General features: G+C 42.6%; 63 protein-coding genes (1 of these 63 running past the window's edge). 30 read left to right on the top strand and 33 right to left on the bottom strand.

Annotated elements, in window-relative coordinates:
- The first annotated feature begins 295 nt into the window (after positions 1–295).
- Positions 296–871 (top strand): PEP-CTERM sorting domain-containing protein, encoded by a 576-nt coding sequence (locus HEQ19_08215; GenBank protein ID WYL99515.1) that lies wholly within the window; start codon positions 296–298, stop codon positions 869–871.
- Positions 872–1166: 295 nt separating this feature from the next.
- On the opposite strand, the gene HEQ19_08210 is transcribed toward HEQ19_08215, so the two are convergent.
- Together HEQ19_08210 and gap are read right to left on the bottom strand one after the other, a co-directional pair.
- A complete protein-coding gene (locus HEQ19_08210) occupies positions 1167–2177 on the bottom strand; it encodes a transaldolase (protein ID WYL99514.1) in 1011 nt (336 codons plus the stop codon).
- A gap of 486 nt (positions 2178–2663) precedes the next feature.
- A complete protein-coding gene (gene gap, locus HEQ19_08205; GenBank protein WYL99513.1) occupies positions 2664–3686 on the bottom strand; it encodes a type I glyceraldehyde-3-phosphate dehydrogenase in 1023 nt (340 codons plus the stop codon).
- A gap of 613 nt (positions 3687–4299) precedes the next feature.
- Between gap and tnpA (HEQ19_08200) the strand changes: the two genes are divergently transcribed.
- The gene (gene tnpA / locus HEQ19_08200; protein WYL99512.1) at positions 4300–4740 is read left to right on the top strand and encodes an IS200/IS605 family transposase; all 441 of its coding nucleotides are present in this window, start codon (positions 4300–4302) and stop codon (positions 4738–4740) included.
- Between the two features lie 145 nt (positions 4741–4885).
- Here tnpA (HEQ19_08200) and HEQ19_08195 read toward each other — a convergent pair whose 3' ends face one another.
- The 4 genes from HEQ19_08195 to HEQ19_30740 all read right to left on the bottom strand — a co-directional run bounded on the left by HEQ19_08195 (position 4886) and on the right by HEQ19_30740 (position 7479).
- Positions 4886–6190, bottom strand: coding sequence for an ADP-ribosylglycohydrolase family protein (locus tag HEQ19_08195; protein WYM03306.1), 1305 nt, complete (start codon positions 6188–6190; stop codon positions 4886–4888).
- 84 nt (positions 6191–6274) lie between these two features.
- A complete protein-coding gene (locus tag HEQ19_08190) occupies positions 6275–7099 on the bottom strand; it encodes an ISL3 family transposase (GenBank protein WZI67141.1) in 825 nt (274 codons plus the stop codon).
- A 9-nt stretch (positions 7100–7108) separates the two neighbouring features.
- The gene (locus HEQ19_30745; GenBank protein ID WZI67140.1) at positions 7109–7324 is read right to left on the bottom strand and encodes a helix-turn-helix domain-containing protein; all 216 of its coding nucleotides are present in this window, start codon (positions 7322–7324) and stop codon (positions 7109–7111) included.
- Entirely contained in the window at positions 7324–7479 is a 156-nt protein-coding gene (locus HEQ19_30740; protein ID WZI67139.1) for a hypothetical protein, read from the bottom strand. Before HEQ19_30740 ends, HEQ19_30745 begins: the two co-directional genes overlap by 1 nt.
- A 292-nt stretch (positions 7480–7771) precedes the next feature.
- On the opposite strand from HEQ19_30740, the gene HEQ19_08185 reads away from it, so the two are divergent.
- Positions 7772–9019, top strand: a complete 1248-nt coding sequence (locus tag HEQ19_08185; protein WYL99511.1) for a transposase — start codon at positions 7772–7774, stop codon at positions 9017–9019.
- A 27-nt stretch (positions 9020–9046) separates the two neighbouring features.
- Here the strand turns inward: HEQ19_08185 and HEQ19_08180 are convergent, their stop codons facing one another.
- The 3 genes from HEQ19_08180 to HEQ19_08170 form a co-directional block, all read right to left on the bottom strand.
- Entirely contained in the window at positions 9047–10318 is a 1272-nt protein-coding gene (locus HEQ19_08180; GenBank protein WYL99510.1) for a competence/damage-inducible protein A, read from the bottom strand.
- 91 nt (positions 10319–10409) lie between these two features.
- Positions 10410–11510, bottom strand: a complete 1101-nt coding sequence (locus tag HEQ19_08175) for a metallophosphoesterase (GenBank protein ID WYL99509.1) — start codon at positions 11508–11510, stop codon at positions 10410–10412.
- Positions 11511–11729: 219 nt separating this feature from the next.
- The gene (locus tag HEQ19_08170; GenBank protein WYL99508.1) at positions 11730–11930 is read right to left on the bottom strand and encodes a hypothetical protein; all 201 of its coding nucleotides are present in this window, start codon (positions 11928–11930) and stop codon (positions 11730–11732) included.
- Here HEQ19_08170 and trmB point away from each other — a divergent pair.
- From trmB to HEQ19_08125, 9 genes are all read left to right on the top strand, one after another.
- The gene (gene trmB / locus HEQ19_08165) at positions 11921–12586 is read left to right on the top strand and encodes a tRNA (guanosine(46)-N7)-methyltransferase TrmB (protein WYM03305.2); all 666 of its coding nucleotides are present in this window, start codon (positions 11921–11923) and stop codon (positions 12584–12586) included. The genes HEQ19_08170 and trmB overlap by 10 nt on opposite strands.
- A gap of 437 nt (positions 12587–13023) precedes the next feature.
- A complete protein-coding gene (locus HEQ19_08160; protein WYL99507.1) occupies positions 13024–13236 on the top strand; it encodes a hypothetical protein in 213 nt (70 codons plus the stop codon).
- Between the two features lie 226 nt (positions 13237–13462).
- Positions 13463–13723 carry a hypothetical protein gene (locus HEQ19_08155; GenBank protein WYL98100.1) on the top strand — a complete coding sequence of 87 codons (261 nt, stop codon included), beginning with the start codon at positions 13463–13465 and terminating at the stop codon, positions 13721–13723.
- Between the two features lie 167 nt (positions 13724–13890).
- On the top strand, positions 13891–14328 hold the full coding sequence (locus HEQ19_08150) for a nitrogen fixation protein (protein WYL99506.1): 438 nt from the start codon (positions 13891–13893) through the stop codon (positions 14326–14328).
- 77 nt (positions 14329–14405) lie between these two features.
- Positions 14406–14648 (top strand): hypothetical protein, encoded by a 243-nt coding sequence (locus HEQ19_08145; GenBank protein ID WYM03304.2) that lies wholly within the window; start codon positions 14406–14408, stop codon positions 14646–14648.
- Positions 14649–14750: 102 nt separating this feature from the next.
- Complete coding sequence (locus HEQ19_08140) at positions 14751–15092, top strand: Nif11-like leader peptide family natural product precursor (GenBank protein WYL99505.1); 342 nt, start codon at positions 14751–14753, stop codon at positions 15090–15092.
- Between the two features lie 134 nt (positions 15093–15226).
- Entirely contained in the window at positions 15227–15520 is a 294-nt protein-coding gene (locus tag HEQ19_08135) for a Nif11-like leader peptide family natural product precursor (GenBank protein ID WYL99504.1), read from the top strand.
- 83 nt (positions 15521–15603) lie between these two features.
- Positions 15604–16866 carry a nif11-class peptide radical SAM maturase 3 gene (locus HEQ19_08130; protein ID WYL99503.1) on the top strand — a complete coding sequence of 421 codons (1263 nt, stop codon included), beginning with the start codon at positions 15604–15606 and terminating at the stop codon, positions 16864–16866.
- Positions 16867–16874: 8 nt separating this feature from the next.
- Positions 16875–17057 (top strand): hypothetical protein, encoded by a 183-nt coding sequence (locus tag HEQ19_08125; protein ID WYL99502.1) that lies wholly within the window; start codon positions 16875–16877, stop codon positions 17055–17057.
- Between the two features lie 206 nt (positions 17058–17263).
- On the opposite strand, the gene HEQ19_08120 is transcribed toward HEQ19_08125, so the two are convergent.
- The 4 genes from HEQ19_08120 to HEQ19_08105 all read right to left on the bottom strand — a co-directional run bounded on the left by HEQ19_08120 (position 17264) and on the right by HEQ19_08105 (position 20164).
- Positions 17264–17500, bottom strand: coding sequence for a hypothetical protein (locus HEQ19_08120; protein WYL99501.1), 237 nt, complete (start codon positions 17498–17500; stop codon positions 17264–17266).
- 235 nt (positions 17501–17735) lie between these two features.
- On the bottom strand, positions 17736–18365 hold the full coding sequence (locus HEQ19_08115; protein WYL99500.1) for a Uma2 family endonuclease: 630 nt from the start codon (positions 18363–18365) through the stop codon (positions 17736–17738).
- 96 nt (positions 18366–18461) lie between these two features.
- Positions 18462–18797: a hypothetical protein gene (locus HEQ19_08110; GenBank protein WYL99499.1), complete on the bottom strand. Its 336-nt coding sequence runs from the start codon at positions 18795–18797 to the stop codon at positions 18462–18464.
- An 83-nt stretch (positions 18798–18880) separates the two neighbouring features.
- Positions 18881–20164 carry a transposase gene (locus tag HEQ19_08105; GenBank protein WYL99498.1) on the bottom strand — a complete coding sequence of 428 codons (1284 nt, stop codon included), beginning with the start codon at positions 20162–20164 and terminating at the stop codon, positions 18881–18883.
- 745 nt (positions 20165–20909) lie between these two features.
- Between HEQ19_08105 and HEQ19_08100 the strand changes: the two genes are divergently transcribed.
- Entirely contained in the window at positions 20910–21878 is a 969-nt protein-coding gene (locus HEQ19_08100; protein WYL99497.1) for a glycosyltransferase family 2 protein, read from the top strand.
- Here HEQ19_08100 and HEQ19_08095 read toward each other — a convergent pair.
- Positions 21863–22150, bottom strand: coding sequence for a hypothetical protein (locus HEQ19_08095; protein ID WYL98099.1), 288 nt, complete (start codon positions 22148–22150; stop codon positions 21863–21865). The two genes, HEQ19_08100 and HEQ19_08095, sit on opposite strands and share 16 nt — an antisense overlap.
- A gap of 43 nt (positions 22151–22193) precedes the next feature.
- Between HEQ19_08095 and HEQ19_08090 the strand changes: the two genes are divergently transcribed.
- The 11 genes from HEQ19_08090 to HEQ19_08040 all read left to right on the top strand — a co-directional run bounded on the left by HEQ19_08090 (position 22194) and on the right by HEQ19_08040 (position 32771).
- Entirely contained in the window at positions 22194–23792 is a 1599-nt protein-coding gene (locus HEQ19_08090; GenBank protein WYL99496.1) for an Hsp70 family protein, read from the top strand.
- 322 nt (positions 23793–24114) lie between these two features.
- A complete protein-coding gene (locus HEQ19_08085) occupies positions 24115–24390 on the top strand; it encodes a TIGR02450 family Trp-rich protein (protein WYL99495.1) in 276 nt (91 codons plus the stop codon).
- 150 nt (positions 24391–24540) lie between these two features.
- The gene (locus HEQ19_08080) at positions 24541–25977 is read left to right on the top strand and encodes a cytochrome ubiquinol oxidase subunit I (GenBank protein ID WYL99494.1); all 1437 of its coding nucleotides are present in this window, start codon (positions 24541–24543) and stop codon (positions 25975–25977) included.
- Positions 25978–25981: 4 nt separating this feature from the next.
- The gene (cydB, locus tag HEQ19_08075; protein ID WYL99493.1) at positions 25982–26995 is read left to right on the top strand and encodes a cytochrome d ubiquinol oxidase subunit II; all 1014 of its coding nucleotides are present in this window, start codon (positions 25982–25984) and stop codon (positions 26993–26995) included.
- A gap of 644 nt (positions 26996–27639) precedes the next feature.
- Positions 27640–28506, top strand: coding sequence for a ferredoxin:protochlorophyllide reductase (ATP-dependent) iron-sulfur ATP-binding protein (bchL, locus tag HEQ19_08070; GenBank protein WYL99492.2), 867 nt, complete (start codon positions 27640–27642; stop codon positions 28504–28506).
- Positions 28507–28537: 31 nt separating this feature from the next.
- Positions 28538–29293 carry a DUF5331 domain-containing protein gene (locus HEQ19_08065; protein WYL99491.1) on the top strand — a complete coding sequence of 252 codons (756 nt, stop codon included), beginning with the start codon at positions 28538–28540 and terminating at the stop codon, positions 29291–29293.
- Positions 29294–29392: 99 nt separating this feature from the next.
- Positions 29393–30796: a ferredoxin:protochlorophyllide reductase (ATP-dependent) subunit N gene (locus HEQ19_08060; GenBank protein WYL99490.1), complete on the top strand. Its 1404-nt coding sequence runs from the start codon at positions 29393–29395 to the stop codon at positions 30794–30796.
- Between the two features lie 120 nt (positions 30797–30916).
- Positions 30917–31222 carry a DUF4160 domain-containing protein gene (locus HEQ19_08055; protein WYM03303.2) on the top strand — a complete coding sequence of 102 codons (306 nt, stop codon included), beginning with the start codon at positions 30917–30919 and terminating at the stop codon, positions 31220–31222.
- Positions 31223–31225: 3 nt separating this feature from the next.
- A complete protein-coding gene (locus HEQ19_08050; GenBank protein WYL99489.1) occupies positions 31226–31519 on the top strand; it encodes a DUF2442 domain-containing protein in 294 nt (97 codons plus the stop codon).
- A gap of 562 nt (positions 31520–32081) precedes the next feature.
- Positions 32082–32228 (top strand): hypothetical protein, encoded by a 147-nt coding sequence (locus HEQ19_08045; protein WYL99488.1) that lies wholly within the window; start codon positions 32082–32084, stop codon positions 32226–32228.
- A gap of 222 nt (positions 32229–32450) precedes the next feature.
- Positions 32451–32771 carry a hypothetical protein gene (locus HEQ19_08040; protein ID WZI67138.1) on the top strand — a complete coding sequence of 107 codons (321 nt, stop codon included), beginning with the start codon at positions 32451–32453 and terminating at the stop codon, positions 32769–32771.
- A 21-nt stretch (positions 32772–32792) separates the two neighbouring features.
- Here HEQ19_08040 and HEQ19_30735 read toward each other — a convergent pair whose 3' ends face one another.
- The 6 genes from HEQ19_30735 to psbB form a co-directional block, all read right to left on the bottom strand.
- A complete protein-coding gene (locus HEQ19_30735) occupies positions 32793–32885 on the bottom strand; it encodes a toxin-antitoxin system HicB family antitoxin (GenBank protein WZI67231.1) in 93 nt (30 codons plus the stop codon).
- 6 nt (positions 32886–32891) lie between these two features.
- Positions 32892–33119 carry a hypothetical protein gene (locus HEQ19_08030; protein ID WZI67137.1) on the bottom strand — a complete coding sequence of 76 codons (228 nt, stop codon included), beginning with the start codon at positions 33117–33119 and terminating at the stop codon, positions 32892–32894.
- Between the two features lie 77 nt (positions 33120–33196).
- Positions 33197–33931 (bottom strand): HAD family hydrolase, encoded by a 735-nt coding sequence (locus HEQ19_08025; GenBank protein WYL99487.1) that lies wholly within the window; start codon positions 33929–33931, stop codon positions 33197–33199.
- A 588-nt stretch (positions 33932–34519) separates the two neighbouring features.
- The gene (locus HEQ19_08020; GenBank protein ID WYL99486.1) at positions 34520–35560 is read right to left on the bottom strand and encodes a 30S ribosomal protein S1; all 1041 of its coding nucleotides are present in this window, start codon (positions 35558–35560) and stop codon (positions 34520–34522) included.
- A gap of 584 nt (positions 35561–36144) precedes the next feature.
- Complete coding sequence (locus tag HEQ19_08015) at positions 36145–36252, bottom strand: photosystem II reaction center protein T (GenBank protein WYL99485.1); 108 nt, start codon at positions 36250–36252, stop codon at positions 36145–36147.
- An 87-nt stretch (positions 36253–36339) separates the two neighbouring features.
- Positions 36340–37866 (bottom strand): photosystem II chlorophyll-binding protein CP47, encoded by a 1527-nt coding sequence (gene psbB, locus HEQ19_08010; GenBank protein ID WYL99484.1) that lies wholly within the window; start codon positions 37864–37866, stop codon positions 36340–36342.
- Between the two features lie 508 nt (positions 37867–38374).
- Here psbB and HEQ19_08005 point away from each other — a divergent pair.
- Positions 38375–38527 carry a hypothetical protein gene (locus HEQ19_08005; GenBank protein WYL99483.1) on the top strand — a complete coding sequence of 51 codons (153 nt, stop codon included), beginning with the start codon at positions 38375–38377 and terminating at the stop codon, positions 38525–38527.
- Here the strand turns inward: HEQ19_08005 and HEQ19_08000 are convergent.
- A complete protein-coding gene (locus HEQ19_08000) occupies positions 38515–38661 on the bottom strand; it encodes a hypothetical protein (GenBank protein ID WYL99482.1) in 147 nt (48 codons plus the stop codon). The genes HEQ19_08005 and HEQ19_08000 overlap by 13 nt on opposite strands.
- Positions 38628–38951 (bottom strand): hypothetical protein, encoded by a 324-nt coding sequence (locus HEQ19_07995; protein WYL99481.1) that lies wholly within the window; start codon positions 38949–38951, stop codon positions 38628–38630. The genes HEQ19_08000 and HEQ19_07995 overlap by 34 nt, the downstream gene beginning before the upstream one ends.
- A gap of 255 nt (positions 38952–39206) precedes the next feature.
- On the opposite strand from HEQ19_07995, the gene HEQ19_07990 reads away from it, so the two are divergent.
- The 3 genes from HEQ19_07990 to HEQ19_07980 all read left to right on the top strand — a co-directional run bounded on the left by HEQ19_07990 (position 39207) and on the right by HEQ19_07980 (position 43610).
- Complete coding sequence (locus HEQ19_07990) at positions 39207–40856, top strand: ABC transporter substrate-binding protein (GenBank protein WYL99480.1); 1650 nt, start codon at positions 39207–39209, stop codon at positions 40854–40856.
- Between the two features lie 530 nt (positions 40857–41386).
- Positions 41387–42412 carry an ABC transporter permease gene (locus tag HEQ19_07985; GenBank protein WYL99479.1) on the top strand — a complete coding sequence of 342 codons (1026 nt, stop codon included), beginning with the start codon at positions 41387–41389 and terminating at the stop codon, positions 42410–42412.
- Between the two features lie 1000 nt (positions 42413–43412).
- Positions 43413–43610 (top strand): DUF2811 domain-containing protein, encoded by a 198-nt coding sequence (locus HEQ19_07980; GenBank protein ID WYL99478.1) that lies wholly within the window; start codon positions 43413–43415, stop codon positions 43608–43610.
- A gap of 15 nt (positions 43611–43625) precedes the next feature.
- Here HEQ19_07980 and HEQ19_07975 read toward each other — a convergent pair whose 3' ends face one another.
- Positions 43626–44933: a transposase gene (locus tag HEQ19_07975; GenBank protein ID WYM03302.1), complete on the bottom strand. Its 1308-nt coding sequence runs from the start codon at positions 44931–44933 to the stop codon at positions 43626–43628.
- Positions 44934–45041: 108 nt separating this feature from the next.
- Here HEQ19_07975 and tnpA (HEQ19_07970) point away from each other — a divergent pair, with 108 nt between their 5' ends.
- Positions 45042–45443 carry an IS200/IS605 family transposase gene (gene tnpA / locus HEQ19_07970; protein WYL99477.1) on the top strand — a complete coding sequence of 134 codons (402 nt, stop codon included), beginning with the start codon at positions 45042–45044 and terminating at the stop codon, positions 45441–45443.
- A gap of 863 nt (positions 45444–46306) precedes the next feature.
- Here the strand turns inward: tnpA (HEQ19_07970) and HEQ19_07965 are convergent.
- Positions 46307–47026 carry a response regulator transcription factor gene (locus HEQ19_07965; protein WYL99476.1) on the bottom strand — a complete coding sequence of 240 codons (720 nt, stop codon included), beginning with the start codon at positions 47024–47026 and terminating at the stop codon, positions 46307–46309.
- Between the two features lie 686 nt (positions 47027–47712).
- Here HEQ19_07965 and HEQ19_07960 point away from each other — a divergent pair.
- The gene (locus HEQ19_07960; protein WYL99475.1) at positions 47713–48336 is read left to right on the top strand and encodes a CPP1-like family protein; all 624 of its coding nucleotides are present in this window, start codon (positions 47713–47715) and stop codon (positions 48334–48336) included.
- A 95-nt stretch (positions 48337–48431) separates the two neighbouring features.
- Here the strand turns inward: HEQ19_07960 and HEQ19_07955 are convergent, their stop codons facing one another.
- The 9 genes from HEQ19_07955 to pstC form a co-directional block, all read right to left on the bottom strand.
- The gene (locus HEQ19_07955; protein ID WYL99474.1) at positions 48432–49133 is read right to left on the bottom strand and encodes an HAD family hydrolase; all 702 of its coding nucleotides are present in this window, start codon (positions 49131–49133) and stop codon (positions 48432–48434) included.
- Positions 49134–49395: 262 nt separating this feature from the next.
- On the bottom strand, positions 49396–50481 hold the full coding sequence (locus HEQ19_07950) for an RNA-guided endonuclease TnpB family protein (protein ID WYL99473.1): 1086 nt from the start codon (positions 50479–50481) through the stop codon (positions 49396–49398).
- Between the two features lie 127 nt (positions 50482–50608).
- Complete coding sequence (locus tag HEQ19_07945) at positions 50609–50830, bottom strand: hypothetical protein (GenBank protein WYL99472.1); 222 nt, start codon at positions 50828–50830, stop codon at positions 50609–50611.
- 34 nt (positions 50831–50864) lie between these two features.
- A complete protein-coding gene (locus HEQ19_07940) occupies positions 50865–51569 on the bottom strand; it encodes an SDR family oxidoreductase (protein WYL99471.1) in 705 nt (234 codons plus the stop codon).
- Positions 51570–51698: 129 nt separating this feature from the next.
- Positions 51699–52904, bottom strand: coding sequence for an NYN domain-containing protein (locus HEQ19_07935; GenBank protein ID WYL99470.2), 1206 nt, complete (start codon positions 52902–52904; stop codon positions 51699–51701).
- A 348-nt stretch (positions 52905–53252) separates the two neighbouring features.
- Entirely contained in the window at positions 53253–54032 is a 780-nt protein-coding gene (locus HEQ19_07930) for a phosphate ABC transporter ATP-binding protein (protein WYL99469.1), read from the bottom strand.
- Positions 54033–54917: 885 nt separating this feature from the next.
- Entirely contained in the window at positions 54918–55712 is a 795-nt protein-coding gene (gene pstB / locus HEQ19_07925) for a phosphate ABC transporter ATP-binding protein PstB (protein ID WYL99468.1), read from the bottom strand.
- A gap of 44 nt (positions 55713–55756) precedes the next feature.
- Positions 55757–56635 (bottom strand): phosphate ABC transporter permease PstA, encoded by an 879-nt coding sequence (gene pstA, locus HEQ19_07920; protein ID WYL99467.1) that lies wholly within the window; start codon positions 56633–56635, stop codon positions 55757–55759.
- Positions 56636–56697: 62 nt separating this feature from the next.
- Positions 56698–57671 carry the 3' portion of a phosphate ABC transporter permease subunit PstC gene (pstC, locus tag HEQ19_07915; GenBank protein ID WYL99466.1) on the bottom strand. Its footprint extends 28 nt past the window's final position, so only the last 974 of its 1002 coding nucleotides appear in the window; the start codon falls outside the window, past its right edge; its stop codon occupies positions 56698–56700.

The raw sequence follows: 57671 nt of genomic DNA, 5'->3' as shown, positions 1-57671 counted from the left end.
TGAATTTGACTTGAATCCTGATTTTATGAGCCGTGATACTTAAGTTATTAAACTCCGTATTAACATGTGGCAAGAATGTATTTTTGAGTCAATCAACGTCTTTATCAAAACTTTACAATTAGAGAATTATTATAAAGAATATGTAAATTAATCAGCGTAAATACTTAATTTCTCTCAACACATGATAATTTATTTTTGAGAGCAAGGCATCACCCCTTTTGTGAAAGTAGAGTAATGCGCTCATCGTTTTAGACATTGATTACTCACAAACTAAGAAAAAGAAGGAAAAGACTTTATGAAACTGCAACAATTAGCTTGCGTAGCTGGAACAGCCCTAGCAATACTGGTATCTGTCGGTGACAAGAGTCACGCTGCGACAATACTTTTGCAAAACGCTGCACTTGCAACTCCTCCTGCAGGAGCTTCCCTATTTCGCGAAAGCGCTGATGGTGGACTGACTAAACCTGGTGATGTAACGACCTTTAACTATAAATCAGGTATTAGCAACCCACGTTTCGCTATTAACGATAGTGCTTACAATTTCACTAAATTCGTTTACACCATTCTCCCTGGACAGGATGCTACCTGGGACCCTGCTTCTGAATTTAAGTCCTTCAGCAATAGTGCAGTTTCTGCTGATGGCAAAACCCTAACATTCAGTAATGGAGTCTTTGCATCAGGAGCAACAGCTGTTTTCCAATCAGCGTATACCAGCACCCTTCCTACGGACCAGAGAAATCCAGTAGCAGTTAGTCTAACTTTTGACGGTACGTCTGTTCCTGAACCCGCAACTATTATGGGTTCTTTAGCTGCAGCCGGTTTTGGAATGATGCTGAAGAAGAAAAAACTAGCTGCTGCCAGCAAAGCTTAAGTTGGTGGCACAGCCAGTCAGATTAGCTTATAATTCCAATTCTAAACCGCAACTGGTAGCAATATGATGTTTTTTTCGTGTTGCTTTCAAGGTAAATAACCAGTACTCTGGCAAGTCAACCCCTAGTCCCGCGATTTCAAAGTCTTAGATCCCCCCAACCCCCCTTAAATAAGGGGGGTAAAAAGCCTTCAAAGTCCCCCTTTTTCAGGGGGATTTAGGGGGAGCAAAAAATTTAGACGCAGCAGTAGGAATAACGCAAAATTTAATTGCTCTAGTACTGGTACAACACGGCATTTTATGCTAAGGGACTAACAGGAGTTTTGCTTTCTAAGGTAGCTAGTCGTTCAGCCAATAATTGTTCTAGAGTAACTAGCGCCTTGGTGAAGCCGTCGATCCCTTCGGATAGTTTATCAGTTGCCATGCGGTCAGCAGCGTGCAACTTGTCATAAGCAGCCTTATCTACAGTTATCTTTTCAATTTCCAACCCTGCAGCCTTTGCGGGGTCAAGTTTGCGTGGTAGTTCCGCTACAGTGGACTGTAATTGAGCCAAAAGTGCTGGGGAAATTGTCAGCAAATCGCTACCTGCTAGTTCAGTAATTTCCCCAATGTTACGGAAGCTAGCGCCCATAACTTCGGTTTTATAGCCGAATTTTTTGTAGTAGTTGTAAATTGTGGTGACAGACAACACACCGGGGTCTTCTGCAGCCGGATAGCTATCCCGTCCGGTGTCTTTCTTGTACCAGTCAAGAATCCGCCCAACGAAAGGAGAAATCAGGGTAACACCAGCTTCTGCACAGGCGATCGCTTGATGGATGCCAAACAACAGGGTAAGGTTACAATGAATACCTTCTTTTTCCAAAATTTCAGCGGCGCGAATGCCTTCCCAAGTAGCGGCGATTTTAATCAGTACCCGTTCTGGTCCAATTCCAGCGGCTTTGTACTGAGCAATCAATTCTCTCGCCTTGGTAACGGTAGCTGCGGTATCGTAAGATAGACGTGCATCAACTTCCGTAGACACCCGACCAGGGATAATTTGCAAAATCTTCAATCCAAAGGAAACAGCCAGACGGTCAAAGGCTAGGGAAACCACCTCTGCTTGGGTTGCACCTGTTCCAGCATCTTTTTGCGCCTGGAGTAAAGTTTGATCGACAATTTCCTGATATTCTGGCATCTGCGCTGCAGCAGTAATCAGTGAGGGGTTGGTTGTCGCGTCTTGGGGTTTGAACTGTTCAATCGCTTGGATATCTCCCGTATCAGCGACCACAACTGTAATTTCTCGCAACTGTTCTAGTAAATTCTTCGACATAACATACCTCTTGAATTGTGTTTGCTCAGGACCTACACCATTTGGTTTTAAAGCATTTCATGCTGGAATTAGTCGTAATGACTAGTTGGTAATTGGTAACTCACCCATTTTTGTTCTTAATTACTTATTACCAACTACACCTGAAGAATTTCGCAAACAGTCCTGGTTTTAGCCTCCAGCCCTATTTTAGGCATGTCAGTCTGAGATTAGTTGTGTGATTTCATTCAGTTTTGTTAAATCATTTTGCTATTTTGGCGCCCAGACGATATTTTCTGTACCTTGGGGTTAGATACCGTGTGGTGGGCAATGCCCACCCAATACTGCGTAGGTTTTGGAATTTCTTGGTTGAGGCAAGCTCTTGGAGCAGGGGGAGAAATGGAGGCTGGCGTTGAGTTTTGCCTCCCCTGCTTCCCCTGCCTCCCCTGCCTCCCCTGCAAATCCTACGCAGTATTGAATGCCCACCCTACAGATACTACAGATACAGTGTCAAAGCTTTTCTTTCTGTGCCATTGACAAAATTAGGTCAACCACACGATTGGAGTAACCCCACTCATTGTCATACCAAGCAACCACCTTAAAGAAGTTGGCGTTCAGTTCAATACCAGCACCCGCGTCAAAAATACTGGAATGGGTATCACCCTGAAAATCTGTGGAAACTACTTCTTGGTCGGTGTAACCCAAAATACCTTTTAGTTCACCTTCAGCAGCAGCCTTCATCGCCGCGCAGATTTCTTTGTAACTCGTAGCTTTAGCTGTCTTAAAGGTTAAATCCACCACGGAGACATCGGGAGTGGGAACCCGGAAAGCCATACCAGTTAATTTACCCTTCAACTCTGGTAAAACCAGCGCCACAGCTTTAGCCGCGCCCGTAGAAGAGGGAATGATATTTTGGGCTGCACCCCGACCACCGCGCCAGTCCTTCTTGGAAGGTCCGTCTACCGTTGGTTGGGTAGCAGTCATGGCGTGAACTGTGGTCATCAACCCTTCGGTCAACCCAAAGTTGTCATTGATGACTTTGGCGATGGGCGCCAAACAGTTTGTGGTACAGCTAGCATTCGAGACGATCGCATCTTTGCTGGGGTCAAACAAGTGATGATTTACACCCATCAGCAAAGTAGGAATCTTCTCTGGCTCTTTAGTAGGAGCAGAAATCACAACCCGCTTTGCACCTGCAGTCAGGTGATTTGCAGCGCCTTCATAACCTGTGAACAGTCCCGTAGATTCCACAACATAATCTACACCCAATTTACCCCAAGGTAACTCCGCCGGATTGCGAATCGACACGCAAGGGATAAAATGTCCATCAATGACAATCCCATCCTCCTTAGCTTCCACCTTACCCGGAAACTTCCCGTGGGTTGAGTCGTATTTGAACAGATAGGCGAGGTTATCTGGTGGTACTAAATCATTAATCCCCACAAACTCAACATCGGGGTTATTAATCCCAGCGCGGAGTACCAGCCTTCCAATCCGACCAAATCCATTAATCCCAACTTTTAACTTTGTCAAAATTAAACCTCCTGTTTTCCTCATCTCTGCCAAACGCTATTGTTCTTCAACGCTGCATACAGGTGAACTACCTACACCGATTTGGAGTACCAAATACGGTTGCAGCAACTGGTACATTTCGCTTTTTATTGTGCGATAACGCGCAGCATTTTTAATACGAGGTTTACCGCTACGATTTCCTTTGTAATCACCTTCAACAAAGCGAGAGAAAGCTAAGTCTACACGCTTTGATACATCCTGTAATGTCTGAGATGGAACACTTGTAAAGTCTAGTAGTTACCAGAATGACTTACCTTTATCAAATCGGACTTAATAACAGGAAGTTGTTTTTTTTGTGAGTAATAGTCGGGGTTGTCTCGTAATTTTGGTATTGAACAAATTAACGGACAAAAATTAATTGCAGTCCGATTATGCTGATACCAGTCGAACCTGTCTCCTAACTGCCTGTTGTACCAGTATCGACAAATTCTTAACCAATTGTTTAGTTAGATTTTTTGCTTGGTGTCTGGATAAGCACGGTACTGATAGTTGAGCAGTATAAGGAAATCACCTACTTAATTGCATTTAGTGTTGTCATCTATTACTATAAAGTATTGAGAAGGAAAAGTCAACTATGAACAGTGATAGCGGAGCGTTAGCGAGTACTCGAGCGTCTTATATTTCCCGCGCCAGGGGAGTTTCAGACCTCAAAGCGCATTTGGTGTTAACAACAAAATACCGTCAGCGGGTATTGACAGGTGAGATGATTGATAGGTTAGGCGAAATTCTGAAAGACTTACTTTTAAAGTGGGACAGTAGGGTAGTAGATTTTAACGGAGAATCTGACCATGTGCATCTATTATTTCAATACACACCTCAAACTGAATTGCCAAAATTTATTAACAACATAAAAACAGTAACAAGTCGTTATTTACGGAAAGAATTTCCGGACAGAGTTAATCAATTTTATTATAAAGATGTCCTGTGGAATGGTTCTTACTTCATAGCGTCTTGTGGAGGTGTTACAGTTGAAACTCTCAAAGAATATGTTGAATCCCAAGACAAGCCAAAATAAAATAAAAGATTATTAATTACTCAACTACCCTAATTCCCGAATCAGCCTATGGCTAATATTGGTAATTGGGGCGTTTCGTAATTAATCGCCTTATATCCCGACACCAAACTGAGTACAGTTATGGTGCCAGGCTAAGGCGTGAAAGCTAAATAACAAATAATGTTTCACTAGGAGTATTAGCACGAAAAGCCAACTTACAGCTTTGGCCGACATCAAAATTGATACGTACAATTGTTACTGTTCGCCCTTGAGTTAACAGAGATTGTTCATCTACTTCTGTGATCGTGCCTGTGCCTAAACGGGAGTGTACAACTCGCATATCACTATGTACTGCTTGCCGAGACAAGGCTTTGCCCAGTTTCACACCGCTATAGCCTGGACGAATTTTCATATTGTCATGTTCACCAGCAGAAATTTTAGCTAGATCCTCACCTATGCGGATCAAAAATGGTGCATCTTGAATCTGCGATCGCCAGCTTTCAGGAATAGCTTCCAAACCAAAAGCAGCACCGCCTAAGCCACCTACAAAAGCAGCAATTGAATCAGTATCGCTGCCTATCATATTAGCTGCGATAATAATATTCTGTTGGGTTTGTTCTGGCTGACGGGCAAACAAGTAGATACCAGCGATCGCAGTCGCTAATCCAGAGCCTTTAGTAGTTTGATCAAAACAGCCTAGTTGCTCAAGTATACCTTGTGGGGATTTATATTTACGTAATCCCACCCAGACAAGCCGCAACTGTTCCACAGCTTCTTGTTTAGTTGTATCAAAGACTACCTCGAAAGATTCTAGCCTTCCTTGATTCCATTCAGTTAGCCATGTTTTCAACGCGGGTATTTTCGGGATTTCCAACTGTTTTACCCAGTTGCCGAGTATTTCAATCAACTGTTGACCTACACTTGGTTCCGGCAATTGCAATACAGTATGTAGTGCATATCCATATAAGAGCGCCCCAATAATAGCTCTTGGATGACCGTGGCTAATTATTGAATTACGCCAAATATCTGTTTCAGCTTGTTGCCAACGGGCGACATTAGCTAATACATGAGGTGATATTCGCATGGCTGCACCATTGGCACCACCATCACGGTAGTCTATGCTGCCTTCTTTCGTCTTACGGCTGAAGAAATTGCTATTCCAAGCAGCCGACTTGCGCTGTATTTTCTCGGCTGCTTCCTTGACGGTGGCACCTGCTCCACGGGCATATTCCAGCCACGTTGGATACTCAAACTTACAAAAGGAATGATAGTCAAAGCATCCATTTAAGGATATACAGGCAGCAGTACAGATAGTTAATTGTGTATCGTCAGAATATTCCCCAGCAGCAATATAATCTTCATAACCTTGGAAGCGTCCACCAACACGCTTACTCCACGACCTATAGTCGGTAACTTCCTCTAAACCCATTTTACGTTTGAGGTCGTTATGCGAACGGATAAATTCCGTCATCCAACCTAGTGCATCGCCAGCCGCAGCCGCAATTATCGAACCAGCACAGCGATCCTGGAGTGAGTCAATCAGGCTCTTGCGTACTTAGTGTGCTAAATTGATAGGATAATGCCAAGAAAGTAAAGCTCTAATCTCAAAATTACGAAAGTTTCTAAATCCAAATCCACTTCGCTTTATTAACTTCAGTTTATTATTTATTCCTTCTACTACTCCACTGGTAGTCCTTCGTTCAAAATATCCGACTATTTCTCCAAACCACCGTTTAATTGTCTGCACACTTCTTTGATAATATGGTTCAGCTTTTTTTAACCAATTGATTAATTCTAGCGTTCCCGTTACCACATTTTTATTGTCTTCAAATAAATTGTGAAAATCTTCTTTTAATGAATGCATTCTAGCTATTAAAGGAGAAGCTTGTTTAATTCTATTTAATTTATCTTTTTGCTTTTCGGTGAGCTTATTCTCGGCTTTTAGAATTGTAAATTTATTTCCTTTTAAACTTTCAAATACTTTTTTTCTTTCCGGGGCATTTAACTCAGATGCTATTTTATTTTCTGCTATCCTAGCTCGATTTAATTCTTCATGTACTAATTTAGTAACATGGAACCTATCTACCGTTACAAGGGCGTTTGGACAAATCTTCTCAATTAAAGATTTATAATTGCCTGTCATATCAATACTTACTTCTTCTATTTGTGACAAAACTTTTTCTCCCCACATTCTCATGGTTTTTTTGATTTCAATTTGTTTTCTTTCTTTTACTAAACCTATCAATTTACCTGAATCTATATCTACTAGCACGACAATAAATTTTCCTTGTCCTTTGACCAAACTAATTTCATCTATTCCTAATCTTCTTAAATCTTTGACATCTATTGGCATCACATTTTTAGCTACATCTTCAAGCATTGATATGACTTATTCATTAGTTAGTCCATTATTTCTTGCCACATTACTTACATTACTATTAATCACTTGTTTGATAATATATTCCGCATATCGGTATGTATACCTCTTTCTTGCTCCTAGAAAATCTAGCTTTTCATTAAATGTTTTTCGGCATTTTTTACACTTGAATCTTCGTCTATTGACATTCAGTATTACTTCAAAATCCCCCATCGGTAAATCTTTCACTAAACATTTTTGATTTTGATGTAAATGTCTTGAGTTTTGACCACAGTGTGGGCACGATGCACTTTTCGCTTTTTACCTACTGATAGAATTAGGACTTGACCCTCTTGTAGGCTTGATTCTACTAATACTTCAGGCAAATTTAGGAGTTGAGTCATTATTCGTTTCATAATTTATTTTATTAAACATTATTAAAAAATATCTTAACATTTTAGCACGCTAAGTACCCAAGAACCGATGATCGTGACAGTTGCTAGTGAGCGAAAGTCCATTTACCTAAATCGGAGAGAAGGCTCCCGCCATAATCTTTGATTTGGCGGCGAGATGAATCGAGGGCAAAAAACGAAACGTTCCCCGACCACAACTGGCTGCAAGCCAGTAAGGGAAAGGGAACAGTTGAGTTTTTTGCCAATCCATGTTATGGTTTACATTAATGTACATGACGTAAATATGCTGGTATTTGAGGCCAAACTTGAGGGAGAAGACGGACAGTATCAAGCGCTTGATGAAGCGATTAGAACTGCCCGTTTTGTTCGCAATGCCAGCCTTAGATACTGGATGGATAACAAGGGTATTGGGCGATACGACCTCAGTAAGTTCTGCGCTGTACTTGCGGCTAATATTGAGTTTCCTTGGGTCGCCAAGCTGAACTCGATGGCTCGTCAAGCTAGTGCTGAAAGAGCGTGGTCTGCAATTGCTCGGTTCCTTGATAACTGCAAGAAAAATAAGCCAGGAAAAAAGGGATTTCCAAAGTTTAAGAAAGAACAAACACATGGTTCTGTTGAATACAAAACCTGTGGATGGAAGCTTTCTGAAGACCGCAGGTATATCACTTTCTCCGATGGTTTTCAAGCAGGAACCTTTAAACTCTGGGGAACTCGTGACCTGCATTTCTACCACAAGAAACAGTTTAAAAGGGTGCGGGTTGTGCGTCGTGCAGATGGCTATTATTGCCAGTTTTGCATCGACCATGAACGAGTTGAAAGACGAGAACCAACGGGTAAAACTATTGGTATTGATGTTGGACTGAACCACTTCTACACCGATAGTAACGGGGAAACAGTCGCTAATCCTAGACCGATTCGCAAGAGCGAGAAGTCTTTGAGACGACTGCAACGCCGGATGTCTAAGACTAAAAAAGGTTCTCAAAATAGAATTAAGTTGAGAAATAAACTTGCTCGTAAACACCTCAAAGTAAGTCGCCAGCGTAAAGACTTTGCTGTTAAAACAGCAAGGTGCGTGGTGAGGTCTAACGACCTCGTGGCGTATGAGGATTTGATGGTGCGAAATATGGTGAAAAATCACCGATTGGCTAAGTCGATTAGTGACGCTTCATGGTCGCTGTTTCGTGAATGGGTTGAGTATTTTGGTAAGGTGTTTGGTGTTGTCACGGTTGCCGTTCCGCCCCACTACACCTCACAGAATTGCTCTAATTGTGGAGAGGTTGTCAAAAAGACTCTTAGCACCAGAACTCATATTTGTCCTCATTGTGGGTATACCCAAGATAGGGATTGGAACGCAGCGCGGAACATTTTAGCAAAAGGATTGAGTACGGCGGGTCACGTCGGAACTAACGCCTCTGGAGACATCGACCTCTGTATGGGTGGGGAAACTCCTCCAAGTAAGTCGGGTCGTGGAAAGAGGAAACCCAAAGAGCGATCTTTGGAATCCCCCACTATATTCGGTACTCCGAATTAGTGGTGGGAGGATGTCAATTGGCATGTTTTAAGGATTGTGGGGGGTCGGGGGCTGGGTGATCAACTTGCGCCGAAACACATCCAAAGCTGTATTCGCACTCACATGACGAATAAAAGACCGATTCCGCGTTGACCCAAATCGATATTCAAAACTAGCCACTTCACCGTTAGGCCCTGCTAAACCGACATACACCAAACCCACAGGCTTAGTATCCGTCCCCCCAGTCGGTCCTGCAATTCCTGTGATACTCAGTCCCCACGTGGTCGAGAGGCGGGTTTTGACCCCAAGGGCCATTTGCTCTGCAACGATAGCACTTACCGCCCCAAACTGATCTAAATCCTCTGGGTTAACTCCCAGTAGCCTGACTTTTACCGAGTTGTCATAGGAAATTACACCACCCCAGAAGTAATCAGAACTACCTGAAATTTCAGTTAAACTTTGCCCTAGTCCACCACCAGTACAGGATTCTGCTACTGCTAGGGTTTCCCCCGATGCTCGCAACAGTTGACCAACCACGGAAGCGAGGGTGTCGTCATTAACACCGTAATAATCTAACCCGGCAATTTCTTTAATTTCTTGCTCAACAGGGGTAATCAAAGCCTCTGCTGCTGCTTGGGAGGCGGCTTTGGCTGATATTCGCAGCCTGACTTCCCCCTTACCTGCATAAGGGGCGACCGTAGGGTTGAGTAAATCAAACAAAGGAGCTACTTTTTGTGCTAAAGCCGATTCACCAATTCCCCAAAACCTTAAACTCCGACTGTAAATAATTTCCTGACCCCAGCCTTGGTTTTTGAGATAGGGTACTGCTGTTTGTTCCCACATCGGATACAATTCTGATGGCACTCCGGGGAAGGTAAAAATAGTGACATTATCACGCGGTTGCCAAATGATGCCGGGTGCTGTACCAGTGGGGTTGGGTAAAATTTCTGCACCTTCGGGAATCAAGGCTTGTTTGCGGTTGTTAGAAGTCATGACCCGTCCACGTTGAGCGAATTTCTGGGTCATATCTTCGATGATTTCTGGACGTTCTCCCAACGGTGCGCCAAAAAAATCAGCGATGGTTTCACAGGTGAGGTCATCTGGTGTTGGACCTAGACCACCTGTAAAAATGAGAATTTGCGCTCTGGAAATAGCAATTTCTATAACTTGCTTAATTCGTTCTGGGTTATCCCCGACCACTGTTTGATAGTAGTGAGGAATACCTAGCTGCGCTAATTCTTTCGCCAGATATTGAGCATTGCTGTTGAGGATATCTCCCAGCAGCATTTCCGTACCAACACAAATAATTTCTGCACTCATTGGGAATAAAAGTTGGGAGTTAGGAGTTAGGAGTTAGGAGTTAGGAGTTAGGAGTTAGGAGTGAGGAGTTAACTCCTAACTCCTCATTCTTCTACAATAAAAGTGTACTGTTGTTATCAATCATGGTAGGAGTACTACCAGTGGCGATCGCTCCATATTTCTGAATGTAGTGGCGCACTTCTTGGGGAAAGTGGGGATAATCCACTAAAGCATCACCATCGGCAATAGTTGCCCAAAAGTCCCGCAAACTAGGGGCTAGTTCTTGTGCTTGTATCAATGGTAAGTTTAAAGGTGGTAGAGTCAGCAGCTTAATCACGAAGGGAAACGAGCGATCGCCCATCCATTGCCGCGATGATTGTTGCAAGTTGGGGAAATCAGGTACTGATTCCACACGATGGGATAAAATTTGTAACCATTGCTTACCGTGATTATCCTGATGATACTCCAACACTCGATAAGGGTGAGGATAGCTAACTAAAGAACCAGTAGTAATATCATATACTCCATCTGCGTGGGCAACATCTTGGACATGCAAATGCCCTGTAAACACTAGTCTAACTCCGTACCGCCGCAGCATGTGCAACAGTTCCGATGCATTTTCTAACATATAGCGATTTGCCATTGGATGTCGCGATTGATCGGGGAGATGTTCGACAACATTATGATGTATCATCACCAGCACTAATTCATCACCAGTCCCCGCCAACACTTCTTCTAACCACTTTAGCTGTTTATTATCTACACGCCCCACCTGCTGACCTTGGTCATTAAAAAAGTTAGAATTCAGACCAATCAGTCTGACTCCAGGCAGCAACTGACTAGTATAGTAAAGTTGCTGTGTATTGTCATAACCAAACTTGCGATAATAGTGAGGGAAATCAGCAAAACCAATTGATTGCTGATTTGCCATCAGCACAGGAACATCATGATTACCAGGAACAACATAGACGGGAAAAGGTAGCTCAGATAAACGTTTTTGTATCCAAATATGATTTTCTGCTTCACCGTGCTGGGTTAAATCTCCTGGAAGTAAGAGGAAATCTAAATCTAGTTGTGCTAAGTGTTCTAATGCACTTTCAAAAGCTGGGATACTAACTTCCACCAGATGAAACCGGCTTGGATGATCCCAGATTGTGTGGGGAAGTGCGATGTGTAAATCGCTGACTATACCAAAGCGAAAATTTAGAGTCATTGATTTGGGGATACTTTTAAAAGTAGGGTTTAAAACATGTCTTTTTCAAAGAGTATAACTCTTACGTTGTCAATCTGTGTAGGAGCGATTACACTTAATATATGTATACATTTGTAGTTATAACACGACACAGTGATAATTGATAATTGATATTTGAGTAAATACTTGGAATCAAGAAGGAATTTTTGTTTTAAAATACTAGAAATTAAATAACCGTCATTACCGCCTTACACCAGCAAAGATGATAAATTTTTGTCTTTGTCTTTTTAAGTCAGCTAATAACGGAAAAACCCCACCAACAAACATTAATTTCTCTTTCCCCAGTCCCCAGTCCCCAGTCCCCAGTCCCCAGTCCCCAGTCCCCAGTCCCCAGCGATGCACTGAGCTTGCCGAAGTGTCCCTGCTATTTGATGTTGTCACGTAAAGGAGAATCGATTTTGGCTGCTGTGCGAGTCCGTCAACATGTTAATCCACTTGCCAAAAAGTATCAAACACCGGCGAGTCCTTTGGAGTGGGAAAAAGTTTATATCGAACCAAATCAACCGCTACATTTAGATATTGGTTGCGCTAAGGGACGGTTTGTATTGAATATGGCACAGATAGAACCCAACTGGAATTTTCTCGGTTTGGAAATTCGCGAACCTCTGGTGATGGAGGCGAATAAGTTAGGTTCCCAGTTGGGGTTAACAAACCTGCATTATTTGTTTTGTAATGTGAATAACTCATTGCACTCACTTTTATCTTCTCTTCCCACAGGAACTTTACAGCGCGTCACGATTCAATTTCCCGATCCTTGGTTTAAAACCCGCCATGCTAAACGGCGAGTAGTGCAACCAGAATTAGTGGCAGAATTAGCGAATTATCTGGCTATTGGTGGTGTGGTATTTTTGCAATCAGATATGGAATTTATCGCCGTAGAAATGCGCGATCGCTTCGCCGAAAACCCAAATTTTGAGCAAGTTGGTACGGGAGAATGGTTAGGAGACAACCCCCTACCAGTCGCTACGGAACGGGAACTATTTACTCAACAAAAAGGTGAGCCGGTTTATCGCGCTTTGTTTGTGAGAAAGAGTTAATATATAGCGTTTCCCAAACTAGTGAGGTACACCCGTAAGGGCACGGCATTGCCGTGCCCCTACCAGTATACCTAGTTTCCAGTCTGTTTTTCATCCCTCATCGTGTACGCTGAGAATAATGGCTACTTATTTATTGTCAGATGGCAAAATTTTCGGGACATAAATGTTTCAGTTATTGCACGAAATCCCATTGGATTGACCATTGCAATTGTGGCTGAATGCTTTGATATTGAGTAAGGGACGGTTGATATCTAGCTTGTAGATAGTTTAACTGAAAGTTGGTTGTCGGATTTAGTGACATAAAAGGTTCATTTTTGTCCTATAAACAGTCCCGAAAAATTTTTAAATGCTTTTACGGACTCCTAGAATGATATTAGGCTATCAAACTCTTCAGGAATTGAGCCTAAATCTAGTCATAAATTGAAAGGAGAATCGGAATGGCAGAATACCAAAGAATGTATAACAGTCAAATTGAAATTAACGATTTGATTGATGATGCAGTGAAAAATGCTGTGGCACGTCGTCACGAAGTTTTGGATTCAGAAGAAGCTTTGTTATCTATGTCTGATGCGGAAGCAAAAAGCGTTACAGGTGGTTCTATTATTCATATTATTATAGGACTCATATTCAATCAACCTGAAGTCATCTAAAAAGATTATCTTCCGGTGAGTCTCAATTGATCGAAGACATTGCTGCTGATAAAACTACACTTTCCCCCAGTGGGCAATGCCACAAAAACCTGGATGTGGTGGCCATAGACATACCTACTACAGCTAGTTATAACTGTTCAAAAATCAAACCCGATTCCTATATTAGGCTATCAAACTCTTCAGGAATTGAGCCTAAATCTAGTCACAAATTGAAAGGAGAATCGAAATGGCAGAACACCAAAGAATGTACAATAGTCAAATTGAAATTAACGATTTGATTGATGATGCAGTGAAAAATGCTGTGGCACGTCGTCACGAAGTTTTGGATTCAGAAGAAGCTTTGTTATCTATGTCTGATGCGGAAGCAAAAAGCGTTGCAGGTGGAGCATATAGTGTGTTTTTTGAACGTCCGTTTATTTACGGAATCATCATAGACCCGATATGGAAGTATAAATTACCAAACATTCCTAATACAAAGTACTTCTAGGTGCCACCTGGAAACGATATTTTACAAGGTTTTTGGCTTAAGTTAACACCAATGGCGGGGACGCGCAGCCCAGAATAAAAGTTGGATTTTTTTAGTTAAAAATTCCGTAAATAATCCAAGTTTGACCTTGTAGACATCAAAATTCTCTTTAATTGGAGGCTAAATTGATGGAAGAAATTGCTGTTGATAAAACTACACTTTGCCCCAGTGCTAGACCAGAATCTGAGAATAGCGTTGTTTTCGGTATCATCGGTGGAACAGTTGCAGAACCCCGTGTAGCTTATCTTAAACAGCCCCTACCTATCACCGATGAACTGATAGCAAAAGCTAGTCCAATTACACCGACCGAAATTTTCCGCATGGCGACACCTTGCGCCGCTAAAGCTTGTCTGCATTTTGATGGACAAGATTGTCGTCTAGCGAAACAAATTGCCGAAAAATTACCTGCAGTCGCAGAAGAATTACCACCCTGTTCTATTCGCCGAGATTGTCGGTGGTGGAACCAAGAAGGTAAAGCAGCTTGTATGCGTTGTCCGCAAGTGATTACAGATAACTACAATCCGTCTGAACTAGCAGTTCAAGTGTCAAAACTAGCTGCTGGTTAAGCACAACTACAGTTTAGTTTTCTCAGGTGAAATAACTTTCTCACCAATATTTCATTAAGTAACATCAGGAGATGATTATGTCGAGCGAAATGAATCAAAGACAACTCAAAAATCACATTGAAATTACAGACTTGATTGCAGAAGCAGTTGTTAATGCATCTGCACGACGCCACCAAGGTTTAGATGCAGAAGAGTCGCTGTTAGAGTTGTCTGATGAGGAGGAGAAAACTATTAGTGGCGGTTTATTAAACCAGCCAACCATTTTGGGAAGGAAGCCAATCATTTGCGGATTGGTTGCTTGTGATGATGTGTATATATAGCCAGATTTTTTGTTGAATGCAGACACGAAAAAATCTCCAATAACCTGGTTCAACATTTCAACAAAATTACCAACTTTTAAGTAATCTCAGGAGCCAAAAATTATGTCCATAGCACATGTCAAAGCTTTCTATCAACAGTTAGCAAATGATGAAGCTTTTTCTACTCAAATTCAAAACGTTAAGAGCAAAGAAGAATGTAGCCAAATAGTTAAGGCTGCTGGCTACGATTTCACTCTAGAAGAGTATGAAGAATATACCGCTCAATTGTTGGAGTCGGCTGCTGGTGAAGGTGAACTCAAGGATTTAAGTGAAAAAGAACTCGCTGCAGTTTTTGGTGGAATAACTGGGAAACCCAAACCCCAACCATTATATGGAGTTGTCTGGCCATCCTACCAACAGGTGTATGGAGTTATTGTTACACATATTCCAGATAACCTAGCTTAGGGAAGTTCTGTTGCTACCATAACAGTCTTGTAGGGTGCGTTAGCAGAGCGTAACGCACCAGAAGCTTGGAATGGTGCGTTACGGATTTCATCCTAACGCACCCTACAGTACTTAATCAATATCAGGAGAAGATTATGTCCCTAGAACATGTCAAAGCTTTCTACGAAAAAGTAGCAAATGATGAAGCTTTTCGTACTCAAATTCAAGGCGTTAATAGTAAAGAAGAATGTAGCCAAATAGTTAAGGATGCTGGCTACAATTTCACCCTACAAGAATATGAAGAATATACCGCTCAATTGTTAGATTCGGCTGCTGGTGAAGGTGAACTCAAGGATTTAAGTAAAAAAGAACTAGCTACAGTTTTTGGTGGATTAACTGGGTCGAGCAAATTCCAACAACCCTATGGAGTTGTTTGGCTAACTAAATGACATAGTTTAGGGAACATTAAATTTTTAGGGACGGACGACGATCTATCAGTCCCTTTATAGAAAAATTAATTGAGGATATTTTCATGACTTATCGCCGAATTAGTTATGCAGTTTGGGAAATTACACTCAAGTGTAATCTAGCCTGTCAACATTGCGGTTCTCGCGCTGGACATACAAGAACAAATGAACTTTCCACAGCAGAAGCCCTGGATTTAGTCAAACAAATGGCGGATGTGGGAATTACAGAAGTTACCATAATTGGTGGTGAAGCATTTCTGCGTCCTGACTGGTTAGAAATTGCCCAAGCAATTACCAAAGCTGGGATGTTGTGTGGTATGACCACTGGTGGTTATGGTATCACCTTAGACACAGCCCGCAAGATGAAGGAAGCTGGTATTGGTGTGGTTTCTGTGTCGGTTGATGGCTTACAAGCGACTCATGACCGTCTACGTGGTAAACAAGGCTCTTGGGAATGGGCATTTAAGACCATGAGCAATCTTAAGGAAGCAGGTATCCCCTTTGGCTGCAATACCCAAATAAATCGCCTATCTGCACCAGAATTTCCCCAAATTTACGAACATCTGCGCGACGCCGGCATTTTCGCTTGGCAAATTCAGTTGACTGTACCGATGGGCAATGCTGCCGATAATAGTGATATTTTACTCCAACCTTACGAACTATTGGATGTATACCCAATGATTGCTCGTGTAGCTGAACGCGCAAAGCGAGAAGGCGTACAGGTGCAGCCAGGGAATAACATCGGCTACTACGGTCCCTATGAGCGACTGCTGCGGGGTGGGGATGCTTGGTCATTTTGGCAAGGATGTACCGCTGGATTGTCTGCTTTAGGTATTGAAGCCGATGGTGCTATCAAAGGGTGTCCATCACTACCGACCACAGCCTACACTGGTGGTAACATCCGCGACCATTCACTGCGGAAAATTATTGAAGAAACCGAGGAACTGCGGTTTAACTTAGGCGCTGGTACTCCCAAAGGTACAGAACACTTGTGGGGTTTCTGCAAAACTTGCGAATTTGCAGAACTCTGTCGTGGTGGTTGTAGTTGGACTGCTCATGTTTTCTTTGACAAGCGCGGTAACAATCCTTACTGCCATCATCGCGCCCTCACCCAGGAAAAAAGCGGTATTCGCGAGCGAGTATTTATTCAACGTCGGGCGGATGGGAATCCCTTTGATAATGGCGAATTTGGGCTAATTGAGGAACCAATCAATGCTCCTTGGCCAGAGAATGATCCACTTCATTTTACTGCTGACCGCATTCAATGGCCCCAAGGGTGGGAAGCGGAATCTGAGTTAGTAGCATCTTTAGTTAATTCTAGCAATTAAACATTTTTATGAATAATATTTCCACTGATTCTGTTGCTGAAGAAAATACAACTTTTACAGAGTCTCAAGAACCATTGTTACCTCGTTCTGCTTGGGATAGTCAGTTAGCCTATTTGCGACTTATTTTTAAAGCGAAGAAGGCTTTAGACCGCATTGAGCAAGAAGCGGGTGTTGTCAGAAGTGAAAGTTGATTAATTGCTAATAATAAATTTGTCTGATGCTGAAAATTGAATATTTATCAACTCAAGCTTTATTTTGGGTTGATTTTTTATGATTTTTTGTCCACTCTAGTTTTGAAGGTTTTGGTGTGTAAAGACGTTATATATAACGTCTTTACACAGGTTTTAGCTTAATTTAGTACAATGCCATAGCCGCATGATCATCATCTGCCTCCTTCCTACTGGAGTGCTTCTTCGATGTAATCTCCCAGCTTGGCACCTGCTTTGGCACCTGGGATTATACCACCAAGTCCTCCACCTCCAAAAAATCCTATTACAGCTCCGACAATCCCTCCAAAGATCTTCCCGAACCAACCACCTCCATTAATAGCAGCAATTTCTTCTGGGGATAGTTCACTTAAGAGTGAGTTGTCTTGTAATTCCTGAGAGATGTCTGAAATTGTAATTCTAGCCATTTTTGAATCGCCTGATATTGTTTAGATGATTAAGATAATTTCATATTTATCTGGTAATTTCAATATCTTTTTTAAATAAACAAGGGACATAAATAATACAGTTATGTCCCTTGTTTATTTTTTTATGCATTTTCTGAGATGTCAAAAATTTTGATATTTAGCTTGACATTTAAAAAGAAAACCGCATATATTATTATCTTATAATTACTACATTTAAGCGCTGTTTAAAGCTTTCCTACGCAGCCAAATCAAAAATCTGCTGCGCGGTTAAGTTGAATTGGGGTAAGGTCGGGGAAACAATGGTCGTGTTTCCCGTAAAGGTCGTCATCTGATATTCTCCATCAACCAAGTTACAAACAAAAATCGTGGGTTGCTTGGGGTTCCCGATGAACTTTCTCGCCCCCAATGCTGCATAATCGAGAATCCAATATTCCTCAATACCCATTTCTTCATAATCTCTAAATTTATTATAGTAATCGTCACGCCAATTAGTTGAAACCACCTCGACAATTAATTTGACCGAATCAGGATTTTGGATAATCGATTCGCTTTCCCAGCGGGGTTCGTCCCCAAGAACTTCTTTGTTTAAAACGATGATATCCGGCTCATAACCTGATTTTTCTCCTTTGGGTTTGACAATCGATTCTCTGGGAATATTCCAGATACCGCCAAAGCCACTTTGCCTGATAATTATCAATAGTTGCTCAATTAGGGAACCTGTTAGATTTGAATGTTTTCCCTTTGGCTTGGGCATTTCGATAATTACTCCATCATGCAGTTCGTATCGGATTTGGGAATTTTCGGGATACCAGGTGATAAATTCATCGAAGCTGTATAGTTTGGGTTCGAGTTGAGCTTGAGTCACATTATTGAGAAGTAATAAATAATAAGTAATGAGTAATCAAAGAATGCAATTGCTGTTTGACTCCAGAATCCCCGCCCTTTTAGGGCGGGGAGTATGTCAACCAACCAACTTGAAACCCCAAGGTTTCAGAGCCGCAATCACTATTTCTTGATCTACACCTTCATAAGCCTCCCATTCAGACTGCTTATCTTTAGGATGTCCGTCACCGACATGACCTGCAACTTTGATTACGGGAAGGTCTATCACGTAATGACGTTCCAACCCTTTTGGTAGTGCTAATTGGATTTTGTGACCAACAAACTTCGATGCACTTGAATTAGCTACAGATTCACGGATTAAACAAATATCACCAGCAGTCCCCCAAGTAGTTGTGTAGATGTAGAGGAAGGATATATAGGTTTGTGGTTTGATGGCCCTTTTGAGAACTTGCATTATCTGTAACCTTACACGTTTAATTTTGAAATGATAGTTCCAAATCACATAGTCAAATATAGTCAGACTTATGCAATTTAGCTTTAAGCGACTCTACTTTCAGCATGGACACGCTTAAATAGTGGAGTTATCCGCCTTGGATGTACTACCAGACACCCCCTATCCCTTAGAATAGACTGGAGACAGTCAAATCCTTCAGGATTACTTTTTCTGCCGATGTTGTACCCTGCGTTCACGTCAGCATGAATCTTCAAACCATTTTTACTGATATACCACGCACGTTTGACACGTTTTCCTGAGAATACATGCTTGATCTTGTTGTTAGGTTGATAAGTTGGGATGATGTCCCAATCAATCGCTGAAGCCTTACTTGTGTAAGATTCTTCTGCTACCTTAACGGTAATACCGACTCTAACTAATTTGTAAGTCAGTATCTCGATAAATTTAGCATGTGGTATTTGAGTAAAATTTTGGTTTGTACGTTTACCTAAATTAAGACGTGTTTTCCATTGTTCGTTTTTCCCGATTGAGACGTGAGTTATACCAAGAGATAGAAGTTCATCCACAATCATTTTTGTGGATTGATGCAAATATGAATCTATAAATTGATTACGGTTGCGGACGATGTTTGCGATTCGCCTTGATTTACCTTTACCATGAGGCAGAAAACCTCGAAACTTGGCGATCTGCTTGTTATAAAATTGGTTGGCTGATTTTAATGGTTTCCCGTTTACGATAATTGGCTGTTCGCTCAAGTCGTTGAAAACAATCGTCGCTAGATTATCTAAACCAATATCTATCGCCGCATTCAGTTCAGGATTCAAACTACAAAAAAACTCTGACAACTCGGTAATTTCATAGACTATTTCGATAACGAAGCATCCAGTTTTTGGGATAATTCGTACCTCACACAAGTCCTCAAACTTTAGTCCAGGCTTTACCGGGATTCTGATTGGCGACATTGACGGGACAACCGAACCTTTACTAAATTCTTTTTTGCCAATGGCTTGATTGTTAAACTTAATCAGGTTCTTATCATCAACATAATTAGGTGGTTTTGGTCTACCAGTGAACTTAGTTGGTTCAAGTTTATAAGCCACTAATGCTTTGTAGTAAGCAATCCACGCATCTGCATTCTGTTTTAATACGAGTTGAGCTACTTTTGCGCTTATTGCTTTGTAGTTCTCGTTTTGTTTGAATAAACTATCTAAGCCGGCTTGGGTTTGAGTTCCCCATCCGTAGAAAAAACCTTGACGCTGAGTGAATTGAGCAGTGTTGTAAAGCTGCCGAGAAATAGTGGTAATGTCACTACAATAATCAAACCAGTCATGTCCTTCTTTGATTATGTGCTTTTCTACTTGACGCATATTTATACTGAGCGTAGTCAAAGTATTGATCAACTTTGGCAATGAAATTAGTATATCATTCAAGATACAGTAAGATTTGATATCCTTTGGCAATTGCATATTGAGTTAGCCTAGTAGCTTGCCTATCCAAATTATCTTTGTTTTCAGCGCTTGATACAAAGAGCATAAATTGCCACCCTAACAACACCCCCTGATATCTTTTTCGGGTCGTAATCAACAATTACCGTACCCGTGGGAAGTTGCTCTGTTATGGTATTTTACCTGCTTTGTAATGTCGTCAAGCGGTAAGGTACGAAATCCCCAAGGTTTTAGCATAATCAGATAATTTCATTAGGACTGTCTTTTAGACTATATCTGACTATGCTAGACTATATTTTGTTTAAAGTTTTATCATACGAGTTTTTTCCATCACCATTTTATCAATGGCGGAGAATTATCGAAATTCACAGGACTTACGCAACTGGCACATACAGCAGATTGCAGGTAAATGAGGTACAGATATTACAATGATTTTCAGGTAAATAGACCACGTGGTAGGGGCGCAAGGCCTTGCGCCCCTACAAGGATCTGTGGTTCAAAGAAATGAAAATTTCTGTATCTTCTGTCCCGCAGACTATCTCGGTAGAGCTTACCATTTCTGACCCCCTACACTCTTGTTATACGGCTTTTGGGACGATAATTGCCACTTCCGTAACCAGAGTAGCCCCAGGAACAGTGCCAAGGTCTCGACTGTCCTATCCTGGAAATGGGTAATAGTGTTGTGGGTGAGACTGTGTTTTTTAGCGTTGTTATACCGACTTATAATCGTCTACCGATTTTGGAAAAATCTCTCCGCGCCTTAGAGGCCCAGGAGTTGGCTGGTAATACTCCGATTACTGGTTACGAAATTGTCTTAGTAGATGATGGCTCTACTGATGGCACATTAGCATGGTTAGCCGAACACAAAGAAGAATTTCCCCATGTGCGGTGTTTTGAGCAGGATCATAGCGGTCCTTCGGCGGCGCGGAATTTGGGGGTAGAACAGGCACTAGGGGATACAATTATCTTTATTGATAGTGATTTAGTAGTCCTGGATAATTTCCTGCAAGCTCATGCAGATGCACTGATGCTGGGACAAAAGAAATTGGGGAGCGATCGCCTGTTTACCTACGGTGCAGTAATTAATACTAGCAATTTCGCTAACCCCACCGCCGAACCTTATAAACTCACAGATTTTTCTGCTGCATTTTTTGCGACAGGAAATGTCGCCATAGCCAAACATTGGCTTTTAGAAGCTGGACTTTTTGACACCAGCTTTCAACTCTATGGTTGGGAAGATTTAGAATTAGGTGTGCGGCTAAAAAAACTGGGTTTACAACTAATTAAATGTCCAGCCGCCGTCGGCTATCATTGGCATCCACCATTTAATTTAGAACAAATTCCCCGCTTAATTGAAAAAGAAATTGAACGCGGACGCATGGGCGTTTTGTTTTATGAAAAACATCCCACTTGGGAAGTGCGGATGATGATTCAAATGACTTGGTTGCATCGCTTACTGTGGGGAATTCTCTCACTCAATGGCACTCTTAACGAAAGGACAATGACGCCATTTTTGCGCTGGTTAATTAATTTAGGTAAACCGCAGTTAGCTTTAGAAATTGCGCGGATTTTCCTGAATTGGTATAACGTTAAGGGCGTTTATGAAGCCTACGCGCAAAGTCAAGTGAGGAGTTGAGAGGCGATCGCAATAATCCAGGCGATCAATCGTCTAACTGCCGTTAATACAGGGCTAATAATCCATTCAGAACGTGCTTTTTCGCTGCCCCGTGCAAGTACCAATGGTAAACCTTCTTCTAGTTCTTGACGTAGCAAATCATCAGGTTCCACAGGAGAAAGGGGCACGGCTGTAGGGGCACGGCAATGCCGTGCCCCTACCAGTATCTGTGGTTCAATTAACTGAATTTTCCTGTAACTTAACCGTATTGGTGTATGGGAAAATAATCTCACCGAAAAAACACTTTGCGCCTTTGCGTGAGATAATCAAAAGACTATGGCGATCGCAATTGATTTTGGTACTAGTAACACAGTTATTGCTCGCTGGAACCCTGTAACCCAGCAGCCAGAAACCCTAAATCTACCAGGGTTATCCATTCAGTTAAGTCTCAACCCACCACTGATTCCCAGCTTAGTTTATGTAGAGCAAGCAAGCCTTGGTAAAGTATTAGTAGGGCAACAAGTGCGCGATCGCGGTCTTGACCTCAAGGGCGAATCACGATTTTTCCGCAGTTTCAAACGGGGAATTGGTGCGAATATCCAAGGTTTCCTACCGGAACTCGATGGACAAATCATCACCTTTGAGCAAGTGGGACAATGGTTCCTCACTCAAGTAATCTCCCAACTAGCACCACAAGAAGGGGGTTTAGACTCCCTAGTTTTAACCGTACCAGTAGACAGTTTTGAAGCTTATCGTCACTGGTTGGGGCAAGTTTGTCAAGCCCTCCCCGTCGAACAAGTGCGGATGATCGATGAACCCACCGCTGCTGCTTTAGGTTATGGCTTGGCTGATCAAGAAATATTGTTAGTCATTGACTTTGGTGGTGGCACCTTAGATTTATCTCTGGTACAGTTAAATCAAGGGGCGCAAGCAAGTAATAAACCTTTGGGATTTCTGCTGAAGTGGGGGAATAAATCCTTAGCTCAAGATTCCAAACAAAAGGTAAAAACGGCGCGTGTTTTGGCGAAAGCTGGGCAAAATTTAGGCGGTACAGATATTGATACTTGGTTAGTAGATTACTTTGCTCAAACTCAAGGAATGGCGGTTAGTCCATTGACGACGCGACTAGCGGAACGGGTGAAAATTCAGTTATCAACCCAAACCCAAGCGAGTGAAGTTTATTTTGATGATGAAACATTTGAAAGCTATGAATTAGAACTCAACCGCGACACTTTAGATAATATCCTCAAAGAACACGCATTTTTTGAGTTATTAGATGAATCAATGACAAATTTGTTGCAGCAAGCCCGCCGTCAAGGGATAGAAATAGCAGATATTAATGCAGTATTATTAGTTGGTGGGACTGTACAATTACCAGCGGTACAGACATGGGTGAAACAATATTTTCCACCTGAGAAAATTCGTTGTGAGCGTCCGTTTGAAGCCATAGCCCAAGGTGCATTACAGTTAGCACAAGGGGTAGAAATTAAAGACTTTCTCTACCATAGTTATGGTATCCGTTATTGGGACAGGCGCAACAGTCGTCATAGTTGGCACCCAATTATTAAAGCTGGACAGGCGTATCCCATGAGTCAGCCAGTAGAATTAGTTTTAGGCGCTTCTGTGGAGAATCAACCCAGTATAGAATTAATTATGGGAGAATTGGGAGCAGACACAGGCTCAACTGAAGTTTATTTTGATGGCGATCGCTTAATTACGCGTCGTTTAGATAATGGTCAAACCAGCGTCAAACCGCTGAATGATCAAGAAGGTGCTAGAAGTATTGCTCAATTGACACCAGCTGGATATCCGGGGAGCGATCGCATTAAGATTATGTTTCTAGTTGATGAGCAAGGGTTTTTGCGAATCACCGTTGAGGATTTGTTGACAAGTGATACCCTGGTGGAAAATCAACTTGTGGCGCAGTTGAGTTAATGGGTTTTTGGCCTAGTTCCAGGGGCTTTAGGTAATACTGCTCGGTTAACGAATGTAGAGACGTTACATGTAACGTCTCTACAAGGGTTTCACGCTTTGCGATTTTCTTAACCTACGCAGTATTGGGGCTGTAAGGGCGCAAGTCTTTACAAATTGGGTATTTTTTTACAGCCATTTTCAGGTAAATAGACCACAGGGTAGGGGCGCAAGGCCTTGCGCCCCTACGAAGATCTGTGGTTCAAATGAATGAAAATTGCTGTAATTGGAAGTGCCTAACTTTCTACCATTTTTTTGTGCCCGGATTATATTTTGGACGAGTCCAATGACTAAAAAACAAAAATTTCCTTACCTTGTAGGCTCTAAATGGACCGCGCAGCAGAAAGTAGATGGTTGGCGACATTTCCTAGTCGTGAACCGCAAAAATCAGGCAAAATGGGTTTATGCCGAAATGGTTGCAGCTTGTGATCCGCAAGTGCGCTTCTGGATCAATGCCAAGTTATTACAGGATAGCTCCCAGTGGCAATCTGGCTGGCAAACATTACAAGAAATTGAGCAGATTACAGGCGATAAATCATGCGGGGGACAATCCAAGATTTAAAATCGCAAATTTATCCACATTGGTACTTCTACGAATTGTCGTATTAATTATTTCTACAACCTATTTAAAATTAATCAGTAAAATTAATGTGAAAGGCTTTTTCAGAATCAGTAAACCAAGTTGACGGCTGATTAACTGGCGGAGGTAAGCATGGATTTTTTGTCAGATACCGTTGTGTTATCACGGATGCAGTTTGCGCTAACAGCCATCTTCCACATGCTGTGGCCTGTCCTGACCACGGGGATGGGTATTTATCTAGTTATCGTGGAAGGGCTGTGGCTAAAAACACGTAATCCAGACTACTATCATCATGCCCGATTCTGGTCTAAACTCTACGTCCTTAACTTCGGTATTGGTGTTGCATCAGGATTGCCAATGGAATTTCAATTTGGCACAAATTGGGCACCTTTCTCCGAAGCTGTGGGTGATTTTTTTGGCAGCATTCTTGGTTTTGAAGGAGCAATGGCCTTCATGCTAGAAGCCGGATTTCTGGGCATTATGTTGTTTGGCTGGGGGCGAGTTCACCCGGTGATTCACTACTTAGCCACCATTATGGTGGCATTTGGGGCAAACTTGTCTACCTTCTGGATTCTGGTTGCTAATTCCTGGCTACAAACCCCATCGGGTGGGGAAATGGTGAATGGTAAATTCATCGTCAGCGATTATTTCCAAGCAATTCTTAATCCCTTCATGGTGAAAAGCGTGTTGCACATGTTTTTTGCGACCCTGGAAACCTCTTTATTTGTGATTGGTGGCATCAGCGCTTGGTATATTCTCAAAGAACGCAATCAAGCTTTTTTTACCAAATCACTAAAAATTGTTTTAGCAGCTGCGATCGCAGTTGCTCCACTCCAAGTCTACATCGGTCATTTAAGTGCCGAACAAGTTTATCATTACCAGCCCACCAAACTAGCAGCAATGGAAGCGAAGTGGGAAACATCCCCCGCTGGACAGCCTGCAGATTGGACTTTGCTAGCATTACCCGATGAAAAGGCGCAAAAAAACACCTGGGAACTCTCAATTCCCCAAGGCTTGGGATACATTTTAGAGTTCAAAAAGAATCTTTCCGAACCCGTCCAGGGACTCAAGGAATGGAAACCAGAAAATCGCCCCCATATGGTGGGCTTAATTTATTACTCTTTCCGCATCATGAGCGGAATTGGTTTCTTCTTAGTCGGCTTAATGCTATGGAGTGCTTTGCAGTGGGTTTTAGGTAAACTCTCGCCAGAGTTGATTACTCAACAAAAATGGCTACTGCGTGCCTGGATTTTTGCTGCGCCCTTGGGCTACATTGCCGTAGAATCAGGTTGGATTGTCCGCTGTGTAGGAAGACAACCCTGGACGTTGTATGGGCAGATTCGCACGGCTGATGCTGCATCCCATATTCCCGCTAGTAATGTCTTGACATCTTTGACAACCTTTGCTGTAATCTACAGCATTTTGTTGTTCTCAACCCTGTATTTCGGTAGCCGGATTATCAACAAAGGCCCTAACTTACAGCTACCCGTACCAGGATTAGACAACCAACCCGCTATCGATCCCACCCCAACGGAATTTGTCCCCGATCAACGTCCAGTAGAAACTTAAAACAATGGCAGCATTATTGCACTTCCTTCCCGAAGTTTGGTTTGTCATTCTGGCGCTGTTCCTGTTTCTTTACGTCATGTTAGACGGATTTGACTTGGGTGTTGGTATCCTGTCCCTAACCAGTTCTGACGAAGAACGGCGCAGCATTTTAATGACGAGTCTCGGTAACGTTTGGGATGCTAACGAAACCTGGCTGGTGTTGATGGGTGGGGCGTTGTTTGGCGCTTTTCCCCTGGCTTATGGTACCATTTTGAGTGCCCTATATATCCCAATTTTCATCATGATCTTTGGGTTGATTTTCCGGGCGGTGGCCTTTGAGTTTCGGGAACATTCCCATCGCAAGTTTTTTTGGAACTTCGCCTTTGGTGCCGGTAGCTTCCTGGCCGCTTTGGGACAGGGTTTCGCTCTCGGTAGCGTGATTGAAGGGATTAAAGTAGATGAGGCGGGTCATTTCATTGGTTCTACCTGGGATTGGTTAGACTGGCGATCGCTCTTAGTCGCCCTGACTCTGATTCAAGGTTATGTGCTGATTGGTTCGACATACCTAATTTTGAAAACTGAAGGTCCACTGCAAAAAACCCATTTTCGCACCGCCAAAATTGCCGCTGTGACAACGCTAATCGGTGCAATTTTGATTACCATCGCCACCCCTGTCTTTTACGAAACTGCACGCACACGCCTTTTTAGTCCGCCTCTGGTTTATATCTTTGCGGTAATTCCTGCGCTGGGTGTGCTTCTGGTCTGGCTACTATTGCAAAGCCTCAACCGTGAGCAAGAACGCACTCCGATCATCTGGACAATTTTGATTTTTCTGCTCACCTTTATTGGGTTGGGGCTGATTGTGTTTCCCTATATCATTCCTACCCAAATCACTATCTATCAAGCAGCAGCTTCCCCCAGCGCCTTAGTGTTCATGATTATTTTCGTGGGCTTCTTGATCCCGATCATGTTGTTCTATAACATCTACCAATATGTGGTATTCCGGGGTAAGGTGGCGGGTAGCGCCTATGGTGAATAGATAGTGAATAGATACTAACACCCTCCTGGGCACGGCAATGCCGTGCCCCTACAAATACCATGTGCAATCAACCGGATTTGATATGATAAATTTTATACCTCATGTGAATTGGCAGTGCTATATTCCAAAAATTAATAATTAATTACAAAGTAGAGAGTATTTGCTGACAACCAATAGTCATATCCCCTTGGCGGTTGATTCAAAACCTCCAATTTACCTGAGATTGAAGACTGTCTGAGTATTTATACTTTAGGTCTGATCATGCCGATATCAAACCCTGAGCATAGTTTTTTTGACCTAAAATCCCGTTAGTTTTCCATGTGATAAGTCTATGAAAACCATTGATAAAGCTCTAGTTCATTTTTTTTGTCTTTTGTAACTTTTTTATATAAAAAATCTTATAAAATCTAATTTAATCTATTTTTAAAGCTATTGTATGGAAATTAATCTTTAAAATTGCTGAATCAAATAATTAACCTATTATTCACTTAATATCACCGTTTTACAGATTAAAAGCCCCTTTCTTTTCTCTGCCATTTGGCTAATAATCAAACTTACAGAGCTCACGCATCGCCATTTCCGGCTAGGTGCAGGCAAATGTTTAAGCCAAGAGTTTGACAAAAAACTATCAGAGGCAGACAAAAGTGAAACTAGCAGTTTACGGAAAAGGTGGAATCGGTAAATCCACAACTAGCTGTAACATCTCCGTCGCCCTAGCCAAACGCGGTAAAAAAGTTCTGCAAATTGGCTGCGACCCAAAACATGACAGCACCTTCACCCTGACTGGGTTTTTGATTCCGACGATTATTGACACCCTCCAAGAAAAGGACTACCACTACGAAGATGTCTGGCCTGAAGATGTAATTTATAAAGGCTACGGTGGTGTCGATTGTGTCGAAGCTGGTGGTCCACCCGCAGGTGCTGGATGTGGCGGCTATGTTGTGGGCGAAACCGTAAAATTACTTAAAGAACTCAACGCTTTTGATGAGTACGATGTAATTCTGTTTGACGTTCTGGGGGACGTTGTTTGTGGCGGTTTTGCCGCACCACTAAATTATGCAGATTACTGTATGATTGTGACTGATAATGGCTTTGATGCCTTGTTTGCAGCCAATCGCATTGCTGCTTCAGTCAGGGAAAAATCCCGCACTCATCCACTGCGTCTAGCAGGTTTAATTGGCAATCGCACCTCCAAGCGTGATTTAATTGAGAAATACATAGAAGCGGTGCCCATGCCAGTTTTAGAAGTGTTACCTTTGATTGAAGACATTCGCGTTTCTCGTGTTAAAGGTAAGACTTTGTTTGAAATGGCAGAGTCAGACCCATCTTTAAGCTACGTTTGCGATTATTATCTTAATATTGCCGACCAGATTCTGGCGCGTCCCGAAGGCGTAGTACCAAATGACGCTCCAGATCGTGAGTTGTTCTCTTTGTTATCAGATTTTTATCTAAATCCGAGTAAACCACAGGTGCGGAATCCAGAAGAGGAACTAGACTTGATGATTGTATAAATCATCTATTTCTCAGGATGGGGAAAAGAATATGGCGTATTTTCATAGCTTTACAGATTCTATAAAGCAAAAGTGGTTGGAATTTTTCCAAGACAATCGCGACTGGATTACCCTGCACATGGCAGTGGAATCAGTCTACACCCCCGATGGGGGGAAGCGACCATCCTCTTACCTCATCCTGGGAGTTTTGAACGCCCTAGAGCCGAAACTAGCGCAGTTGATGTTTCCCTTTTCTAAACTGAATCCTGATGCTGATACCCTGATCGAAGTGCTGGAGTTGCATTTTGACCCAGAAATCGCGCTCGGTCATCGCTTCATTCCCAACGCCGAACCAGAGAATCATCGTGATGAGTCAGCGGATCACGACGCTAATGAAACTGCGGGAATTTCTCATACAAATGGCTTTGGACACAAGGCCGTTTTCGATTCCCCTCATACTACCTTGCTGGTAAACGAGCCAGAGGAAACCCAAAATGGGTTTGACGATTTTTCTTCATCCAACGGACACAATTCCCAAGATGAGTTCCAGGCGTTAGTAACTTTAGAAGCGGTGGATGAATTTGGCGATATTTCCTTCGATACGGAAACAGACGAAAAACTGGATGAAACGGGATTTGAAGATCTAAATTCACCAGACGAAAATGCCTTTAGCGATGTGTTGTCAGATGTCTGGGGAGATCAAACATCATTGCACAAAGGTGAAGAAAATAACGACTTCCTTGGGGAAGAACTGTCATCTGGAGTTTTTGACGAATCAGAGATTGCGCGTCTCTTCCCCAACAATTAATTAGGAGTGCTGAGTTAGGAGTCAAGAGTCAAGAGTCAAGAGTTAGGAGTCAAAACTCAAAACTCAGCACTCATCAATATCTAGGGGAGAATAACCAAAATGACTGTCGCTCAACAACCAGAGGCTTTAAGCTTTGAGTGTGAAACTGGTAATTACCACACCTTTTGTCCAATTAGCTGCGTAGCGTGGTTATACCAAAAAATTGAAGATAGCTTCTTTTTGGTGATTGGGACTAAGACTTGTGGCTATTTCCTCCAAAATGCGATGGGGGTGATGATTTTCGCTGAACCTCGCTATGCTATGGCAGAATTGGAAGAAGGGGATATTTCGGCACAATTGAATGATTATGAGGAATTAAAGCGGTTATGCTTACAAATTAAGCGCGATCGCAATCCTAGTGTGATTGTCTGGATTGGTACTTGCACTACGGAAATTATCAAAACTGACTTGGAAGGTTTGGCACCCAAGCTAGAATCGGAAATTGGGATTCCGATTGTGGTGGCTCGTGCTAATGGTCTAGATTACGCTTTTACCCAAGGGGAAGACACTGTATTAGCAGCAATGGCTAATCGTTGTCCTGATAAGGCGCCTGTAGCGGAAACAGACAAAAATGAACGGAATGCGATCGCCAAATTGCTCAACTTTGGTAAAAAGAAAGAAGATGTCGCCCAAGATGAATCTGAGTACGTAGATCACCCACCTCTGGTTCTCTTTGGCTCCCTTCCTGACCCCGTTGTCACTCAGTTAACTTTAGAACTGAAAAAGCAAGGTATCAAAGTTTCCGGTTGGCTACCCGCAAAGCGCTTCACCGAATTACCTGTGCTGGAAGAAGGGTATTATGTCTCTGGTGTCAACCCCTTCCTCAGTCGCACTGCTACTACCTTGATGCGTCGCCGCAAATGTAAACTGATTGGCGCACCCTTCCCCATTGGCCCTGATGGTACCCGCGCCTGGATTGAGAAAATCTGCTCTGTGTTTGGTATTACTCCCAAAGGTTTGGATGAACGGGAAGCACAAATTTGGGCTGGTTTGGAAGATTATGTCAAACTAATTCGTGGTAAGTCTGTATTTTTCATGGGCGATAATTTGCTAGAAGTGTCTTTAGCCCGGTTTTTGGTACGCTGCGGGATGACGGTTCAAGAAGTGGGAATTCCCTACATGGATAAGCGTTATCAAGCTGCTGAGTTGACGCTATTAGAGAAGACTTGTCAGGAAATGGGTGTACCACTACCGAAGATTATTGAGAAGCCCGATAATTACAATCAAGTGCAGCGAATTTATGAGTTAAAACCAGATTTGGTAATTACTGGTATGGCTCATGCTAACCCACTGGAAGCACGGGGTATTAATACTAAATGGTCTGTGGAGTTTACTTTTGCTCAAATTCACGGTTTTGGTAATGCGCGTGATGTACTTGAGTTGGTGACTCGTCCGTTGCGGAGAAATAATAATTTGAAGGATTTGGGTTGGGATAAGTTGGTGAGGGACGAAGCGAAGATTTAAGTTTTGGTTTCGATTGAGCAACACCATGATTGAGGGCGAACTTTTGGGTTCGTCCTTTTTTTATCTCACGCAGAGGCGCAGAGGGCGCGGAGGAAGAGGGGTTAAAATAAAGTTACAATCATGTGGGTATGCCTGAATAGTCGAGATAATTTAGGAGGTGAAGTGATGCCAGAAATTTGTCGTTTTTTAGGGATTATAATTACTATGTACTATAATGACCATCCACCCCCTCATTTCCATGTCCGCTATAATCAGCAAAAGGCAATTATTGATATAGAAACCTTGTCAATTTTAGAAGGTAAACTCACTCCTAGAGTTCTTGGTTTAGTAATTGAATGGGCAGCTATGCACAAATCAGAACTTATGGAAAACTGGCAACTAGCAAGACAAAATAATCCCTTAGAAAAAATTGAACCATTAGAGTGAATTATGCTAAAAGACATTATAGAAGTTATTCCTCAAGCTGACTATCAACTCTATTTGAAGTTTGAAGATGGAAAAGAAGGTATTGTTAAGGTTAACGAGTTAATCCAATTTACTGGAATTTTTGCACCTTTAAAAGATTTAAACTATTTCAAAACTGTTAAGCTTAACGCTGAGTGGGGGACAATTCACTGGGATAATGGCGCAGATTTAGACCCAGATGTTCTTTATTCTTTGGTTACTAACCAGTCTATTCCTACATATCGCAATCAACAAGAATATGAAAAAACTTGGAGTTGAAACAGAAGCCTTTGAGGAAATCGATGATTTATTAATGTCTAAGAAATATTTTCTAGTAACTAAATTAGATGATGTAGCAGGTTGTTTAAAATTTAAATAAAAACTCAAAACTCTTGAGGATATGGATAATTCAATTCGCCAAGGTGTAGAGGAATCATGGCATGATTGCGGTTGATACAAATATAATTATCAGGTTTTTAACTCAAGATGATGAATCACAGTTTTAGACGAACCCAAAAAATTCGCCTTTTTTTCTCACGCATACTGCAGAGCAGAACCCGCAGGGTAGGCGCAGAGGCGCAAAGGAAGAGGGAAAATTTAATTCAGATGGAAGGCTGTAACTCTAAAGGTTTGGATGGAATTATATACATTAATTTTGCATAGCTGCTGGTATTGATTCTACCCAGAAGTAGCTTGGGCGGAGCGTTCGCGTTGGCGAAACCTCTCGTAGAGAAGGAACAATACTTTATATAAAGAGCCTCACGGTGGAGAATTTAGTATATCCCGTCTCGTTGAAGTAGTTTGGATAGCAGATTATTGGAGTGTACCTCCAGAACAAGACATGATTTTTCGTTATGAAGTCCATCTTCATGGGGGTAAAGTGATGAGCTTGGAAACGCCTACATTCAATAAATATTGGGGTAGCCGAGGTGGATTAGTAGAATTTCAAAATCATGTTTTAGATGTGCTTAAATTAGAAAGCAAGTAGTAATCTTAATTGAGTATAGTGCAACACATTTATATTCAGTACAATATCATATCGCGATGTGTAGGGGCACGGCATTGCCGTGCCCCTACGAGTGTACCTAACTAGGGCGAGAAACGCTATATTACTACCTTCCAGGCTGACTGATTCGCAATTTTCCCAGACCTTATCAATCTGCATCCAGATATCGATACAATTAGAAGTGAAACCCTCATCTGGTAGCAAATGGCTGAAATTGTCACCCTTCAACTCCCAGAAACACTGGCACAAAAAGCAAAGCAAATTGCTGCTTTCACACATCGGCGACTTGAAGATGTATTACTAGAATGGATTGACCGCGCTATTACTGAATTACCTGTAGAGTCATTACCCGATGACCAGGTTTTGGTTATGTGCGATCTGCAGATGGAAGCTGAACAGCAAGAAGTTTTTAGTGAATTGTTAGCGCGTCACCGAGAGGGAGCTCTACGTTTAAGTGATGATGCGGATGCGTTGGAAGTTCGCAGTTATTGGGTACTTGCAGGTTGGCATCCTCCAAAGGATTGAGGTGTTTTATGACAAAAAAAATTAAGAAGAAAGTTTTAGACTAACGTAGCGATTTAAGCTAACATTTTCCTCTACCGCCTGTATAGCAAGCCTACGGTGAAGCTCTGGAGGAATGCGAACTTAAAATTTACCACTGTAATTTTTTTCTGCAATAGGTTCTGGAATCTTTTCGCCATTCGCTTCCATGTCTGCTACTACATCTTTTACCAAGGTTTCAATACCCTCTAGCGCGGCTGCACGGCTCTCATGGAGATAGGATAAACTAGGGAACTCAGCACATAATCCTACATATTCTTGGTCAACGCTAGACCAAGTTATTTTATATGTGTAGTGGTCATAGTTATTCATTTTTTATGTCCTCTTCTATGCCCTCAATTTTATCGATAGCCTCCAAAACCTGCTTGACTTGATAAACCTTGAACAAATTAAACTTCGACAATTTGAATTTCATCAAGCTGATTAATTACCACATCCGCACCTCGGACATGATCAGGTTTATCCACCCAAGTAATCCCAATGCAACCTGCGGCTTTAGCATTACGCGCCATTTGCATATCACCGACAGAATCACCTACCATCAGTGTAGCGCCTGGTTCTACTCCCAAGGCTTGACAAGCTTGCAAAAATAGTATAGGATCAGGTTTACTCAGACCTTCATCAACTCCCATTTGCAGCTGGATGTAATCGCTTAACTGATGAATGCCTACAAACTTATGCACTTTTTGAGTGGTTGCTGCTGAGAGAATACCAAGTTTTAAACCAGCTTCGGAAAGAGACTTTAACACTTCCAAACTACCGGCGAAGAGCGGTGAAGGTGCTTCTCCTATATATTTTTCTGCTTCGTTTAAAGCTTGACGGGCGATTTTTAAGGACTCAAACCATCCCCTACCAGTTTCAGCAATATAAGCTGCTGCTGCAATTTCCGTTTCTCGGCGACTGGCTACCGCTATTAACCCGGCGACATCAAGGGTATTACCATTGACGCCAAATGCCATTAATAATGGTTCGCCAATACCAGGAATTTGCGCGTCTAATAACCTTGCTGCTTTTTGGGCGATCGCTCGGAAATACGGTTCCGAATCTTCCAGTGTACCGTTTTTATCAAATAAAATAGCCTGGATATTAGAAAATTTAATATTTCTACATTTAATAGTAGCCAAAAGATTTCACCCTGCTGACTAAATTAGAAGTTAGGAGTTGGGAATTTTAATTCCCAAACTTTACCAATGACCAAAAAATAAAAGCGACCACTTGAACATGTTGACGGTTGACACTTAGCATTGATACTCCCCACGTCTAAAGCGGGGGGATTCTTAAAGAGTCCATAAACGAACTTTTAATGGTGCTATCAAAGACACCCTAGACGCTCATAACAACTACCTCGTTTGTGCTGCAATTGCGCAAAATTTTCTTTTTTTTCCGTTTTCCGAGTCCATCACAATGCCAGTTAGGTACGCTCAACATCCTGCCATTATTTGCCCTTTAACTATTCCAAATCAAGTTGGATATGTCCGTTGCCGGGATTGCTCCGTACTAGGATGAATCAACGCGCAGATGGTTGTTCTTACTCACAATTTGCTGTTCAATTATACCACTGTGTCCCAAGCCACACAATCGTTTTACGGAACTTAAAAGTTCCTACCGACTTATCCCCATGTCTAAAGCCAGGGGCTTGCGTCTCGCTTTTTGGTCAACCGTCAACCGTCAACCATCAACCGTTGCGGTTGAATATTTTTTTTTGCAGTCGCTTATTCTTCAATAGCTACGGGAATGTCTTCTTCAATAGCTGATGGAATGTCTTCTTCAGTTGCTGATGGAATGTCTTCTTCAGTTGCTGATGGAATGTCTTCCTCTGCTATGGCTTCAACAGGCGCAGCAGTAATACCTTGTTGTTTAGCTAGCAGCTGTTCGCGATACTTAGCTGCCATTTCTTCTGCCTTATCATAGACCAAATCGCGATTCTTAATCATGTCACCCGGTTCGGGTTCCAATTGTTTGGTTGACAAGGAAATCCGACCTCTTTCTGCATCTAAGTCAATGATCATGACTTTCACTTCATCATTGACATTGAAGACGCTATGAGGTGTATCAATATGTTCGTGGGAAATCTCCGAGATGTGCAGTAGACCGCTCACGCCACCGATATCGATAAAGGCACCATAGGGCTTAATACCGCGAACTGTACCAATCACTACTTCACCCACTTCGAGACGGTTCATCTTGCGTTCAACCAACGCCCGACGGTGAGACAGAACTAGGCGATTACGTTCTTCGTCTACTTCGAGGAATTTCAACGGTAGTTCTTCGCCTACCAATTCTTCTTTAGGTTTGCGAGTGCTGATGTGAGAACCGGGGATAAAGCCACGCAATCCTTCGATTCTTACCAATGCGCCACCACGGTTGGTAGCAAATACACCAGAACGGACGGTAGCATCTTCTGCTTGTAGCTGACGTACACGTTCCCAAGCCCGCATGTATTCAATGCGACGAATCGAAAGGGTTAGTTGACCATCTTCGTTTTCGTCAGTGAGAATGAAAAATTCCCGCGTTTCGTTCGATTGTAAGACTTCTTCCGGGGCATCGACCCGGTTGATAGACATTTCTTGTATAGGGATGTAAGCTGCGGTTTTAGCACCTATGTCAATCAGAGCGCCGCGCGGCTCTATACTGAACACTGTACCTGGTACAACATCACCAGGGCTGAAGTGATAATCGTACTTATCAAGTAGAGCAGCGAAATCTTCGTGAGTAAATCCAATTTCTGTAGCGGTTAAATTCTGATTGACCATGCTGATTTGTTCCTGGTTCTAGTCTCCGTAAATTTTTTGCTGTAAGCATGATGTATATGCAATGGCTTATGGGCAGTGTACACCTACATCTTTATTTCATCCTAGCGCAGAAAAGCTAGCAATAACACATATTAACTTCCAGACAGAATATTATATCATATATCCAATGATAAGTCATGCTTCTGGGCTAACTTGTTATATCTAAGGCTTTCAACCCTGGATATCGTATCCAATCAATCGCGCAAGTACTTTGAAACTTGGCTCTCTTAGAGCTACAGACTACACCTCTTTTGCTTAGTGTGGGTAGTTGACATTTTTCTCAATCACCTTACCCCGCTTCTAGCTTACACCAAAGTCTCCCTTTTTCTCTCGCCTCATTGGGGAGTTGTGGATAATCTATTTTTCTAGTGTTCGTAGTTGGGCTTTAGGGCTTGACAATCAAAGGCGCTCAAGCGCAACTACGAACCAAGTATATTTATGAGATAAACCGATTTAGCGCTACTTTAAACGTGAATATCCGCTGCTACAAGGGGATAACAGCGGATATAAGCTTAATATGACGTTAAAAGTCTGGGAATAGGAATCTATTTGTCTTTCTTCGTCTCAATGCGGGGAGGTTCACGAAATGCGATCGCAAAAAACAGTACCCCGATTCCTAGGGTCAAAATCAAAATGTAGGCAACGCTTTCCATATCAAATGTTCCTCTGCCATTAATTAAAGTGGTGAGTGGTGAGTGCTGAGTTAGAGAAAACTCGTTACTTATAACTCAGCACTGAATTTAAGCTTCCTTACGGCGGGTTGACTTATCACCCACTTTCTGGAACAGACCCCATTCCACTTGCTCTTCTAGATCTGCTTCTACACCGGCGAATACGTCTCGGTAGATTGTCCGAGCGCCGTGCCAAATGTGACCAAAGAAGAACAGCAGTGCAAATACAGCGTGTCCAAAGGTAAACCAACCTCTGGGAGAGGTGCGGAATACACCATCAGAATTCAAGGTTTCCCGGTCAAATTCAAATATTTCACCGCCTTGAGCCTTACGGGCATACTTCTTAACTTCGGCAGGATTTGTAAAGGTTTGACCATTCAAATCGCCACCATAGAAGCTGACAGTAACGCCAGATTGTTCAAAGCTATACTTAGATTCTGCCCGACGGAAAGGAATGTCAGCGCGGATCACTCCATCTTTGTCGGTCAGGATGACTGGGAAGGTTTCAAAGAAGTTGGGTAGACGACGAACCGACAACTCCCTTCCTTCAGAATCCTTGAATACGGCGTGACCTTGCCAAGATTGGGCAATACCATCACCTTTGACCATTGGGCCTGTGCGGAATAAACCACCTTTAGCGGGGCTATTACCAACGTAATCGTAGAAAGCGAGTTTCTCAGGAATCTGTGACCAAGCTTCCGAAAGAGTTGCGCCATTAGCTAGGCTAGTTTGCACGCGGCGGTCAATTTCTTGGTGGAAGTAGCCTTGATCCCATTGATAACGGGTAGGGCCAAACAGTTCAATTGGGGTGGTGGCGTTACCGTACCACATCGTTCCAGCTACCACGAAAGCCGCGAAGAATACCGCTGCAATACTGCTAGAGAGTACGGTTTCAATGTTCCCCATCCGTAGGGCTTTGTAGAGCCGTTCGGGGGGTCTGACTGTCAGGTGGAATAAGCCTGCGATAATGCCGACGATACCAGCAGCAATGTGGTGAGCGACAATACCACCAGGATTAAAGGGGTTAAAGCCATCTGGACCCCATTCTGGTGCTACTGGCTGGATGCTACCAGTGACTCCGTAGGGATCAGAAATCCACATTCCCGGACCAAATAGTCCGGTGAGGTGAAAAGCACCGAAGCCAAAACAGAGTAAACCGGATAAAAATAGGTGAATGCCAAACATCTTTGGCAAGTCTAGAGCAGGTTCACCAGTGCGAGGATCTCTAAAGAGTTCCAAATCCCAGTAAACCCAGTGCCAAACCGCAGCTAAGAACAACAGACCAGAAAGCACAATGTGAGCAGCCGCAACACCTTCAAATGACCAGAATCCAGGATCGGTTGCAGGTCCGCCTGTAACGCTCCAACCACCCCAAGATTGAGTGACTCCTAAGCGTGACATGAAGGGTAGCACGAACATTCCTTGACGCCACATCGGGTTGAGAACCGGATCACTGGGGTCATAAATGGCTAGTTCGTACAATGCCATCGAACCAGCCCAGCCTGCTACTAGGGCGGTGTGCATCAAGTGTACAGAAATAAGCCGCCCTGGATCATTCAGAACGACTGTATGTACTCGGTACCAGGGTAGTCCCATTGACTACGCTCCTCCTCGATGAGTTAGTTTACAAAGCAATTTTCTTACGGAAGTCACACATTACGGTAGCCGTCTTGAGAACTTCTATCAGTTTTTCTTATTGCCAGAGTTGTGAGTCTTACCACAGCTTAGTCTGAGTAAGTCAGACCGTGCGGGTGGTTTGGCAATGCTTACACGTTTGAGGATCTTTACCCGGTAGGATAGCGATCGCTCTTGATCACTGCCGATAGGTTTTCTGAAAAACCCTTCTTCGTTCCACAGGAGCAAAGCAAACACCTAGAAGGCATTTGGGCAGTAATTTTGTGCGCGGCAATAGCCAAGCAAAAATGAGAATGTTTTAAAAAGTGTAACTATTGATGGAACGCTTTGCAAGCGTGTAAATAGATGCCATCGCGTAGCATCTCGGTGACTTTTGGCTACAAACCCCTATCTGACATTGGATTTGGGTATTTTTATTGGAGGTCGGCGGTTTATCCATCGCCTTGCGATGCACTGAGCTTGTCGAAGTGTGGGTTCTTTTGGACAGCACAACGACCGCTCAGTGACCACCGCCCGCCGACTTAGGCGATTGGGGATTGCACTTCTCTGCGAGACGCTACGCGAACGGCTCCGCTCTGTTACCAGGGATTGGGGATTGGGGATTGGGGATTATGACAAATGACAAATGACAAATGACAAATGACAAATGACCAATGACAAATGACCAATGACCAATGACCAATGACGACCCTCGACCGTACGGTTTATTTGCGCCGACCTACTTAAACTAGCAATTGAATGTTTTGCAGATGACACTTGGTTTCGGCAGTGCCCAAGCGTTCAATTACCTGTTCGGCACTCATGAGACGCTTTAATACTACTTGACCGATTGTATGATTGGCGATCGCTGGGGTTATGGGCTTGACTTCTACGGTTAAAACCGCATCTTCCACTCGATAAAGCCACAACAATTCATTCTTTTCGAGTAAACAGATATTCAGGCGCTGAATGTCTGGTTGGCGTCGCCATGCGGTAATCTGCCAAAGTCCATCACAAGCCCAGACTCTGCCAACACTCCATCCCTCAGATAGAAAGAAATATTTCACGTTCTTAGTCTCGCTGATTTGGACTCTCAATCTGCTGTTTACAATATCGCGATCGCTTCAGTCGCTGATGTATAAAGATTGCTATTTTTCCTCAAAACTATGCATTTACGCCCTACTTTCATCCTCGAATGGTGGGTGGGGACTTTGAATTGACGACAAATATGTTTATTGTAATCATAGTTGCTTGCTTTTTCGAGAAAATTAACCAACATATAGTACAATGACTGACCGCTACTCGTAATAAACGTACATTCTATGACTTGGTTTTCTTTATCGGTTAGGCAATGGGGTCGAATTACACAATTCTGCTCTTTATTCTGTCTATGTTTATTTTTAGTTTTCAGTTGTGCGCGAAGCCCACAGACAAGTACGCCATCTCCTACTGTGAATACTCCTGCGGGTGATGGTCGCATTACTATCGGGACGACGGCGAAACCCAGAACCCTAGACCCTGCGGATGCTTATGAGTTGGCGTCTTTGGGTTTGGTGTTTAATTTGAGCGATCGCCTCTACACCTACGAACCTGGAAGTACCGAAATTAAGCCCCAATTGGCGACTGCTTTACCTAAGGTCAGTCAGGATGGTTTAACTTATACTATCCCCCTCCGCCAGGGTGTGGTTTTTCATGATGATACTCCCTTCAACGCTGAAGCGATGGCGTTTAGTATCAAGCGCTTTATCGAAAATAAGGGTAAACCCTCCTTTTTACTTAGCGATACAGTAGACTCCGTAAAAGCCACGGGCGAATATGAGTTAACCATTAAGCTGAAAAAGCCTTTTGCGGCGTTTTCCTCATTGTTGGCATTTTCGGGAGTGTGTCCGGTATCACCCAAAGCCTATGAATTGGGAGCGGGGAAATTTAAGCCAGAAACATTTGTGGGAACTGGCGCCTACAAGTTAGCGCAGTATGGTACAGATTCGCTGCGATTTGACGTGTTTGACAAATATTGGGGAGAAAAACCCGCAAATAAGGGAATTAACGTCCAAATACAAACCAGTCCGGTGAATTTATTTAACGCTTTCCGCACGGGTGCTGTGGATGTAGCTTACCTGTCTTTGCTACCAGACCAAATTAAAAGCTTGGAGGAAAGCGCGAAAAAAGGGGATTGGCAAGCGATTACCGCTCAGGGTAGTGTAGTAAGTTATCTGGTATTGAACCGAAATCAAACGCCTTTGGATAAACCAGAAGTCAGAAGTGCGATCGCCTCCATAATTGACCGTCCATTATTAAATGCACGAGTTTTATTTGGTCAAGCTGATCCGCTGTACAGCATGATTCCCACAACATTTAATGTTTCCCAGCCATTATTTAAAGATAAATACGGTGATGGTAACGTTGAACAGGCTAAACAATTGTTAACTAAAGCTGGTTTTTCTAAAGAAAAGCCCGCCAAAGTCCAAATTTGGTATCCTTCTGGTTCGCCTACTCGCAGTTTAGCAGCGCAGACACTTAAATCTCTAGCCGATCAAAAGCTAGATGGTATCCTACAATTTGAAGTCAGCACTGTCGAAAGCGCTAGCTTCTTTAAAGATATCGGCAAAGGTTTATATCCAGCAGCTTTACTTGATTGGTATCCAGACTTTTTAGACCCAGATAATTATGTACAGCCATTTTTGGCTTGTCAAAAAGGGTCAGTTGCTAAGGGCTGTGAAGAAGGTGGTAGCCAAAGTCAAGGTTCGTTTTACTATAACGAAGCTATCAATAAACTAATTGATCAGCAACGCAAAGAACAAAACCCCCAAGCCCGTAAGAAAATATTTGTCGAAATTCAAACACAAGTGGCGACTGATGTACCTTATGTTCCTCTATGGCAAAATAAGGACTTTGTATTTGCTCAAAAAGGTGTGAGTAACGTCCAACTTGATCCTACACAAAATTTGGTTTACAAGCCGATTAAAAAGTAACTTGAGTGCGGAGTGCGGAGTTGGGAGTGAGGAGTTAAGAGTGAAGGGTTTTTGGCGTTGTTTGATGATCTTCCGGGGCGCAAGGCCTTGCGCCCCTACCGACAATCGTCCTCACATCGCCGATAAAATGGGGTTAGGGTACTTTGGCAAGATGTCTATTCTTTAGAACTCGAAACTCCGACCTTTGAACTCGAAACTCCGACCTTTGAACTCGAAACTCCGACCTTTGAACTCGAAACTCCGACCTTTGAACTTCAAACTCCGACCTTTGAACTTCAAACTCCGAGATTGGAACTCGAAACTCCGAGATTGGAACTCGAAACTCCGAGATTGGAACTCGAAACTCCGAGATTGGAACTCGAAACTCCGAGATCGGAACTCGAAACTCCGAGATTGGAACTCGAAACTTCGAGATCGGAACTCGAAACTTCGAGATCGGAACTCGAAACTTCGAGATCGGAACTCGAAACTCCGAGATCGGAACTCCTAACTCCGAGATCGGAACTCCTAACTCCCAACTTCTAATAAATATGTCTCGATCTAAAGCCCTGCAATATTACATAGCCTCCCGTGTGGTGCTAGCGCCATTGCAACTGTTGACGATCATCACGATTGTCTTTCTTTTATTACGAGCTACACCGGGAGATCCTGCTGATGCAATTCTGGGGGGACGTGCACCAGAAAGTGCGAAAGAACAATTACGAAAACAATTGGGTTTAGATCTTCCTGTCTGGTTACAGTATCTCAATTATTTAGGAAATATACTGCGCTTTGATTTGGGTACATCTTTAACCAGTCGCGGACAGCATGTTGGGGATATCATTGGACAATATTTCCCGGCGACTGTGGAGTTAGCAGTATGTAGTATGCTGGTAGCGCTGATTGTCGGAGTTGCGGTAGGGACGCTTTCGGCTTCTCGTCCGGGGACGGGTTTCGATATTGGGGGGCGGTTGTTTGGGATTATTACTTATGCACTTCCCATGTTTTGGGCGGGAATGTTGCTGCAATTAATATTCTCGGTACAATTAGGCTGGTTTCCCAATTCCAATCGGTTTCCTCCAAATTTGCCGGCTCCTGCGACTATCACAGGTTTGTATACGATTGATAGTTTATTAGGTGGGAATATCGGCCAGTTTTTCATATCTTTGCATCATCTTGCGCTTCCTAGTTTGACTTTAGGAATTTTGCTCAGTGGGATTTTTGAGCGGATTGTGCGGGTGAATTTAAAGCAAACTTTGCAAGCTGATTATGTGGAAGCAGCTAGAGCTAGAGGGATTGCAGAAAATAAGATTGTCGTTTCCCATGCGTTAAAAAATGCCCTAATTCCCGTAATTACAGTTTTGGGGTTAACCTTTGCTTCCTTGCTAGGAGGGGCAATTTTGACCGAGGTGACATTTTCTTGGCCTGGGTTAGCGAATCGGTTATATCAGGCGATCGCTGACCGTGATTATCCCACAGTGCAGGGTGTGTTGGTCTTTTTTGGGGCAATTGTTGTGGGGGCGAGCATTTTAATTGATATTTTAAATGCTTATGTTGACCCGCGAATTCGGTATTAAGAATCTCCACGGGGCACAATTAAAACTTAATCATCATTCCGAGGTGAGGGGTAACAGGTTCTGGTAGCGGAACCTCCCCCCCCACGAATCGACAATCTCGTTTTTTGTAATTCTTATTATTAACAGATATTTTCCTCACTCATTCCACAGAGTTTCCACAGGCATTTTCCGAGTTTTCCACAGATGCTCTACGAGGTCATAGGCTCTTGCAGTCTTACTGGGGATTTTTTACTTCCAGGGACAACAAACTTCTAGGACTGAGTTATTGTTAATAATTGTAACAGAAAACAGTCCTCGACCCTGATTATATCGTGAGGATTTATTTTTTATACCTGCCTTTTTAACATTTCGCAGCATTGACAAACCTACCCCCTCTTGCCGCACAATGGTTCGGCTTGCTGTTGTAGTCCGTTCAACCGTTGACGTCAGTAACCCAGCCCTAAAAGGACTGGGCTTGCAAGAGAAATCAAACAAGCCGTACTGACCAGACCACCCTGAGCTTAGTCGTACCACTTCGTGGAAGCAAGCTACGCGTAGCGTCCCGTAGGGAAGGGTAGCCGTTATTTGAGTCACGACACCTCGGAATGCGTAGCTAGTTAAGCGCTCTGTCGCTTGTGATTAAACAGTTCTAAGGTCACTGGAACAGTGTTGCCAGCCTAAAAAGCTCTGATAACAGGTCTAAGCTAACATTACCCCGCGAGGGAGGCTCTTTTGAGCAAAACACTATGTGTACAGGGTTGCAAGATTTTACATGGTAATTGTCCCATTGAAAGTGCATTACAAAAGCACACCGATTCAAGCAACCCCTTGGCAGTAGTGAAAACTGTAAAGCCGTCCTATAAGGACGGGGTTTCACACCCATTTTTCTGATGAATTGTCTAAAAATACCTCAAATGTTGACGTAGATTGTCGGGTAGACGAAAAATTTTGTGTGCTGCCCTAAACTGTCTCACTGCAAGCAATTAGTCCCTCTTGATTGACCTCAGAGGAGGAAAATCTCATGAATACAACTGTGAACATTTTTACAGAAATCCCCGAAATACTTCACGAATCGCTGCAAACCTACTTAGAAACCCATCCCGATTGGGATCAAAGCCGAGTATTGACGGCAGCCCTGTCGCTGTTTTTGCTGCAAAATGGAGATAGCGATCGCCGTGCTGCCCGTGTCTATCTGGAAACTTTGTTCCACCATAGCTAAGTAGTGTTGACACTCTCAGCCCTGAAGGGACTGAGATTCTGCCGACAGAGTAAACTTAGGTAGTACCCAAAGTCTAATTCTCGCTACGCTCGTCAAACAGCGTCTACCCAGTAAGCCTAAGTCTATGCTTAGATTGCTGGCTACTTTTTTTAGTATATTTGCTGCACCGTTTAGGTCAGCATTAACAATTGAACCATTTGCGGTTCGGTACAATCCACGTTCAACACGCTTACCTGACGCTTTCCACCCAACTGGTTTTTGACCATAAACGGGCAGGGAGTCTCCATCTAAGTAACTTGCTTTTGACGTGTAGGATTCTTCTGTTTGGTGGTATCTAATTCCGTGTAAATCACATAGTTGTTCCAATCGGTCTTTAAGTTTGCCCAAGGGCATTTGAACAAATTTTTGATTGTTCAATCTTCCCATATTTGTATTGGACTTAAAACCATCGTTCCAGCCGATTACTAATGTCCCAACGCCATATTTTAAGCAATGGTTAATAATCAATTTTGCAGCTTTGTTTATCCCATCACGCATTTGATGGTTACGTTTACGGGTTACGCGGTCTAACCAATTGTCCCAATAAGCTTCTGGCTGATTTTCTTTACGGGTAGATACTCTTTTGTTCCATAACTGATTCATCGCCTTCATCGCCCGAGCATCAATCAGCAACGAATTACCTAAAGTATCAACACAAGCGGCTAAATTGTCAGCAGTCCCTAGGTCAATAGATAGTGCCTGATTAATGTCTAGGTCATGTTCTTTTTTTTCGACTTCATAAGACATTTCCAGGTAAAATGCGCCATTTTTCGGGAGAATTGTAAATTCTTTAACCTGGGAATAGTCAATATTTGAAGGCATTGGTAAGAAAAACTCGCTCAAACCAAACCATCTTTTAACAGTTAAACCTAAGGAAAATCTAAGTTGACCATTAATTAGTATTGGTTTTTGTCCTCCTGAGTTTGGATAAGCAACTTTGAACAGTTTAGAACCTGTTAAGTAACTGGGTGCTTTTGGTTGAAAATGCAATTGACCTTTCAGGAACAAAGACCGCAATTCTTTAAAAGACTTGAAAGCTTCTACCACAGACATTAAAGTTTGCTGCATTGGTGTTGATGGCAAAGATTGAGCAACCAAGGTTTTAGAAACTGATGGCTCAAATGCTAAATCAAATTTCCCGGTTAACAACTTTCCAGTTTTAAAAAATGTTTGACGGGCAAAATATACACCATTATTATAGAGTTTACCCGACTGTTGACAAAGGTATTCTAATAACACCTTGGTTTCATCATCTGGAGACAACAATACTTGTTGAACTCCCATTGTTTTCTTGGTTTTAGCCACCAGACCTGCCGGTGTTTTGTTGACTTCTCTATAGTAATCGACTACTCTAGAATTGTCAACAGAACTAGAGAAAACAACAAAACTATTATGTTAACCCAAGAAGATTACAAAACCCATAACCATGTCAAATTCTTGGTAAACTACCATTTTGTATGGATACCAAAGAGAAGAAAAAAAGTTTTAACTGGTGAGATAGCGACAAGAACCAGACAAATTTTTGCCGAACTAGCCATAGAAAAAGGTTGGGATATTTTAGCTCTAGAGATAGCGTCAGACCATATACACTTATTCATTAGCGTTAAACCTACTGACACGCCACATCTAGTTATTAAGGCGTTTAAGGGGCGTTCAAGCTTTTATCTACGTAAAGAGTTCCCCCAATTAAAAAAACTACCGTCACTCTGGACAAGTAGTTATTTTGTCAGTACGGCAGGCAATATTAGCAGTGAGTCGGTGAGACGATATATTGAAGACCCTCACCACGGATAATATAGAGAAGACCACTGCGATTAAAATCGCTCGTGTCGCTTCCCACGAGCGGGCTTTAGCCACTGAGTTTCCCGCATCCCGCGAGGTCTTATGAGCAAGTGAAAATTGCTGAGGAAGGAGTTCAAAACTTGAATATGTGGACTTAAAACCCATATTCTCTTAACTGGGAAAATATGGATTGGTATTTCGCCCATCCAATTTTCTCGCCAAATCTTGAGCCTTGTCTTTTGTTCAAGTTTTGGGATATGGGTTTTGGGAAAAGCCAAATTTTGGAAATGCAGAATTAATATGTTATACCAAGTTGCGTATCTAACTGTAATTATCAATTAGGGAAAATTAGTTTGTAGTGGCGCGAAAGCGCTACTAATATCCAAAACCCGAATTACAGTTTTGAACGCAAATTGGTATTAAAGCTGATACCGTTCATAGAAATCTGGACAAAGCTACCCAAGGATAGACAATACTAGACAACTACGTTTGTAATCAAAGTCCAAAGTCCTCAAACTACAGGGATAAACGGCAATCCCTCTATCCCCTCAAACAAATTGGGGATTACAATTCTTGCTGGATTAAGCCTATGGATTCAACTGTTGAAGTTGTCTTGGCTAAAAAATAGATAAAGTACTGCAAAACATCCGATTTGACGGCGGCTTTGCCTAGTCTCAGAATATCAGAATACGGTTAGCCTGAGCAAATACTCCCCATTTTTGTCCAGTAATGTCTACATGTGGGTAGTAATTAAGTTACAGTTCCTCACCCATGATGATAAATCATGGGGTGGCTCTCCTATTGTTCGGTCAAAAGTCAAGAGTTAAAAAAACTCTGGACTATAGACCTGAACTATGGACTATTAACTTATGAGTTCAGGAACTAGTTTCCAATTGTGGAGAATGAACAGGACATTCAAACTTATATCCGACGCCACGGACAGTCTGAATTAAAGCAGGTTGGCTAGCATCGATTTCAATCTTCTTGCGAATTTGACCGATATGCACGTCTACAACCCGTTGGTCGCCTACATATTCATAGTCCCATACTTCTTGGATCAGTTCTGCTCGCCGCCAAACTCGACCTGGATGACTGGCTAAAAAATGTAACAAGTCAAATTCCAATGCGGTTAAGGGTACTGGTAGGTTGTTAAGCGCCACCTCCCGTCGCACAGGATCAATCATCAGTTTTTCAAATACTAACCGTTTTTGTTCGGCAGTAGTTACAATCCGCTGACGCCTTAAAATAGCTGCTACTCTGACTTCTAGCTCTCCCAATCCAAATGGTTTGGTGAGGTAGTCATCAGCACCTTTAGCAAAGCCGCGAATTTTATCAGCTTCGTCTCCACGGCTAGTCAGCATAAGCACAAAAACACCATTACGACTTTGCATCTCTTGGCAGAGGTTAAACCCAATGACATCTGGTAAATTCACGTCTAGAATCACCAAATCAGGGTTAAACTGCTCAAATAGAGCTAAGGCTGTCTTACCATCTTCGGCAGCCTCTACCTGATAGTTCTGTTTAATCAAAAAGCGTTGGATTAAGTTCCGAACTGCAGGGTCGTCATCAACTACAAGAATCTTGGCAGGAGCCATGACCATCACTTTACACAAAAATTCATAGGATTAACAGGAAGATTGCGTGAAAACGCAGTTACCACTTTGGGAAGTAATTAACAATCTACTAGACTAAGGAGTGTATTTCCTGATTATCCAAATGATAGCTTAATCAAGATTCTGGACAATTAAACCGGAATATTCTGGTAGTCAGCCCCATCTTCAAGTGCAGGTATTTTCAGTGTTAACTTTATGTCCAGTAAGCAAATATTCTGGCCTTAGCTGTAGATAATGAGTAACTTATAGCACTTTCTCAACCCAATTAAGTGGTAACTTGAATCGTTTCAATTTTAAATCGATATCTGGATCTATACCACTAATTATTGTGAGATTCATTGCTCAACACTCCATCAAGGTAAGGTAAATTGCCACATCTTCAGCAGAGAAGTTAATTTTTTCATAAAAAATGTGTTTTAGGTATCCCTAGTTCAAATTCTAGAGTAGAGCCAGAATAGGTCAACGACATGAGGGGATACACGGAGTTATGACAATATGTTAAAGTGACTATAGTTAAATTTCCCAACTCAATCAAACTAACCCGTGCTACCATCCTGGTAGGGCATAAAAATCGATCGATATATTTGGTTTCGATCAAAAATAAAACCTAAAGTTGTTTTTCGTCAACATAAAGACTGCCCCTGACTGAGGCTGAAGTATAAACTCCCATGAGCGATCAACATCCCTACGACAAACTTGGGGTATCTGAAGATGCTAGTTTTGATGAGATTCAGGATGCTCGTAATCGCCTATTGGAGCAATACAATGGCGATGCCAAGCGTCTGGAACTAATTGAAGCGGCTTATGATGCCATTTTAATGGAGCGGTTGCGGATGCGGCAAGAAGGTAAAATCAAAGTACCTGAGCGCATTAGGTTTCCTGAGTTACGAATTCAATCACCTCCAAAAGAAAGTTCTTTCCCTCGTCAGCAGTCGCCAGCATGGCTGCAACGAATGATCGATCAGCCTACGCTACCAGATGTGCTGTTACCTGGAGCTTGGTATCTAGGTTTAAGCGCCATAAGTATATTTTACCCAGTTGCGGGCGATCAGGTCTTGCAGCTGGCTTTGGTGGTTGGGGTAGGAATCAGTATTTACTTTCTCAATCGCAAGGAAGGTAAGTTTGGCCGCGCAGTATTGTTTACCCTCGTAGGGCTAATAATTGGCTTGATGGTGGGTGGACTAGTTGCTAGCCCGCTGTTACCCCTACCATTGATTACTCTGACGGGGAATCAGTTTTCTACGGTGTTGACGTTTATTTTGTTATGGTTAATTAGCAGCTTTCTACGGTGATACCCTCCCACACCAAATTAAAGATTATGGTGTGGGCTGACAATAATTAATTTTTAGCTGTTGTGGTGACTCCGTTCTGGGATTTGGGCGATTGACTAGTCATTTTGGCTAGTTGTTTGCCCAGCAATAATTAGATTTACAGCATAACTCAAATCCTGAACTATTAAGTCGGGGTGGTAAAGTGCCAATTGGGCGCGATCGCGGATACCAGACTCTACAGCCATCACCTTAATAGCGTGTTTTTTAGCAGCAGTAATATCGGCTTCAGTATCCCCTACCATCCAGGTATCAGCAGCGGGGGGTAATTCTTCTAAAGCCCGTGACATCAACAAAGGTTTATCTTCGATGTCGCGGGTTTTCACATAGTCGTTACTGAGGCAATAACGGCGATTTTCCGGGAAAAATTTACCTAAATCGTATTTTTTAAAGGCATAGTCTAGTTCCCGAACCCGACGCATGGTCATAACTGCCAAATCGATACCAGCTTGTTGAATTTTTAACAATGCTTCCACAGCACCGGGGATGAGGCTGTCATACTGAAAGTAAGGTTCCGTATGCACTGTTTGTCGCCGCAACTGGGTAAATTCTTGTGCTTGCACTTCATCGAGTCCAGAACTGAGGGCGATTTGTTTTTCGGGAATCCGCGATCGCTTGAGTTGCCAAAATTCGGGTTTAGACAGTTCTTGGACTGCTTGGCCTGGGTGTCGGGTTTTCTCCAGGCATAATTGATAAACACGATAGTAGCGTTCAGAAACATCAACAATCGGACCGTCGAAGTCTGTAATTAATCTTAGCATCGGCGGAAAATTTTAATTTTTATGAAGATTATCGCAGATGTGTGGCAATTGTGGAGTATTCAATGCCCTGTCCCATTGATTTTGATCGGACAGACCACTACGGCGTGTTTTCCGTTACATAAGACCTATTCATAACTACTCACAAATAGACAAATCTACTCATGTTATGTAGTTTGATGCTTACTTCCTGATACCCTGCGGGAACGCTAAGAGCGAACATTCTGGCAACGTCGGCGTTAACCAGTCCACAGGCTAAAACTGTCTAACTGACAGCTTGACTCAAATTGATTGCTGCGTTTAAATCTCGGTCAATCATCAAGCCGCAGTTACCGCATTCAAACACTCGCTCATTCAAGGTGAGTGTTTCTTTTTTGCTTCCACAATGAGAGCAGGTTTTGCTGGATGGGAACCATCGGTCAACCACTACAAGCTTTGAACCATATAACTCACACTTGTAGGTCAATTGACGGCGAAACTCATAAAATCCCATATCCGCAATAGATTTAGCTAGCTTATGGTTAGCCATCATACCGGACACATTGAGGTCTTCAATCACTACTATGCCGTGGTTCTTAGCAAGTAATGTTGTGAGTTTGTGCAACGTATCTTTTCTGATGTTGGCAATCTTTCTATGCAGTCTAGCAATCTTTATCTGTGCTTTCTTCCAGTTAGCTGAACCGATGATTTTATGACGATTCAACCATTGCATTCTTGACAGCTTGGCTGCATATTTCTTGTAGGATTTGGCTCCTAAAAAAACTTCACCAGTGGAGAGTATAGCCAGTGCCTTAACACCAAGGTCAACGCCGACAATACTCCTGTTGCCTAAATCCTGTTGTTCTACATCAAATCTGAAACTGATCAACCATCTGTCGGCTTGACGAGATATTGTACAAGATTTAGTTAATACTTGTGGTAGGCGCTCATAGGTCTTGAGGACACCAATCACAGGTACTTGAATCTTGTTACTACCGATAATTTTGACCGTACCTTCCAACGTGAAAGAATCACGTTTACCTTTCTTTTTGAACTTTGGCACACCAGCAGTCTTGTGAAAGCAACGCTTCCAGGCTTCGCGTAAAGCCATCAATGCTTGCTGTGGAGTGCTTTTAGAACATTCGTAATACCATTCATTTTCAGATTTTACCAATGTTACTAACCATTTATGCAAGTCAATTGCCGTCGGAAATTTGATTTTAGACTCAGGATTCGCTTTGTTGTGGTCAAGTATCTGTTTAGTTAAAGCCAATCCCCAATTCCAAGCATGACGTGCTACTCCACAATGTTTTCTCAATGCTGTGCGTTGTTGGTTATTCAACTTCAACTCAGTTTTGAAACCAACCAGCATTAAACCACCTCCTAATTACCAGCTTTTCAATTAATTGCATCAGTGTATCTTGTTGACCAACTCATTGCATCTCCCACCGAAAATGAGTAGCAATGAGTAGAGGTGAGCAGAAATTAAGTTACAGTTACTAACCCCAGTCCCCAGCGATGCACTGAGCTTGTCGAAGTGTCCCCAGTCCCCAGCGATGCACTGAGCTTGTCGAAGTGTCCTCAGTCCCCAGCGATGCACTGAGCTTGTCGAAGTGTCCCCAGTCCCCAGCGATGCACTGAGCTTGTCGAAGTGTCCCCAGTCCCCAGCGATGCACTGAGCTTGTCGAAGTTTCCCCAGTCCCCAGTCCCCAGCGATGCACTGAGCTTGTCGAAGTGTCCCCAGTCCCTATAAGACTAGAAAAACAGATGACTGTCAGGTTGAATGTTAATTTCCATTGGCACAGCTTGGGGTTCAGCAGTAAGGGCAAAGAAAATAGCATTCGCAGCGGTTTGGGGACTGAGCATTTTTTTCCGGTCTACCTTTAAGCTGACGTTATCCCAAAAAGGAGAATCTATACCACCAAAATAGAATAGTGTAAATTTAATTCCAAAGCGCTTGAGTTCTTCTGCCATGCACTTGCTGAAACCAACGACGCCAAACTTGGAAGCCGAATAAGCAGCAGCCATTGGCATTGAATGCTTACCCAGAATTCCGACTAAGTTACAGATGTGCCCGGATTTGCGCTTTTGCATCTCTTGGGCTGCAGCCTGAGTGGTGTAAAAACTGCCTTTTAAGTTAATATCTAGCATCTTGTCTAAATCAGCAGGTTCCAGGCTGTTGTAGGCTTTGAGGATACCAGCACCAGCAGCATTCACCAAAACATCAATTTGACCGAACTCGGCTACAGCTTTTTCGATCAATGTGTTTGCCTGTTGAGGGTCAGTAATATCACAAGGAACGGTCAAAACTTCCCCTGGTAACTCCAATGCCAATGTTCGTAAACGAACCGCATCCCTCGCCGCCAGTACCAATTTTGCACCTGTGGGGGCAAGTTTGCGAGTTAAGGCTGAACCAATACCGCCTGTAGCACCGACAACGACGATTACTTTATCCTGCATGGTATTATTTACATTTATTTACATATTTTAACATAATATAATAATTCGTAATTCATCAAAAGACACAAACAAAGTCCACCCAGGCGGACTACTCCCTTGGTAAAAGTCTTTAATTCAAGATAAAAAAATCTAAATTTTGCTGAGTGCTACCTCATATTCTTTTCCGTTCTTGTGCAAATTAAATGTTGCCGAAGACTGTAAAAATTTAGTAAAACTAGAGCCTAACTTTAATTTTTTGACAACAGAACTAGGAGACTGTCCGCAGATTTTTTGTAACTCTGTGCCTAGTTTGGACACAGATAGTTTAGTGTTGGGAGACTTAGCGTACATCTCCTTAATAATTTGTATAAGTATCTTCTCTAATATTTCCTGAGAATTAATATTATCAGTAGCTGAAGATAGGATATTTACGCTATCTGCGGATATCCTGTAGTCAGGATTTTGTGTTGATGTTGATATCTCTTCTGGAATGGGGATGATTTCGTTATTTGGTGGCTTGTTATTATTGATGTTGCGTCGCTCTTGGAAAAGATTGGCAACTGCTACCAAATTGTTCAAGCGAGTATTGAGTGATTCCTGTTCGGTTTTGATTAAATCTTGAATTTGATGCACCACTTCTTCAAAGGAGGGAATTTCTACAGCCATTGCTAGGGAATAATGACTGCTTTTGCCAGTATTACGGTTTTCTACCTGCAAAATTTGCCCTTGTCTACGTACCCAATAAACAGTTAAGCCTTGGTTTTGCAGTTCATTACAGAGGTGGATTAAAATTCCATCGCCAGAACAAACAAAAACTTCTTGAACGGTTGGATAATAACGTAAAATACAAGCACCAAGTGCTATCATTTTTGCATCAGCGCTGTCTTTGCCACCAGGCACATGAACAAGTTGATAGCCACGCTCATAAAGTTCGACATCCTGCTTACCGGTGCTGGGATTTCTCCAGTTAGCAAAGGCAATTTTGACTTTGAGAGGACATTGGCAAATAGTAGCTAAAAATAATTCTGTATTGGCGTCTAATTTTATGTTTTCTGCATCCAAGAGCAGCAGAGAAATACCAGGGTCTAAATTAGGTTTAATTTCAGATTTTTGCTGAATTTTTTGAATGAATTGGGTAAAAGCAGAAGATTCTAAGTACTCAGATGAGAATAAAGTTTGCAGCAGTTCTTCAGCTAATGTCACACCTAGAGAGTCGCCAGATTTTTCTGTTGGGTCATCCTGTGGTAACTCTTGGACTATAGTTTGTGCTGCTGCTTCTCCTAGAGGGGTTTTCGCACGTCCGTTGCTGGATGTGATGATCACACTTTCTAGGGGTTGGGGGAATTCAGGTTCCAAGAACTGTTTACTGCAGTTTTTGCACAGGTAATTCTGCTTGCCATTCCGACGGCCATTTTTACGATATGAAGTGGATTCGCATCGGGGACATTTCATATTGAGATTCAGGTTGCCTTAGTACATCTCACCTTTAATCAGGGTTGGAAATACTAATTTTAGGCTGGGTTGATAAAAAAAACCAACACACAATATTTTACCACGCTTAAGGGCAAATAAATTTGCTGTTGGCGCTCCTGTTTTGAATTTTGTACCTATGGCGTAAGCTGATAATAACTAGGCTAGGTGCAAATAAAGTAGGAGCGACCTTGCGCCCGCGAGTGCGTCTGGGACAGCATAAGGTCGCTATGCTCAACTAAGACGGGGTAAAACGTAGTCGCGGATGCGAGAATCAAGGTGAGTAGTCAAGATTTTATTGGTGGGATTAAATTCAACCATGTGACCAACGCGATTTTCATTGGTCTGAAAGAAAGCCGTGAAATCGGATACGCGAGTAACTTGCTGCATATTATGGGTGACAATTACAATTGTTAACTCAGAACGGACATTCTGAATCAGATCCTCAATTTTCATGCTGGTTATGGGGTCAAGACCGAAACAAGGCTCATCCATCAAGAGAACTTGGGGTTTGACTGCTAAAGCACGGGCGATGCAGAGTCTTTGTTGTTGACCACCAGAAAGATCTAAAGCAGACTTATGTAATTTATGTTTGACTTCATCCCAGAGATTGACACTTTTAATGGCAGATTCGACAATTTCATCTAATTCTGTTTTCGGGCGCCATCCAACTAATTTCACCCCATAGGCGACATTATCGTAAACACTCATGGGAAAAAGATTGGGTTTTGGGTGTACCATGCTAATCTGGCGACGCAGGCGATTTAAGTTGACGCGACGCTCATAAATATTTTGACCAAAGAATTCTACTTTCCCTTCAATCCGCACGTCTCCTTCTAATTCACTCATGCGATTGAGAGATTTGAGAAAAGTAGATTTACCACAACCGGTAGGACCAATAATTGCCGTTACTTTGTTTTGGTAAATATCCATTGACACCCCGCCTAATATTTTGTGGGTGTCGTAATAAAAACTGAGGTTTTTGACTTTGATCGCTGAAATTAATTTATTCATAGTTGCAAAAAGTATCAAATCAATCTTGACTTAACAAAGCAGGAACAGTTAGCGGCGCTCTAGCGCTATTTGTGAAGCTAATGCTTGATTGTTTTTGCAACACAGAATCCAAACTCCTAAGTAAGTAGGCAGAAATAAACCAAACTATGTTAAGAAAAGTAAACAAGCCTGAAACTCTTACCAATGACCAATGACAAAGGACAAATGACGACCCTCGACCGTACGGTTTATTTGCGCCGACCTACTTATTCATCACATAGCAAAATAGCAGCGCCTAGTTGGTAGATGTTTGCAGAGAATGCACGCAAAGCTTGGCTCATTTTAGCTGAAAATACACATGCTTATTATCGAAAATCAAATGAATATACCACAAAATTTGTATCAATTACCAAAATCAATCACATAAAGGTGATGGTATTTCCTGTTGATAATTTCCGGCGCTCGGATATAAATCAGATTAGGCTATGGGGATTGCACTTCGGCTCCGCTCAGTGACCAGGGATTGGGGATTGGTTAATTTTATTGCCCTATGCGCTATGCCCTATGCGCCATGCCCAAACCCTTGATTTTTCGTTACTTATGCGTAATTCCTACACTATCACCCAATACAGTTCAGTTAAGGAAAATTGTCGTAGGGGCACGGCAGGAATAGAATTGTCATTAGAAGAAAAAATTTTGGATGCCGTGCCCCTACAGTGTATATCATTCGAGCCTAACTGAACTGTATTGCACTATCACCACAAACTAAGAACCCCGGTTTTTTGAATAAACCGGGGTTCTTACATACCGAACTACCCTGAACCGAATGGTAGCAATTGTTAGCATTTTTGGCTCGGACGGACGTGATAAATAAATACTTTCACAGAGCAACTTGCTCCTGACAGCTTAACCGAAACGCCCGGAAACGTAGTCACGGGTACGGTTATCGAGGGGGTTGCTAAATATTTGATTTGTGACACCGAATTCTACCATTTGACCGATGCGGCTTTCATCGGTGCTGAAGAATGCAGTAAAATCGGAGACGCGAGTGGCTTGCTGCATATTGTGGGTGACAATTGCGATTGTCAACTCAGAGCGCAAGCTGTGGATGAGTTCTTCAACTTTCATCGTGGCGATGGGATCAAGGGCTGAACAAGGCTCATCCATTAGGAGAACTTTGGGCTTGACTGCTAAAGCACGGGCTATACACAGACGCTGTTGTTGTCCACCAGAAAGCCCTAAAGCAGATTGAAGCAGTTTATCTTTCACCTCATCCCAGAGAGCTGCACCTCTGATGGCTGATTCGACAATCTCATCTAATTCTGGTTTCGGACGATTTCCGGCAATTTTTACACCATAAGCCACATTTTCGTAGATGCTCATGGGAAAAGGATTCGGCTTTTGGAACACCATCCCAATTTGGCGGCGTAACCGATTGATATTGACGCGAGGGTCATATATATTTTGACCGAGAAATTCTACGCGCCCTTCTGGATTAATTCTGACATCCCCTTCTAATTCGCTAATGCGATTGAGGGTTTTAATGAAAGTAGATTTACCGCAACCACTAGGGCCAATAATGGCGGTTACTTGGTTTTGGTAAATATCCATTGACACACCTTCAATCGCCGGCTTGTTGCTCTTAGGGTTGTAGTAAAAGTTGAGGTTTTTGACTTGGATGGCGGGAATTAAGTTACTCATACTTACCAAAGGTGTGAAGGATCAATTAACAACCTCATGAGATTTTATTTAGCTCTTCTCTGGCTAGTAAATAAGCGAGAGACTAGACTAACAAACAAAACTAAGCCTAGGAGGACTATGGAAGTAGTCCATACTAATTGGCTTCTTTCTGGGCTGGGGTCATTATAGAGGTTAAAAATCAAGACTGGTAAGGAAGCTGTGGGACTAGTCAATCCTGGAGACCAGTCAAGACTAAACAAAGCGGTGAAAATTAGTGGTGCTGTTTCACCAGTAGCACGGGCGAGGGCTAATAAAACGCCTGTGGTGATACCGGGGATGGCTGCATTTACAACAACACGAAAAGTGGTTTGGAAACGGGTACCGCCTAAAGCTGCGGAAGCGAGGCGTTGAGCGGTGGGAATGAGTTTTAAGGCTTCTTCGGTTGTGAGTACGATAATGGGGAGCATGATGACAGCTAAGGCAAAGCCACCTGCGATCGCACTAAATCCTTTGGTAACAAAAACGATAATACCATAGGCGAAGATCCCGACAACAATTGAAGGAACGCCTGTGATAATTGTCGTGATAAAGCGAACAAACTTAGCTGTATTACTTTGACCAAATTCTGCCAAAAATATTCCCGTCATTATGCCTGTAGGTAGACTAAATAGTGAGCCAATGCCCACCATTGTGATCGTACCGAGGATGGCATTACCAAACCCATTATCAATTACTGCTGTGAAAAACATTTCCGGTTTGAGTCCGGAGAGTCCCCGCACGAGAATTTCCCACAAAATTGAGAACAAAGGAATTAGCGCTACACCTGTGAAAATAAAGGCGATCGCATTCATTGCATAGGTGAAATATAGTCTTCTTGGTGGGAGAGGACTGCGTAATTCTGCTGCTAGAGCCTGATCTATTTGTAACTGTTGTTCACTGTTCATTTCTCTCACAAATTATGATTGGCAAACTGTTTAGTAGAGGCAATATATCCTGTCTGGAGTAGCTATTTATTTTTCTTACCAACCCACTGCACTAATAGTACAGCGGCGATATTTACAGCAAGAGTCAAAGCAAACAAAATCAAACCCAAATAGCTTAAAGCCCCAATGTGTAATCCTGGTTCAGCTTCAGCAAATTCATTAGCTAATACAGAAGGAATTGTATAAGCTGGATCGAGCAAAGAAGCGCTAATTTGAGCAGAGTTACCAATCACCATTGTGACAGCCATTGTTTCGCCCAAAGCTCGTCCTAGCGCCAACATTGCTGCACTGACAATCCCAGAAAATCCTGCTGGTAACAACACCCGAAATATTGTTTCCCAACGGGTGCTACCCAAAGCCATAGATGCACTGCGTAATTCTTTGGGTACAACGAGCAATACATCACGAGTAATTGCAGCCATTGTGGGGAGAATCATGACTGCTAAAATAATTCCCGCAGTCAACATATTCGTTCCAGAGGGGTCTATTGTCTTAAACAGTGGAATCCATTGGAATATGCTAGCGAGGAATTTTTGGAATGGTTCCAGAACTGGAATAAAGACAAAAATGCCCCACAAACCAATAATAACGCTGGGAATTGCCGCAATTAATTCCACAACAAATGCTAGGGTATTTCGCACCTGTGGCGGTAAGAAATTTTCACTAGTTACCAAAGCAATTGCTACGCCAACTGGTACAGCCAAAAGAATTGAAACAGCACTACTTACCAAGGTGCCATAAATGTAAGGTAATGCACCAAAAATCTGATTACCTACATCCCAATCTTGTCCCCACAAAAACCCAAATCCAAAGTGAAAAATAGCTGGTTGGGCTTCGTGAAAAATCACCCAAGTCATCAAAACTAGAACAGCGACGGTAATCACTGCAAAAGCATAGACCAGCCATGTAAAACCTTGGTCAAACCAAAAAATTCTGCCGCCTGTAACTGTCAAGTCAAGATTTTCATCACCCAAATGAGGTTGACGTGATGAATTAT

The sequence above is a fragment of the Gloeotrichia echinulata CP02 genome (genome assembly GCA_038087035.1).
Classification (GTDB): Bacteria; Cyanobacteriota; Cyanobacteriia; order Cyanobacteriales; family Nostocaceae; genus Gloeotrichia; species Gloeotrichia echinulata.
The sequence above is the reverse complement of the archived record's forward strand: the minus strand, read 5'-3'. Positions and strand labels throughout refer to the sequence as shown.

Bases quoted from the DNA above. Each gene is read 5' to 3' on its own strand.
- HEQ19_08215 (WYL99515.1), top strand. From the start codon at position 296: ATGAAACTGCAACAATTAGCTTGCGTAGCTGGAACAGCCCTAGCAATA.
- HEQ19_08210 (WYL99514.1), bottom strand. From the start codon at position 2,177: ATGTCGAAGAATTTACTAGAACAGTTGCGAGAAATTACAGTTGTGGTC.
- tnpA (WYL99512.1), top strand. From the start codon at position 4,300: ATGAACAGTGATAGCGGAGCGTTAGCGAGTACTCGAGCGTCTTATATT.
- HEQ19_08195 (WYM03306.1), bottom strand. From the start codon at position 6,190: ATGACGGAATTTATCCGTTCGCATAACGACCTCAAACGTAAAATGGGT.
- HEQ19_08190 (WZI67141.1), bottom strand. From the start codon at position 7,099: ATGCTTGAAGATGTAGCTAAAAATGTGATGCCAATAGATGTCAAAGAT.
- HEQ19_30740 (WZI67139.1), bottom strand. From the start codon at position 7,479: ATGACTCAACTCCTAAATTTGCCTGAAGTATTAGTAGAATCAAGCCTA.
- HEQ19_08185 (WYL99511.1), top strand. From the start codon at position 7,772: ATGCTGGTATTTGAGGCCAAACTTGAGGGAGAAGACGGACAGTATCAA.
- HEQ19_08180 (WYL99510.1), bottom strand. From the start codon at position 10,318: ATGAGTGCAGAAATTATTTGTGTTGGTACGGAAATGCTGCTGGGAGAT.
- HEQ19_08175 (WYL99509.1), bottom strand. From the start codon at position 11,510: ATGACTCTAAATTTTCGCTTTGGTATAGTCAGCGATTTACACATCGCA.
- trmB (WYM03305.2), top strand. From the start codon at position 11,921: ATGTTGTCACGTAAAGGAGAATCGATTTTGGCTGCTGTGCGAGTCCGT.
- HEQ19_08160 (WYL99507.1), top strand. From the start codon at position 13,024: ATGGCAGAATACCAAAGAATGTATAACAGTCAAATTGAAATTAACGAT.
- HEQ19_08155 (WYL98100.1), top strand. From the start codon at position 13,463: ATGGCAGAACACCAAAGAATGTACAATAGTCAAATTGAAATTAACGAT.
- HEQ19_08150 (WYL99506.1), top strand. From the start codon at position 13,891: ATGGAAGAAATTGCTGTTGATAAAACTACACTTTGCCCCAGTGCTAGA.
- HEQ19_08145 (WYM03304.2), top strand. From the start codon at position 14,406: ATGTCGAGCGAAATGAATCAAAGACAACTCAAAAATCACATTGAAATT.
- HEQ19_08140 (WYL99505.1), top strand. From the start codon at position 14,751: ATGTCCATAGCACATGTCAAAGCTTTCTATCAACAGTTAGCAAATGAT.
- HEQ19_08135 (WYL99504.1), top strand. From the start codon at position 15,227: ATGTCCCTAGAACATGTCAAAGCTTTCTACGAAAAAGTAGCAAATGAT.
- HEQ19_08130 (WYL99503.1), top strand. From the start codon at position 15,604: ATGACTTATCGCCGAATTAGTTATGCAGTTTGGGAAATTACACTCAAG.
- HEQ19_08125 (WYL99502.1), top strand. From the start codon at position 16,875: ATGAATAATATTTCCACTGATTCTGTTGCTGAAGAAAATACAACTTTT.
- HEQ19_08120 (WYL99501.1), bottom strand. From the start codon at position 17,500: ATGGCTAGAATTACAATTTCAGACATCTCTCAGGAATTACAAGACAAC.
- HEQ19_08110 (WYL99499.1), bottom strand. From the start codon at position 18,797: ATGCAAGTTCTCAAAAGGGCCATCAAACCACAAACCTATATATCCTTC.
- HEQ19_08105 (WYL99498.1), bottom strand. From the start codon at position 20,164: ATGCGTCAAGTAGAAAAGCACATAATCAAAGAAGGACATGACTGGTTT.
- HEQ19_08100 (WYL99497.1), top strand. From the start codon at position 20,910: ATGGGTAATAGTGTTGTGGGTGAGACTGTGTTTTTTAGCGTTGTTATA.
- HEQ19_08090 (WYL99496.1), top strand. From the start codon at position 22,194: ATGGCGATCGCAATTGATTTTGGTACTAGTAACACAGTTATTGCTCGC.
- HEQ19_08085 (WYL99495.1), top strand. From the start codon at position 24,115: ATGACTAAAAAACAAAAATTTCCTTACCTTGTAGGCTCTAAATGGACC.
- HEQ19_08080 (WYL99494.1), top strand. From the start codon at position 24,541: ATGGATTTTTTGTCAGATACCGTTGTGTTATCACGGATGCAGTTTGCG.
- cydB (WYL99493.1), top strand. From the start codon at position 25,982: ATGGCAGCATTATTGCACTTCCTTCCCGAAGTTTGGTTTGTCATTCTG.
- HEQ19_08065 (WYL99491.1), top strand. From the start codon at position 28,538: ATGGCGTATTTTCATAGCTTTACAGATTCTATAAAGCAAAAGTGGTTG.
- HEQ19_08060 (WYL99490.1), top strand. From the start codon at position 29,393: ATGACTGTCGCTCAACAACCAGAGGCTTTAAGCTTTGAGTGTGAAACT.
- HEQ19_08055 (WYM03303.2), top strand. From the start codon at position 30,917: ATGTGGGTATGCCTGAATAGTCGAGATAATTTAGGAGGTGAAGTGATG.
- HEQ19_08050 (WYL99489.1), top strand. From the start codon at position 31,226: ATGCTAAAAGACATTATAGAAGTTATTCCTCAAGCTGACTATCAACTC.
- HEQ19_08045 (WYL99488.1), top strand. From the start codon at position 32,082: ATGATTTTTCGTTATGAAGTCCATCTTCATGGGGGTAAAGTGATGAGC.
- HEQ19_08040 (WZI67138.1), top strand. From the start codon at position 32,451: ATGGCTGAAATTGTCACCCTTCAACTCCCAGAAACACTGGCACAAAAA.
- HEQ19_08030 (WZI67137.1), bottom strand. From the start codon at position 33,119: ATGAATAACTATGACCACTACACATATAAAATAACTTGGTCTAGCGTT.
- HEQ19_08020 (WYL99486.1), bottom strand. From the start codon at position 35,560: ATGGTCAATCAGAATTTAACCGCTACAGAAATTGGATTTACTCACGAA.
- HEQ19_08015 (WYL99485.1), bottom strand. From the start codon at position 36,252: ATGGAAAGCGTTGCCTACATTTTGATTTTGACCCTAGGAATCGGGGTA.
- psbB (WYL99484.1), bottom strand. From the start codon at position 37,866: ATGGGACTACCCTGGTACCGAGTACATACAGTCGTTCTGAATGATCCA.
- HEQ19_07990 (WYL99480.1), top strand. From the start codon at position 39,207: ATGACTTGGTTTTCTTTATCGGTTAGGCAATGGGGTCGAATTACACAA.
- HEQ19_07985 (WYL99479.1), top strand. From the start codon at position 41,387: ATGTCTCGATCTAAAGCCCTGCAATATTACATAGCCTCCCGTGTGGTG.
- HEQ19_07980 (WYL99478.1), top strand. From the start codon at position 43,413: ATGAATACAACTGTGAACATTTTTACAGAAATCCCCGAAATACTTCAC.
- HEQ19_07975 (WYM03302.1), bottom strand. From the start codon at position 44,933: ATGGGAGTTCAACAAGTATTGTTGTCTCCAGATGATGAAACCAAGGTG.
- tnpA (WYL99477.1), top strand. From the start codon at position 45,042: ATGTTAACCCAAGAAGATTACAAAACCCATAACCATGTCAAATTCTTG.
- HEQ19_07965 (WYL99476.1), bottom strand. From the start codon at position 47,026: ATGGCTCCTGCCAAGATTCTTGTAGTTGATGACGACCCTGCAGTTCGG.
- HEQ19_07960 (WYL99475.1), top strand. From the start codon at position 47,713: ATGAGCGATCAACATCCCTACGACAAACTTGGGGTATCTGAAGATGCT.
- HEQ19_07955 (WYL99474.1), bottom strand. From the start codon at position 49,133: ATGCTAAGATTAATTACAGACTTCGACGGTCCGATTGTTGATGTTTCT.
- HEQ19_07950 (WYL99473.1), bottom strand. From the start codon at position 50,481: ATGCTGGTTGGTTTCAAAACTGAGTTGAAGTTGAATAACCAACAACGC.
- HEQ19_07940 (WYL99471.1), bottom strand. From the start codon at position 51,569: ATGCAGGATAAAGTAATCGTCGTTGTCGGTGCTACAGGCGGTATTGGT.
- HEQ19_07930 (WYL99469.1), bottom strand. From the start codon at position 54,032: ATGAATAAATTAATTTCAGCGATCAAAGTCAAAAACCTCAGTTTTTAT.
- pstB (WYL99468.1), bottom strand. From the start codon at position 55,712: ATGAGTAACTTAATTCCCGCCATCCAAGTCAAAAACCTCAACTTTTAC.
- pstA (WYL99467.1), bottom strand. From the start codon at position 56,635: ATGAACAGTGAACAACAGTTACAAATAGATCAGGCTCTAGCAGCAGAA.